The 48,993-nt window shown below is 73.9% G+C and carries 31 protein-coding genes; 20 read left to right on the plus strand and 11 right to left on the minus strand.

All coding sequences use genetic code 11. The features are described 5' to 3' along the window. From AB0M46_RS36210 to fxsT (AB0M46_RS36235), 6 genes are all read left to right on the plus strand, one after another. Positions 1-672 (plus strand): ATP-binding protein (locus tag AB0M46_RS36210; protein WP_363343678.1); only part of this gene is annotated, 672 nt, incomplete at its 5' end. Further along, positions 669-1,367 carry a response regulator transcription factor gene (locus AB0M46_RS36215; protein ID WP_363343680.1) on the plus strand — a complete coding sequence of 233 codons (699 nt, stop codon included), beginning with the start codon at positions 669-671 and terminating at the stop codon, positions 1,365-1,367. The genes AB0M46_RS36210 and AB0M46_RS36215, both read left to right, overlap by 4 nt. Positions 1,368-2,221: 854 nt before the next feature. Continuing rightward, positions 2,222-5,794: a choice-of-anchor D domain-containing protein gene (locus AB0M46_RS36220; RefSeq protein ID WP_363343682.1), complete on the plus strand. Its 3,573-nt coding sequence runs from the start codon at positions 2,222-2,224 to the stop codon at positions 5,792-5,794. A gap of 94 nt (positions 5,795-5,888) precedes the next feature. Next, a complete protein-coding gene (locus tag AB0M46_RS36225) occupies positions 5,889-7,094 on the plus strand; it encodes an ROK family protein (protein WP_363343684.1) in 1,206 nt (401 codons plus the stop codon). A 220-nt stretch (positions 7,095-7,314) separates the two neighbouring features. Continuing rightward, on the plus strand, positions 7,315-8,523 hold the full coding sequence (locus AB0M46_RS36230; RefSeq protein WP_363343687.1) for a TIR-like protein FxsC: 1,209 nt from the start codon (positions 7,315-7,317) through the stop codon (positions 8,521-8,523). Positions 8,524-8,531: 8 nt separating this feature from the next. Next, entirely contained in the window at positions 8,532-12,476 is a 3,945-nt protein-coding gene (fxsT, locus tag AB0M46_RS36235; protein ID WP_363343689.1) for an FxSxx-COOH system tetratricopeptide repeat protein, read from the plus strand. Between the two features lie 172 nt (positions 12,477-12,648). Here fxsT (AB0M46_RS36235) and AB0M46_RS36240 read toward each other — a convergent pair whose 3' ends face one another. From AB0M46_RS36240 to AB0M46_RS36250, 3 genes are all read right to left on the minus strand, one after another. After that, complete coding sequence (locus AB0M46_RS36240) at positions 12,649-12,843, minus strand: hypothetical protein (RefSeq protein WP_363343691.1); 195 nt, start codon at positions 12,841-12,843, stop codon at positions 12,649-12,651. A 207-nt stretch (positions 12,844-13,050) separates the two neighbouring features. Then, positions 13,051-14,823, minus strand: a complete 1,773-nt coding sequence (locus AB0M46_RS36245; RefSeq protein ID WP_363343693.1) for an HEXXH motif domain-containing protein — start codon at positions 14,821-14,823, stop codon at positions 13,051-13,053. After that, the gene (locus AB0M46_RS36250) at positions 14,820-15,959 is read right to left on the minus strand and encodes an FxsB family cyclophane-forming radical SAM/SPASM peptide maturase (RefSeq protein WP_363343695.1); all 1,140 of its coding nucleotides are present in this window, start codon (positions 15,957-15,959) and stop codon (positions 14,820-14,822) included. The genes AB0M46_RS36245 and AB0M46_RS36250 overlap by 4 nt, the downstream gene beginning before the upstream one ends. 193 nt (positions 15,960-16,152) lie before the next feature. Here AB0M46_RS36250 and AB0M46_RS36255 point away from each other — a divergent pair, with 193 nt between their 5' ends. Then, positions 16,153-17,034, plus strand: a complete 882-nt coding sequence (locus AB0M46_RS36255) for an alpha/beta fold hydrolase (protein ID WP_363343739.1) — start codon at positions 16,153-16,155, stop codon at positions 17,032-17,034. 86 nt (positions 17,035-17,120) lie between these two features. Here the strand turns inward: AB0M46_RS36255 and fxsT (AB0M46_RS36260) are convergent, their stop codons facing one another. Then, a complete protein-coding gene (gene fxsT, locus AB0M46_RS36260; protein WP_363343697.1) occupies positions 17,121-20,774 on the minus strand; it encodes an FxSxx-COOH system tetratricopeptide repeat protein in 3,654 nt (1,217 codons plus the stop codon). A gap of 172 nt (positions 20,775-20,946) precedes the next feature. Between fxsT (AB0M46_RS36260) and AB0M46_RS36265 the strand changes: the two genes are divergently transcribed. From AB0M46_RS36265 to AB0M46_RS36305, 9 genes are all read left to right on the plus strand, one after another. Beyond that, positions 20,947-22,641 carry a RyR domain-containing protein gene (locus AB0M46_RS36265; RefSeq protein ID WP_363343699.1) on the plus strand — a complete coding sequence of 565 codons (1,695 nt, stop codon included), beginning with the start codon at positions 20,947-20,949 and terminating at the stop codon, positions 22,639-22,641. 18 nt (positions 22,642-22,659) lie between these two features. Further along, positions 22,660-23,136: a hypothetical protein gene (locus tag AB0M46_RS36270; protein ID WP_363343701.1), complete on the plus strand. Its 477-nt coding sequence runs from the start codon at positions 22,660-22,662 to the stop codon at positions 23,134-23,136. A gap of 305 nt (positions 23,137-23,441) precedes the next feature. Continuing rightward, on the plus strand, positions 23,442-24,761 hold the full coding sequence (locus tag AB0M46_RS36275) for a mannitol dehydrogenase family protein (RefSeq protein WP_363343703.1): 1,320 nt from the start codon (positions 23,442-23,444) through the stop codon (positions 24,759-24,761). 149 nt (positions 24,762-24,910) lie between these two features. Continuing rightward, complete coding sequence (locus AB0M46_RS36280; RefSeq protein ID WP_363343705.1) at positions 24,911-27,418, plus strand: RNA repair domain-containing protein; 2,508 nt, start codon at positions 24,911-24,913, stop codon at positions 27,416-27,418. Between the two features lie 196 nt (positions 27,419-27,614). Continuing rightward, entirely contained in the window at positions 27,615-29,603 is a 1,989-nt protein-coding gene (locus tag AB0M46_RS36285; RefSeq protein WP_363343707.1) for a polysaccharide deacetylase family protein, read from the plus strand. Between the two features lie 9 nt (positions 29,604-29,612). Next, the gene (locus tag AB0M46_RS36290; protein WP_363343709.1) at positions 29,613-30,803 is read left to right on the plus strand and encodes a sensor histidine kinase; all 1,191 of its coding nucleotides are present in this window, start codon (positions 29,613-29,615) and stop codon (positions 30,801-30,803) included. Further along, the gene (locus tag AB0M46_RS36295) at positions 30,800-31,468 is read left to right on the plus strand and encodes a response regulator transcription factor (RefSeq protein ID WP_363343711.1); all 669 of its coding nucleotides are present in this window, start codon (positions 30,800-30,802) and stop codon (positions 31,466-31,468) included. Before AB0M46_RS36290 ends, AB0M46_RS36295 begins: the two co-directional genes overlap by 4 nt. 75 nt (positions 31,469-31,543) lie before the next feature. Then, positions 31,544-32,236, plus strand: coding sequence for a class I SAM-dependent methyltransferase (locus AB0M46_RS36300; RefSeq protein ID WP_363343713.1), 693 nt, complete (start codon positions 31,544-31,546; stop codon positions 32,234-32,236). 52 nt (positions 32,237-32,288) lie between these two features. Beyond that, positions 32,289-33,089, plus strand: a complete 801-nt coding sequence (locus AB0M46_RS36305) for an alpha/beta hydrolase (RefSeq protein ID WP_363343715.1) — start codon at positions 32,289-32,291, stop codon at positions 33,087-33,089. On the opposite strand, the gene AB0M46_RS36310 is transcribed toward AB0M46_RS36305, so the two are convergent. Then, a complete protein-coding gene (locus AB0M46_RS36310; RefSeq protein WP_363343717.1) occupies positions 33,077-34,384 on the minus strand; it encodes an extracellular solute-binding protein in 1,308 nt (435 codons plus the stop codon). The two genes, AB0M46_RS36305 and AB0M46_RS36310, sit on opposite strands and share 13 nt — an antisense overlap. Next, positions 34,377-36,371, minus strand: a complete 1,995-nt coding sequence (locus AB0M46_RS36315; protein ID WP_363343719.1) for a substrate-binding domain-containing protein — start codon at positions 36,369-36,371, stop codon at positions 34,377-34,379. The genes AB0M46_RS36310 and AB0M46_RS36315 overlap by 8 nt, the downstream gene beginning before the upstream one ends. Before the next feature lie 125 nt (positions 36,372-36,496). On the opposite strand from AB0M46_RS36315, the gene AB0M46_RS36320 reads away from it, so the two are divergent. After that, complete coding sequence (locus AB0M46_RS36320; RefSeq protein ID WP_363343721.1) at positions 36,497-37,402, plus strand: carbohydrate kinase family protein; 906 nt, start codon at positions 36,497-36,499, stop codon at positions 37,400-37,402. A 144-nt stretch (positions 37,403-37,546) separates the two neighbouring features. Beyond that, positions 37,547-38,581 (plus strand): nitronate monooxygenase, encoded by a 1,035-nt coding sequence (locus AB0M46_RS36325; RefSeq protein WP_363343723.1) that lies wholly within the window; start codon positions 37,547-37,549, stop codon positions 38,579-38,581. 115 nt (positions 38,582-38,696) lie between these two features. On the opposite strand, the gene AB0M46_RS36330 is transcribed toward AB0M46_RS36325, so the two are convergent. The 4 genes from AB0M46_RS36330 to AB0M46_RS36345 all read right to left on the minus strand — a co-directional run bounded on the left by AB0M46_RS36330 (position 38,697) and on the right by AB0M46_RS36345 (position 44,485). After that, entirely contained in the window at positions 38,697-39,359 is a 663-nt protein-coding gene (locus AB0M46_RS36330) for a response regulator transcription factor (protein WP_363343725.1), read from the minus strand. Beyond that, complete coding sequence (locus AB0M46_RS36335) at positions 39,356-40,459, minus strand: histidine kinase (RefSeq protein ID WP_363343727.1); 1,104 nt, start codon at positions 40,457-40,459, stop codon at positions 39,356-39,358. Before AB0M46_RS36335 ends, AB0M46_RS36330 begins: the two co-directional genes overlap by 4 nt. Positions 40,460-40,509: 50 nt before the next feature. Then, positions 40,510-41,037, minus strand: coding sequence for a hypothetical protein (locus AB0M46_RS36340; RefSeq protein WP_363343729.1), 528 nt, complete (start codon positions 41,035-41,037; stop codon positions 40,510-40,512). Between the two features lie 124 nt (positions 41,038-41,161). Next, positions 41,162-44,485 (minus strand): BTAD domain-containing putative transcriptional regulator, encoded by a 3,324-nt coding sequence (locus AB0M46_RS36345; RefSeq protein ID WP_363343731.1) that lies wholly within the window; start codon positions 44,483-44,485, stop codon positions 41,162-41,164. A gap of 76 nt (positions 44,486-44,561) precedes the next feature. Between AB0M46_RS36345 and AB0M46_RS36350 the strand changes: the two genes are divergently transcribed. Then, positions 44,562-44,942: a PPOX class F420-dependent oxidoreductase gene (locus AB0M46_RS36350; RefSeq protein ID WP_363343733.1), complete on the plus strand. Its 381-nt coding sequence runs from the start codon at positions 44,562-44,564 to the stop codon at positions 44,940-44,942. Positions 44,943-45,000: 58 nt separating this feature from the next. On the opposite strand, the gene AB0M46_RS36355 is transcribed toward AB0M46_RS36350, so the two are convergent. Beyond that, positions 45,001-47,064 carry a M4 family metallopeptidase gene (locus tag AB0M46_RS36355; RefSeq protein WP_363343735.1) on the minus strand — a complete coding sequence of 688 codons (2,064 nt, stop codon included), beginning with the start codon at positions 47,062-47,064 and terminating at the stop codon, positions 45,001-45,003. Between the two features lie 339 nt (positions 47,065-47,403). Here AB0M46_RS36355 and AB0M46_RS36360 point away from each other — a divergent pair, with 339 nt between their 5' ends. Then, entirely contained in the window at positions 47,404-48,849 is a 1,446-nt protein-coding gene (locus AB0M46_RS36360) for a bis-aminopropyl spermidine synthase family protein (RefSeq protein WP_363343737.1), read from the plus strand. The last annotated feature ends 144 nt before the right edge of the window (positions 48,850-48,993 follow it).

Raw genomic sequence — 48,993 nt, forward strand, 5'->3', positions numbered from 1 at the left:
GTCGTAGGTCATGACGATGCGTCTCGGCCGCTGGACGCGGAGCGCGACGGCGGCACGGGGCGGCGGCGGGCCGGGCTGGCCGAGCTGGACGCCGTGGTCGCCCGGGCGGAGGAGGCCGGGCTGCGGGTGGAGGTCGAGCGACGGGGCGACCTGGCCGCGCTGGGCGGCGTGGAGGACCTGGTCGCCTTTCGGATCGTGCAGGAGTCGGTCACCAACGCCCTGCGCCACGCGCTGCCTGGCGCGGCCATGATCATCCGCCTTGAGCGCTCCGGCGACCTGCTGACCATCACGGCGACGGACGACGGCGGGCGGGCCACCGATCCGGACGCGTCCTCGCCCAGTGGCCGGTCCGGTCCGGGTGGGTCCTCGCCCGGTGGCCGGTCCGGTCCGGGTGCGTCCTCGCCCAGTGGCCGGTCCGGTCCGGGTGGGTCCTCGCCCGGTGGCCGGTCCGGTCCGGGTGCGTCCTCGGCCAGCGGCCAGTCCGGTGCGGGTGCGTCCTCGATCAGCGGTCGGTCCGATCCGGGCAGCGTGGGGCACGGGCTGGTGGGTATGCGGGAGCGGGTGGCGTTGCACGGCGGGAGGTTCGAGGCCGGGCCGGTTCACGGGGGCGGCTGGCGGGTCGTGGCGACGCTGCCGCTCGAGGCGGGGTTGCCGGCGGGGGCGCGGCCGTGACCGGGCCGATCCGGGTGGTCGTCGTCGACGACCAGGAGCTGGTGCGGGCCGGGTTCCGGATGATCCTCTCGGCGCAGGCGGACATGGCGGTGGTCGGGGAGGCCGGCGACGGGGCCGAGGCGCTGCGGCTGCTGCGCTCGGTGGCGGCCGACGTCGTCGTGATGGACATCCGCATGCCCATCATGGACGGGGTGGCGGCCACGGCCGAGATCGCGGCTCGGGACCGTGGCCCGCGGGTGCTGGTGCTGACGACGTTCGACACCGACGAGGACGCGTTCGCGGCGCTGCGGGCCGGGGCCAGCGGCTTTCTGCTCAAGAATGCGCCGCCGGGGGAGCTGCTGGCGGCCATCCGCGTCGTGGCGGCGGGGGAGGCGGTCGTGGCGCCGAGGGTCACGCGGCGGTTGCTAGACCGGTTCGCCGACCGGTTTGTGCTGCCCGACCCGGCCGCGGCCCCGTCCCGCCGCCCGGGCGCGGGCGCGGCGGGCGGGCTCGGGCTGCTGACCGATCGGGAGCACCAGGTGCTGCTCACCGTGGCCGAGGGCCTCTCCAACGCCGAGATCGGCGAGCGGCTGGGAGTGGCCGAGGCGACGGTCAAGACACACGTCGGGCGGATCCTGACGAAGCTCGGGCTGCGGGACCGGGTACAGCTGGTGGTGCTGGCGTACGAATCCGGCCTCGTCCGGCCCGAACGCTGACGCGGCCACCGACCGACAAAGCCTCGGAAACGCGGCCCTTGCCGTGCGGCCCTTGCCGTGCGGCCCTTGCCGTGCGGCCCTTGCCGTGCGGCCCTCGAACGCGGACATCGGACGCAGGCGCGGATGTGGGACGGGGCGGTGGGTCCCTGTGAGATGGCGCCGCTCGGGCGGTGTCTGTTTGGCGTGGCGCCGCCTGAGCGGGGCGGGCGGGTGTGGTGTGGCTTGGCGGTGGCCGTGGACGGGGTGTCTGCCTCGGGTGCCGCCGGAGTGGTGGCGCCGAGGGGGCGGCGGCCGGGTGGTCGGGGAAGGACGTAGTGCACGGCCGGGTCGGGGCGTCCAGCCCGCCGGTGAAGGTGCGGCGGCGGGCGCAAGACCGTTGCGGTGTCGCCGGCGGTCGCGGTCCGGGTTCACTGGGCCTTGCGGAGCGGGTGGGTTCTCGTGTCCAGTGGAGGGTGCGACCGGCGTGGGCTGGGACATCGCCATTTCCGCCATCGATATCAGCCGCGCCGAAGCATCATCAACGCGGACGTGGCGGCGGGCGTATCGACGGCGTCGTCATCGTCTTGCGAAGACGAGCAAGAATCAAACAGGGATGTGTCTGGATATTGCGCGCCGGTGTCGGCGGGGCTACCGTCCCTGTTGCACCGAACTATCCGCCAGCCGGTGCACCCCAAAGCGGCCGCAAGGCCATCACCCCCTCCGGCCTGTACCGACCCTTCGGCTCGATACCACCAAGCACAGCGAGGCAGCACCGGCGTCCACCCCGAAAACCGCCGACCGTGGGGCGCCGGGCGATGGGTCGCGTCTCCGGCACGTCGAAAGTGAGCGTCTCCATGCTCCGGCACATCAAACGAATGCGACCCCGGGCGCGAACGTCCGCGCTGGTCGCCGGCGCGACGCTGGCGGCCGCCGGCGTCGCCGTCGCCGTCGCCACGCCCGCCCTCGCGGCCGCTACCGGCGGGGTTGGCGCCACCCTGCCCTACGTCCAGGTGCAGGCCGAGAACAGCCCGACGAACGGCACCGTGATCGGGCCGAGCGCGGCCTACAACACGCTGCCGTCCGAGGCGTCCTACCGCAAGGCGGTGACGCTGCAGGGCGCCGGCAAGTACGTCGAGTTCACCACCCCGGTGGCGACGAACTCGATCGTGTTCCGCTACAGCATCCCGGACACCGGCAACGGCTCGGTGTACACGGCGCCGCTGTCGCTGTACATCGACGGCACCCGCAGCACGAACTTCACCCTCACCAACGCGTACAGCTGGTACTACGGTGGCTACCCGTTCAGCAACTCCCCGGGCGGCAACCCGCACCACTTCTACGATGAGGTCAACCGGCTCTTCCCGACCACCTACCCGGCGGGGACCAAGTTCCGGCTGCAGGTCGACGCGGACTCGACCGCGTCGTCGTACACCATCGACTTCGCCGACTTCGAGAACGTCGGGCCGGCGCTGTCCCAGCCCAGCGGCTCGGTCTCGGTGACCAGCAAGGGTGCCGACCCGACCGGCGCGGCCGACTCGACGGCGGCGTTCAACTCGGCGATCGCCGCAGCGGGTCCCGGTGGCACCGTCTGGATCCCGGAGGGCTCGTTCCGGATCCCTGGCAGCAACCCTGGCTGTGGCATGTCGTGCAGTCACATCATCGTGAACAACGTGACCATCAAGGGCGCCGGCATGTGGCGCTCGAGGGTCGTCGGCAATGCGCCTGGCTTCTACGGCAACTACGCGCCCAACGGCGGCACCAACGTCCACCTCTCCGACTTCGCGATCTTCGGCAACGTCCAGGAGCGCAACGACGGCGACCAGGTCAACGGCATCGGCGGCGCGCTGAGCAACTCCACCGTGGACCGGGTGTGGATCGAGCACCTCAAGGTCGGCGCGTGGATGGACGGGCCGTTCGACAACCTGGTGTTCAACCAGATGCGGCTGCGCAACTACACCGCCGACGGCGTGAACTTCCACAACGGCGTGACCAACTCGAAGGTCACCAACTCCGACGTGCGCAACGCCGGCGACGACGGTCTGGCGATGTGGGCGGAGATCAACGCCGACGCGAACAACTCGTTCGACCACAACACGGTGCAGTACCCGATCCTGGCCAACGGCATCGCGATCTACGGCGGCCACGACAACTTCGTGACCGACAACCGGGTCATCGACTCGGGCCTCAGCCAGGGCGGCGGCATCCACGTCGCGCAGCGCTTCGCCTCCACCCAGCTGGGCCGCACCGACGTGCTGCGCAACACGATCATCCGCTCCGGCAGCCTCGACCCGAACTGGCAGTTCGGCGTCGGCGCGCTGTGGTTCGACGCCCGTGACGGCGGCATGACCGGCCTGACCAACGTCGACAACATCCTGATCCAGCAGAGCCCGTTCGAGGCCATCCAGTTCGTCTCGGGCTCGAACATCTCCAACGTGAAGATCAACAACGCGACCATCCAGAACACCGGCACCTGGGCGATCCAGGAGCAGGTCGGCGGCGCGGCGACGATCAGCAACTCCACCGCCACCGGCGTGCAGGCCCCGGCCGCGATCTACAACTGCGGCGTCGGCTTCACGCTCACCGACGGCGGCGGCAACAGCGGGCTGTCCGGCACGGGCTGCTCGAACATCCAGAACCCGACCTTCCCGCCGTACCTGCCGGACAACGGCTCGAACATCAGCGTCAGCCCGAACGCCCTGGGCTTCGGCTCGGTGGTCACCGGCTCGACCAGCGCCGCGCAGTCGGTCACGGTCACCAACAGCGGCACCGCGTCCGCCCCGGTCGGCACGATCGCCGTCACCGGCGACTTCGCGCAGACCAACACCTGCGGCAGCAGCATCGCCGCCGGCGCGTCCTGCACGGTCAGCGTCACGTTCCGCCCGACCGTGGCGGGCGCCCGCAGCGGCTCGCTGACGGTCACCGCCTCGGGCATCACCAACACCGTGCCGCTGTCCGGCACCGGCGTGGCCCCCGGCCCGATCGTGAACGCCAACCCCGGCAGCCTGAGCTTCGGCGGTACCGTCGTCGGCGCTTCGGCGGCCACCCAGGCCGTGACGCTGACGAACAGCGGGACCACCGCGGCGACCGTGTCGAGCATCGCGGCGTCGGGCGACTTCAGCCAGACCAACAACTGCGGCGGCAGCATCGCCGTGGGCGCCTCCTGCACGGTCACGGTGACGTTCACCCCGACGGCGTCGGGCTCGCGCAGCGGCTCGCTCACCGTCACCAGCAACGCCAACAACAGCCCGACCACCGTCGCCCTGTCCGGCAGCGGCATCGGCACCGACACCAACATCGCGCTGAACAAGACGACCACGGCGTCCAGCCAGGTCAACGGCACGCAGGCGGCCACCACGGCGACCGACGGCAACGCCAACACCTACTGGGAGAGCGCCAACAACGCCTTCCCGCAGTGGATTCAGGTCGACCTCGGCACGGTGACCAGCATCGGCAAGGTCACGCTGAAGCTCCCGCCGGCGACCGCGTGGAGCACCCGGACGCAGACCCTGTCGGTCCTGGGCAGCAACGACGGCAACACCTTCAGCACGCTCGCGGCGTCGGCGGGCCGCACCTTCGACCCGGCGACCGGCAACGCGGTCAGCATCACGCTGCCGACCACCAGCACCCGGTACGTGCGGGTCAACGTCACCGGCAACACCGGCTGGCCGGCGGCCCAGATCGCCGAGTTCGAGGTGTACCCGAGCGGCGGCGGCACCACCACCTCGCCGACGCTGTCGGCGAACGTGGCCTCGCTGAGCTTCGCCACCCAGGCGCTGAACACCACCAGCGCGGCGCAGGGGGTCACCTTCACCAACACCGGCACCGCGGCGGCGAGCGTCTCCGGGGTGTCCGTGACCGGTGACTTCAGCCAGACCAACAACTGCGGCTCGATCGCCGTCGGCGCGTCGTGCACCGTCAACGTGAGCTTCCGGCCCACGGCGTCGGGCACCCGCACCGGCACGCTGACCGTGACCAGCAACGCGTCGAACAGCCCGACCACGGTCGCGCTGAGCGGCACCGGCGCGGGCACCACGCCGACCAACCTGGCGGCCGGCAAGCCCACCTCGGAGTCGAGCCACAACAGCGTGTACACCTCGAGCAACGTGACCGACGGCAACCAGGGCACCTACTGGGAGAGCGCCAACAACGCCTTCCCGCAGTGGGTCCAGGTCGACCTCGGCTCGGCGCAGAGCGCGTCGCGGATCGTGCTGCAGCTGCCCGCCACCTGGGGCCAGCGCACCCAGCGCATCCAGGTCCAGGGCAGCACCGACGGCTCGTCCTTCACCGAGCTCAAGGCGGCGACCGACTACTCGTTCGCGCCCGGCTCCAACAACACCGTCACCATCACGTTCGGCGCGACCAGCCAGCGGTACTTCCGGCTGAACATCTCGTCGAACACCGGATGGCCGGCGGCCCAGATCTCCACCTTCGAGGTCTGGAACAGCTGACGTTTCGCAGGGAGCCCCGCACCGGTCACCGGTGCGGGGCTCCTTTCTGTAAGGCCTTGACGTAACCCATTTGTGGCAAGGAAGATTACGCGCCGTGGCGGCACGGCAGACGCATCCCCGCGACCTGTGGAGCCGCGATCTGGGCGGGACGGCCAGGCGGGTCGCGGAGACCTTGCGCCTGTACGGGCCCCGGACCCGAGCCGAGCTCGTCACGCTCAGCGGCCTGTCACGCCCGACGGTCTCGGCCGTGCTCACCGACCTCGGCGGGGCCGGCCTGGTGAGCGAAAAGGTCGGCGCCGCGGCCCGCCCCGTCGGTGGCCGCCCGGCCTCCGTGGTCCAGCTGACCCGGCGGGCCGGCATAGCGGTCGGCGCCGACATCGGTCGCCGGCACGTGCGGGTCGCCGTCGCGGACCTCGGCCACGCGGTCATCGCCGAGCGCGAGGCGCGCACCGACTTCGACATCGACGACCGGCCGCTGGACGCCCTGGAGCTCGCGGTCGGGCTGGTCGACGCGGCGCTGGACGACATCGTGGCCACCCGCGACGACGTCGTCGGCGTCGGGCTCGGGGTGCCCGCCCCGATCACCCGCGACTGGCGCATCGGCTCGCCGCCCATGCTGCCCGGCTGGGCCGACCTGCGCCCCGCCGACGAGCTCACCGCCCGGCTGGCGCTGCCGGTGCGGGTCGACAACGACGCCAACCTGGCCGCGCTCGGCGAGTACGTCTGGGGCGCCGGCCGCGGCTGCACCGACCTCGTCTACGTCAAGCTCGCCACCGGCATCGGCGCCGGGATCGTCCTGGACGGCCGGCTCTACCGCGGGGCGGCCGGCACGGCGGGCGAGCTCGGCCACGTCACCCTCGACGCCCGCGGGGCGGTCTGCCGGTGCGGCAACCGCGGCTGCGTCGAGCTGGCCGTCGGCGGCCGTGCGCTGCTCGCCCACGCCCGCCAGTCCCACCCGGAGCTGCACGACCTCAAGGGTCTCGTCGCCCTGGCCCACGCCGGGGATCCCGGGTGCCGGCGGCTCATCATCGACGCGGGGACGCAGCTGGGGTACGCCCTGGGCAACCTCGTCAACCTGATCAACCCGCAGCGCGTGCTGCTGGGCGACGAGCTCGGCGCCGCCACCGACCTGCTGCGCGAGCCGCTGCAGCGCGGACTGGCCGAGACGGCGCTGGCGGCGGCGGCCGAGGCGGTCGAGGTGGTGCAGAGCTCGCTGTCGCTGCGGGCGGCGTCGCTCGGCGCCGTGGCGCTGGCGCTGGGCATCGACACCGTCCCGTTCGCGGCCGCCATCCAGGTCTGACCTCGGCGCTACGACCGGGCCGCCGTCGACGCGGTCGGGGCCGGGGTCACCGTGCGGGCCGACATGCGCGACCTGGCGAAGTTCCCGGAACGCCTCGTCGGTTAGGACGATTTCTGCGAGCACCTCCGCCCGAATCGGATTCGGCGGGGGTGCTCGCACGCATGTTGATCTATATACTGATATCCTTGGGGGTCCGATCGGTTATGCCCGCGGAGGACGTGTGCTGTACTTTTTTCTCAGCTACGCCCGCGGGCCAGACGATCTGTTCGTAAGGCGCTTCTACAACGATCTTTGCAGCGAGGTCCGCGTCCACGCCGGTTTGGACCGCGACGCCGAGGTGGGATTCCTCGACAATCACAACATCGAACCGGGGCAGAACTGGCCCCAAGCGCTCATCAATGCCATCGCCGAGTGTGCGACTTTCCTGGCGCTCTATTCTCCGGCGTACTTCCTGAGCCAGCCCTGCGGCAAGGAATGGACGATGTTCGACCTGCGTTCGCGCGGCGCCCCGCACGGCGACGAGCAGGCGGTCGCGGGGCTGATCCCGGTCGTGTGGCTGCCGCCGCGGGAACTGCCCGAGGTGGCCAAGACCGTCCACTACGACCTGGACGTGGAGGAAGAGGCCTACCGGCGGCGCGGGCTGCGCCAGCTGCTGCGATTACAGCGCATGCACGACGCCTACATCGAGTTCCTCTCGACGATCGCCGAGCGGATCGTCAGCGCCGCCGCCGTGCCCCCGCCGCGCGGCTCGACGCAGCTGGACTTCGACCGGCTGGAGAGCGCCTTCCATCCCAGCGCGGCCCCCGACGCGGGCCAGGGCAGGTGGACCGGCCAGACGATCCACTTCGTGATCGCCGCGCCGTCGCGCCCCGACGCCGAGACGATCGAGCGCGACGGCGGCTTCTACGGCCGCGACCCGCTGGACTGGGCGCCGTTCTGGCCGGTGCAGGCGCGGCCGCTGCGGGAGTACGCCGAGAAGGTCGCCTCCGAGCTGGGCTTCGACTCGCGGTTCACCGGCCTGGACCGGCTCGGCGACCGGGTCAAGGTGGCCCAGCAGAACAACCACATCGTGGTGCTGCTGGTCGACCCGTGGTGCGCCGACGTGGCCCTGCACCGGGAGTTGCTGCTGGAGTACGACCATCATCGCGAGCACGTCTCGGCGATGCTCGTGGTGATGAGCGCCGGCGACGTGCAGACCCAGGAGCACAGCGCCCGCCTTGCCGGGCTCATGCACGACACGCTCGGCAACAACGAGCGCCGCCTCGACGAGGTGATGCTGCGGCGCAGCGTGCTGACCGGGCCCGCCTTCGAGGCGGATCTGGCGGTGGTACTCGCCGAGGCCCGCAACCGCCTGGTCGCCGACGGCCGCGTGTTCCGCCGCCCGCCCCCGGGCCAGTACGCTCCCCGCCCGATTCTCGAAGGACCGTAGGAGGGACGATGACCGACACAGACCACAGCGCGCGGACGTCCGGGCAGATCGTCACCTTCTACTCGTACAAGGGCGGCTCCGGCCGGACCATGACCCTGGCCAACATCGCCTGGATCCTGGCCAGCAACGGCTACCGGGTGCTCGCCGTCGACTGGGACCTCGAGTCGCCGGGCCTGCACCGGTACTTCCACCCCTTCCTGCTGGACAAGGAGCTGCGCAACTCCCCGGGCGTCATCGAGATGCTCACCCAGTTCGTCACCGCCGCCCTGCAGCCCGACCGCGACGACGACCTCGAATGGGTCGACGAGCAGGCCCAGGTGCTCGACCACGCGGTGTCGCTGGACTGGCAGTTCCCCGGCGGGGGCGGCATCGACATGCTGCCCTCGGGCCGGCAGAACCGCTCCTACGCCGCCGCGGTGAGCACCTTCGACTGGCCGAAGTTCTACGACCGGCTGCCCGGCGCCGCGTTCATCGACGCGCTGGCCCGCAACATGCGCGAGCACTACGACTATGTGCTCATCGACAGCCGCACCGGCCTGTCCGACGCGGCCGGCGTCTGCACCGTGCTGCTGCCCGACACCGTGGTCAGCTGCTTCACGCTGAGCATCCAGAGCGTCGACGGTGCCGTGGCGGTCAGCGAGTCGATCCGCCAGCAGCGGCGCGGCCGGCCGATCCGCTTCCTGCCCGTGCTCATGCGGGTCGAGGACGCCGAGCAGGTGAAGCTCGACATCGGCCGCGACCACGCCCGGCAGCGCTTCCGGCCGTTCCTGGAGCATCGCAGTCCGGACGAGGCCAACCGGTACTGGGGCGACGTCGAGGTCCCCTACAAGCCGTACTTCGCCTACGAGGAGATCCTGGCCACCTTCGCCGAGCGCCCCCGGCTGGAGACCTCGCTGCTGGCCGCGTTCGAGCGGCTGGCCGGGGTGCTCACCGACGGCGCGGTGCGGGAGATGCCGGCCATCGACGAGGCCAAGCGCCGGCACTGGCTCTTCGAGTTCGAGCGGCCCCGCCCGAGCAGCGCCTCGGACGTGCTCATCAGCTACGCCGCGGTCGACCGCATGTGGGCGGAGTGGATTCAGCAGCGGCTCATCGACGCCGGCATGCGGGTGGCGCTGCACGACATCGACTCGGTCACCGGGCAGCACTTCACCACCGAGCTGGAGCGGCGGCTGGCCACCATCGGGCGGACCCTCGTGCTGCTGTCCAAGGACTACGTCTCCTCGCCGCAGGCGGCCCAGCTGTGGCAGCTGCTGGACAGCCGGACCGCGGCCGGGGCGCCGGCCGTGATGCCGATCCGCCTGGACAGCACCCGGCTGTCCGCGCCGTTCACCGAGCGGCTCCCCACCGACCTGGCCAACCTGCCCCGGGATCGGGCGCACGAGGCCGTGCTCACCGCGGTCGGCGCCATCATGCACACGGTCGGGCGCCCCGGCGAGGCCGACGACGCCGGCGGGCCGCGGTTCCCGGGCGCGCTGCCGCCGATCTGGAACGTCCCGCAGCGCAACCCGGCCTTCACCGGCCGCCGCGACACCCTCGAGCAGCTGCGGGACCGCCTCTCGGCCAGCGTGACCGTGGTCGTGCCGCAGGCCCTCTACGGCCTCGGCGGCGTCGGCAAGACGCAGGTGGCGATCGAGTACGCGTACCGCTTCGCCGCCGACTACGACCTCGTCTGGTGGATCTCGGCCGAGCAGGTCTCCCAGGTCCGCTCGACCCTCGGCGAGCTGGCCCGGGAGCTCAAGCTGCAGGAGGCGGACACCCTCGGCGAGAGCGTGCGGATGGTCCGCGACGCGCTGCGCCAGGGCCGGCCGTTCAAGCGCTGGCTGCTCATCTTCGACAACGTGGGCGACCCGGAGAGCATCCGCGAGTTCATCCCGCAGGGCAGCGGCCACGTGCTGCTCACCTCGCGCAACCAGGAGTGGACGCAGGACGCCCACGTCGTGGAGATCACCACGTTCACCCGGGCGGAGAGCATCACCTTCCTGACCCGGCGGGTGAGCGGCCTGTCCCCGGAGCACGCCGAGGCGGTCGCCAACCGGCTCGGCGACCTGCCCCTGGCGATCGAGCAGGCGGCGGCGTGGCTGTCGGAGACCGGCATGCCGGTGAGCCGGTACCTCGAACTGCTCGACACCCAGCCGCTGCGCATCCTCGCCGAGAACGCGCCGGTGGGCTACGAGCAGACGACCGCCGCGACCTGGCAGCTGTCGCTGGAACAGCTGCGCAAGCAGTCCCCGGCCGCGGCCAAGCTGCTGGAGATCTGCGCCTTCTTCGCGCCCGAGCCCATCCCGACCCGGCTGCTGTACACCCCGCGGTTCACCCAGCCGCTGCTGGAGTACGACCCGGCCCTGCACGACCCGATCCGCCAGGGCCGGCTGATCCGCCAGATCGGCCGCTACGCCCTGGCCTCGGTCGACTCCGGCCAGACCATCATGCAGATCCACCGGCTGGTCCAGGCGGTCATCCAGGGCAGCCTCACCGACGCTGAGCGGGAGGAGAACCGGCGCCACGTCTACCAGGTGCTGGCCACCGCCGAGCGGGCCGACCCGGACGACTTCACCAGCTGGCCCGCCTACGCCCGGCTCCTGCCGCACGTGCGCGGCTCGCGGGCCAACTCCTCCTCCGACCCGTCGGTGCGGCTGTTCGTGGTGGACGTGGTGCGGTACCTCTGGTCCCGCGGCGACTTCAGCAGCAGCCAGGAGCTGGCGGAGGAGACGGTCGCGATCTGGCGGGCCGACCCGCGCATCGGCGAGGACGCGCTCACCCTGCTGCTCGACTTCCATCTCGGCAACGCGCTGCGGTCGCAGGCGTTCTTCGACCGGGCGCTGGAGATCGACCAGCGGGCGCTGGAGCGGCTCAAGGAGGTCGTCGAGGAGGAGGACGACCCGTACATCGTGATGACCGCCGGCGGCGTGGCCGCCGACCTGCGCGCGCTGGGCCGCTTCCAGGAGGCGCGGGAGCTGGCCGAGGAGACCTTCGCGCGGGCCCAGCGCACCTTCGGCGAGGAGCACTCCCGCACGCTCGCGGCGGCCAACAACGTGGCGGTGTCGCTGCGCCTGGTCGGCGACTTCCGCGGCGCCGCGTCCTACGACCAGGATGTCATGGAGCGGCTGCGCCGGGTCTCCGGCGAGCGGCACCTGACCACCCTGCTGGCGGCCAACAACTACGCGCACGACCTGCGGGCCATCGGCCGCTTCGAGGAGTCCCGGGAGCTGCTGGAGTCGACGCTGCAGACCTACCGCAACATCCTCGGCGACTCCGCGCCCGCCACGCTGCGCGCGGCCAAGAACATGGCGGTGACGCTGCGCAAGCTGGGCGACATCCGGGCCGCCCGGCAGCTCACGAACGACACCCTGCAGCGGTACCGCGACCTGCACGGCGAGGAGCACCCGGACACCCTGTCGTGCCTCATGAACGCGGCGTTCGAGGAGTCGGCGCTGGGCAACGGGGAGGCGGCCGAGCGCATCGCCCGGCAGGTGCTGGTCGGCTACGAGAGCCTCTACGACGAGAAACACCCGTTCCGCCTCGCGGCGCTGAACAACCTCGCCATCTTCGCCCGGATGGGCGGCAAGCACGAGGAGGCCCGGGCCTTCTCGATGCAGGCCTGCGAGCGGTTCGAGCAGGCGCTCGGCGCCGAGCACGTCTACACGCTGTCCAGCCGCATCAACCTGGCCAACGTCATCTTCGACGAGGGCGGCCTGCACGAGTCGCGGGAGCTCGACGAGAAGGTGTGGACGGCCCTGGATCAGGTGCTCGGCGGCGACAACCCGGACACCCTGGCCGCGGCGGCCAACCTGGTGGTGAGCCGGCGGCGGACCGGCGACTGGGAGGGCGCGGACGAGCTGTTCAAGATCACTTTACAGCGAAGCCGCTCGGCGCTGGGGGAGCATCACCCCAACACGCTGGCCCTGCGCGAGGGCCGGCGGCTCAACTGCGACATCTCGCCGCCGCCGACGTAGGCGGCGCGGCACGGCGGGCCCGGGGCGTTGCCGCTTCGGGCCCGTTCGCGTCTGCGGTGCATTGGTGTTGCCCGGCGGTACCGCCGCAAGTACATGATCGGGAAATGACCGACGCCCGGCTCCGCGCTATCGGGGTGGCGTTTGCCGGGCGGCGTTGGGTCGGAAAAGTGGCCTAGAGGGCCGACGAAAAGGCGGAGACCGTGAGCAGGTCCCGCTCCTTCGGGTTGAACAGGCGCCGCATCACGCTGTCGAGGGTCGAGGACGTGGCCGAGTCGGGCTCGGTCATTAATGCCTGCAACCGCACCGTCGCGAGTTCCAGGAGCTCGTCCTGAACCTCGTTCGCACCTGGCTTGTCCATGGCTTCCACCTAAAAGATCGTTTGGATGTTGATGTTGTTACCGACCCTCCCGAGAGATCTCGCTTCTCCCGAGGATGGCCTAGATGCAAGCACGCGGACTCACCGGCCGCGGATGAACCAGGCAGATGATACTCAGGCGCTGCCACGATCGTTGCCCGGCCCCGGCCCGACACGCAGAACTCTCGCGAGTATTACAACACAGCAAAACTCGGCCGGTCATTGGTTCGTCCGACCGGCTTTCAGCAGTTCGGTCGCCGCGTTGGGATGGCCGTTGCGCTGCAGTTCCAATACGACATCCTTGAGCAACTCGGGCCGGGTCGGCAACAGCCGATGCACCAGCCCACCGCTCGGGTCCGAACGATCCTGCGCGCCGGCCGCGAGGGCCCAGGCGACGGACATCCCGATCCAGGCCTCGTCGTCCGCGGCGTCGGCGTCCAGCCGGGCCAGGAACGCCGCCTCGGCGCCGGCCGCGTCGCCGTCGAGCAGCATCGCGCCTGGTGTCGATGGGTCAGGGCCAGACGGCCCCACTTGGCCGGTCCGGCCGTCCAGCCAGCGGTGCAGCTCGCCGAGCAGGCCGGGGGCGTCGGCCGGGGTGGCCGCCGCGCCGCCCGCGATGGACCCCCGCCCGGCCATGCTTCCGGGTGGCGTGCCGAAACGCAGGTGACTGAGCAGACCTTGCGACTCCCGGGGGTCCGCGCGCGCGTTGAGCAGTAACCAGCGGACCGTTTGCGCGGTGACGAACAAATATGCCCGCGACGCGATGTCCGGCGCGATCTCCTCGGCCTCCCAGTCGTCCAGGGTGGCCCGCAGTGTCGTCGCGAAATACATACCGGCGTCGGTCAATTCGCCGCCGCTGATCAGGTTTTCGATGGCGATCCGATTCATCGCGCGCCAGTACGCGAACTGGGCGGCGGCGCGGCGCGGGTCGCCGTCGGGGGCGTGGCGGCGGGTCCGCCAGTAGTCGGTCACCCCGGCGTGTGCGTAGATGCCCTGCAGCAGCGCGCCGGTCGGGCGCGGGTCCAGCCGCCAGGGTGCGTGCAGGCGGGCCTCCCGCCCGCCGGTGTGCAGCTCGCAGAGGTCCAGCAGCGCGCCGAGCTTTGCGTGCATGTACTCGTGGATGAGCAGCAGGGCGAGGTCGGCCGCGGTGTCGGGGACGGCGGCGCCGACCGAGCCGCAGGCGTGGCGGGAGGCGGCACTGACCAGCGCGCCGCCGTCCGGGGTGGCCAGCGGCACCAGGCAGCGCAGGCTGTGCCGCAGCGCCTCGGCGTGCCGTGGGTGCTCCTGCTCGATGAGCTGCCAGGCGTCGACGAGCAGCTTCTCCAGGTGGCCGGCCCGGGGGTCGGCGAGGGTCGGCAGGGGGCGCCAGCCGTAGCAGTCGCGGTACGGGTCCTGGTCCTCGATCGCCAGCCGCCAGCCGCCGAGGTCGACCGAGCGCAGCGCCTGCCAGCCGGGGCCGCCGCGGTCGACGACCACGCCGTTCGCGCCCGTGCAGCGAAGGCCGGACGCGGTGGCGGCGACCCGCGCCGGGCCCGGGCCGAGGCCGGTCGCGCGGCCGAGCCCGGGTATGGTCGCCGCGCCGTCCACCGTGGGGACCTCGATGTCGAAGGTCAGGCCGGCCGCCACGGCGGCGGCGACGGCGTAGGCGGCCAGGAAGCCCAGGTCGTTGCCCGGGTCCGCCAGCGTCTTGGCCCGTTCGGCGTCGGCCAGGCGGTGCAGGCACACGGTGGCCCAGGCGTCGAGGTGCGGGTGGGCGAGCACCCCGGCCACCGCGGCCTCGTCGGCGTCCTCGGCCCGCCCGATGAGCGCGACGGCGGGCTCCAGCGCGGCGCCGTGGCGGGTCGGGCGGGCGGCCCGCAGTACCATCGCGATCAATGCCTTGCGCTTGGCGAGCTGGCCGGCGGCGAGCACGGCCATCGCCCCGGCGTCGCCGTAGCCGGCGGCGATGCCGGCGAACTGCTCGGCGCTGAGCAGCAGACGTTCGTTACTCACTGAGAGACCACCGCTGGTTGTTTCAGGTCGGCGCGGACCCGCCCGCCGATGTGGTTGATGAGGGCGAGGAGGTCGGCGCAGAAGACCGACGGGTTGTCGAAGCCGGTGCCGGCCGCGTAGCGGTGCGCCCGCAGGCCGCCGCCGCACACCTTGACCACCGGGCAGGCCTGGCAGGCCGCGGACAGCCGGTAGGGCGCGGCCGTGGCGAGGTGGTCGAGCACGTCGTCGAAGCGCTGGCCGGCCACGCCCAGGCCGGTGGCCGGGCCGCCCGCCGTCGTGGTCTTCAGCGCGTCGGACTGCTCGTAGCTGCCGTCGGTCTCCACGGTGATGACCCCGGGCGACTCGCCGCCGATCGACTCGGTGGCGCTGGGCAGGCTAAAGAGGCGGGCCATGATGGACTCGAACAGCCGGATGCGCGTGTTGGTCTCGACCGGGCGGTGCTCGTACCAGCGGTCGAAGACGCGCGTGAGCCACTCGGCGTAGGGGACCGGGCGGTCCTGCCCGGCGGCCGGCTCGGCGGCCGGGATGCGCGGCGGCGGGTTGGTCCAGTTGCCGTGGGGCAACAGCAGGTCGACCTGGGGCGGGCGGAAGGCCAGCAGCCCGTCGAAGACCTCGTCCGGGTCGTTGTCGACGTCGATCGTGCACAGCAGGCCGCCGTAGACCGCGGCGTGCTCCGGGCGCATGAGCAGCGCGATGCCGGCGGCGATGCGGTCGTAGGAGCCGCGGCCGTTGGCGTAGCGGCGGTGGCGGTCGGTCGAGGCTTGGCCGCCGTCGACGCTCACCCCGACGCTGACGCCGTACTCGTGGAAGATCGCCAGGAACCGCTCGTCGATCAGGATCCCGTTGGTCTGTATGGCGAAGCGGGTCGCCGGGAACGCGTCGCGGATCGCCCGCAGGGCCGCCTCGACGCCGTCGTGCCCGGCGAGCAGGGGTTCGCCCCCGTGCAGTACCACCCGGAGATCGCGCAAATCATGATCGCGCGCATGCTCGTCAATGCGCTGTGCGATCCGCTCGAGCGTCGCCGCACTCATCGTCGTCGGCTGGGCCCGCCAGCTTTGATCGACGCTCTCATATACATAGCAATAATCGCAGCTCAGATTGCATCTACTGTGAATCTTGAGAACGATTTGGCGCATCGACGTGCCCACGGGGACCAATCTTGGGGTGTGGGTCAACGAGTGTCTAGCGGATCCCCTAAGTCTAACCCTTTGACCGGGGTGGTCCGGCCTTCTCGGCGGTTGCCACGTACTGGTCCCCGTCACTGGATGGCCCGTATTCTTACCCCCTGCGCCAGGAGATTCCACGGACCGGGAGGCAGCCTTGCTCGAGGTGCTCGACCTGCCCGGCGACCGGCGCATCGTCTACGAGGACTCGGGCAACCGCGACGGCCGCCCGGTGATCCTGCACCACGGCACCCCGGGCAGCGCCGACGGGCCGAAGCCGCGGCACTCCATCCTGTACCGGCTCGGCGTCCGCCTCGTCGCCTACTGCCGGCCCGGCTACGGCGGCTCCAGCCGGATGCGCGGCCGCACGGTCGCCCGGGCCGCCGGCGACGTGACCGCCCTGGCCGACGCGCTCGGCCTGGAGCGCTTCGGGGTGCTGGGCCGCTCGGGCGGTGGCCCGCACGCCCTCGCGACCGCCGCGCTGCTGCCCGACCGGGTGACCCGGGTGGCCGCCCTGGTGAGCCTGGCCCCGCCGGACGCGATCGGCCTGGACTGGTACGGCAACATGACCACGGACAACCAGCGCTCCTACCGCGCGGCGTCGCTCGACGAGGAGCTCATCGCCGAGCAGGTGCGGCTGCGGACCAACCGGGTGAACGACGACCCGGCCCACCTGCTGCGCCTGCTGCGCGAGGAGATGCCGCAGGCGGACAAGAACATGGTCGAGGACGAGACCATCGAGCGGCAGCTGCTGCGCACCTACGCGGTGGCGCTGGGCGACGGGCCGTACGGCTGGATCGACGACCTGCTCGCCCTGCGCGCCGAGTGGGGGTTCCGCTTCGACGACATCCGATCGCCGGTGCGGCTGTGGCACGGCGCGGACGACCGCTTCGCCCCGGTGAGCCACACCCGGTGGCTGGCCGAGCACGTGCCGGGGGCCCAGCTGGAGGTCGAGTCCGGCGCCGCCCACTTCGCCGCGCTGCGCGTGATGCCCCGGATGATCCGCTGGCTGGCCGAGGCCGACGAGCCGCCGAGCGCCGCGGCCTGAGGCCTGTCAGTCGCGGCCTGAGTCCGGTCGGTCGCGGCCTGGAGCTGGTGGGTTGCGGCCGGGGCCGGTTGGTGGCGGTGATCGAGTCAGTAGGGGTCGATCGAGCGCAGGGCCTCGGGTGTCGGAAACACGACATCCGGCGGCGCGGCGGCGGCCCGGCGGGTCTCCGGATGGTCGTCGCCCAGCGCGCGCCGCAGCCGGTCAGTCAGGTCCGCCAGGCGCCGGGCCGTGGCGGCCCGGTCGGCCCGGCCGGCGTCGAGGAGGGCCAGGTTGACCGCGGCGGTCAGGGCCAGCGGGTGGTACGGCGGCAGGACGGCCGCCAGCTCGGCCACCGACCCGGCGGCCAGGCGGTGGGCCTGCTCCCGCTCGCCGGCCGCCCAGCCGACCAGGGCGAGATTGGCCCGCGTGATGACGGTGCGCGGGTGGGCCGGCCCGAGCAGGGTGCCGTAGCGCTGCTCCACGCCGGTCAGCTCGGCCCGGGCCCGCTCGACGTGGCCGGTGGCCAGCAGGGTGAGCCCCCAGCTGTGGCGGCAGGCCAGGGTGTCGGGGCCGGCCGGGCCGCACAGCCCGGCGAACTGCTCGTAGGCCTGCTCCAGCAGCGGGGCGGCCTCCAGGGGGTGTCCGTCCAGGCGCAGGGAGACGGCCAGGCTGCTGCGCACCGTCAGGGCGGCCCGCGAGCCGGCGCCGAAGACGTCCGCCACGGCCGGCGCCAGCGCGCGCAGCAGCTCCGCCGACTCGCCGTAGCGGCCGGCGTCGCGCAGGTCGCGGCCCACGTTGGCGGCGGCGCGCAGCACGGCCGGGTGCTGGTCCGGGCCGGGGAACGGGCGGAAGCCGCGGACCCGCTCGTCGCAGCGCATGGCCGCGCGGTACTGCCCGGCCGCCCGGTAGGCGGTGGCCAGGCCGTTGAGGGCGTTGAGGGTCTGGGTGTGCTCGGCGCCGACCACCCGGGCCCAGGCGCGGTACGTCGCCCGGGCCTCGTCCAGCGCCTCGGCGTAGCGGCCCAGGGCCCGCAGGTCGGCAGCCCGGCGGTCGCGGGTGGCCAGCGTCGCCGGGTGGTGGCGGCCGAGCAGCGCCTCCTGGGCGGCCCGGATCTCCTCGTCGAGGGCGAGGGCCTCGGCGTGGCGGCCCTGGTCGCGCAGGATCGCGGCGCGCACCCCGCGCAGCCGCAGCAGCTGGGCGGGCCGGCCCGGCGCCCCGCCGGCCGTCCACTCCTGCTCGACCCGGCGGGCCAGCCGCTCGGCCTCGGCGCGGGCGCCCGCGTGGCGCAGGTGGCGGATCCGGTCCACGACCAGGCCGCGGACCGCCTCGTCCGGGCAGGCGGCGGCGCCCGACACGGCCAGGTGCGGCCAGATCAGCGCGAACTGCGGCCAGGAGCGCGGATCGTCCACGTCGTGCCCCTTGGCCAGGCCGGCCAGCGCCAGGTGGACCTGGTGGCGGGCCTCGTCCAGGTCCTCCGGGCTCATTCGCTCCCGGACCACCCGCTGCAGCAGGGGGTGCATGTGCACCCGGCCGGCCGGCAGGTCGGGGCGCAGCAGGCCGAGCCGACTGATCTGCTGAACCAGCGTGGCCGGCATCAGGCGGTCGGCCACCGCGGCCTGGTAGGGCTTGAGCACCTCGGCCATCACGTCGCTGTACACCACGTCGGTGGCGGTGTCGGGGGCCAGCACCGAGAACAGCTGGAGCAGCCGGTGGGCCCCGGGGGACTGGGCGCGCAGCCGGGCCAGGGAGCGGTCCCAGACGCGCTCGGCGGTGGGCAGCTCGCGCCGGTCGCCGGCCAGCGCGGCGAGGAAGGCGGGGACGGCGGCGCCCGTGCGCACCAGGGTCTGGGCCGCCTCGGCGACGGCCACCGGCAGGTCGCCGACCGCCTCCGCGACCGCGTCGGCGTCCGCGGTGCGCAGCGCGGGCACGCGCCGGCGCAGGTACACGATGCTCTCCTCGCGGGCGAAGACGCCGACCGGCGCGGAGTGGAAGCCGCCGCCCCAGGAGAGATTGCGCGACGTGATGAGGACCTGGCCGCTGCCCTGGGGCAGGAAGTGGCGGACCTGCTCGTAGTCGTCGGCGTCGTCGAGCACGATCAGCCAGCGCCGGTAGGGCTCGCCGCGGCGCAGCGCCCGCAGTACCGCCGAAGGAGCCTCGTCCACGCCGAGGGCCCTGGCCACGGCGGCCAGCCCGCTCGGAAGATCGCCGCAGTCGAGCCACCACACCACGTCGTAGGCGGCGCGGAAGCGGTGGGCGTACTCCGCGGCCAGCGCCGACTTGCCCACCCCGCCGAGGCCGTGCAGCACCACCGGCGGGGTGGCCTGGCGCGGGTCGGCGTGCTCGTCGGGGCGCAGCCGGGCGCGCAGCCGGGCCAGGCCGGCGTCCCGCCCGATGAAGCCGGCCGGGCGGGGCGGGACGTGGAAGCGGGCCGGCTCCAGACCCGGGTACCGCAGGTTGCCCGGCGGATGCGGCGGCTCGCCGTGGCCGAGCAGCCGCAGCAGCTCCCGGGCCGCGGCCGCCTCCGGCAGCGCGTGCAGGCGGGCCGACGAGCGCTCCGGGTAGGCCGGCACCGCCTTGACGTCATCGATGTACACGGCCAGCGGCGGGCGCCCCGGCTCCTGGCCGGCCGGGCGGCGCTGCGCCTCGATGGCGGCCCGGCCGGCGGAGATGACGGTCAGCTCGCGAGCCCCCGAGGCGGCCGCGCGGTCGGACAGCACGGTCACGCCGGCCGCGGTCAGCGTCGCCGTGATCCACTCGGCCCACACCTGGTCCTCGGCGGCGTTGCGCAGCAGCACCGCGTCCTCGCGGGCGGCGACCAGGCGCAGGTACCGCCCGCCGGCCCGGTAGCGCAGCCCCTCCTCCAGCGGGGCCAGGGTCTTCACGTCGCCGTCGGTGAGATACCAGGCCAGCCGCTCGTACGCGGCCAGCAGCGAGTCCGGCTGCCCCGGCAGGTCGGTGAGGGTGGCGAGGACCTCCTCGTAGGCGTAGGCGGACTGGTAGGGCACCTGCACGTCGCGCCAGTACACCGCCAGCTCGTCCTCGCGCAGCCCCGCGGGCAGGCCGGCCAGGCGCTCGCGGGCCAGCCGGCGGCCGGCGTCGGCCCGGGCGCGGTGGGCCGGGTCGACGCGCATTGGCACCGGCAGCACCCGCGGCGGGTGCGCGGCGGCCGCCGCCACCCGGGCCGCCCGCTCGGCGCCCTCGATGCTCTTGTCGCTCAGCGTGAAGCAGGCCAGCACCACGTCGGGCAGGTGGGCCAGGCAGATCTGGGCCAGGTCGCCCAGGCCCGGCGGGCTGTCCACCAGCGTGTAGTCGTAGCGGGCGGCCATGGCCCGGCGCAGGGCGTCGAGGAGGCCGCCGCCGCCCTCCTCGTAGAACTGGTCCCAGTCGAGCCCGCCGAGGCCGCCGAGGGAGCCGGCGTAGGCCGCCTCCTGCCGCCCGGCCGGCAGGTAGTCGATGGTCCCGCCGCCGAAGTGGTTCCAGAGCACCGGCACCGGCGGGGTCTCGGCGAAGGGGTCGGCGGTGGCCCGCTCGAAGCGGCGCAGCAGGTCGGTGACCCCGCCGGACCCGGCGACCTGGGCGGCATCGAGGAACGGGTGGAGGTACCGGTGCAGGCCCGGCGACTCCAGGTCCGAGTCGACCACGAGCACCCGGCGGCCGGCCGCGGCGAGGACCCAGGCGAGGTTGGCCGTCGCCATGGTGCGCCCGGTCCCGCCAGTGAAGGAGTGGACCGTGACGATGCGACCCTGACCCTGCTGCGACACCCATCGATAATCCCCGAATATTGGCGGCCACCAAAGTCGTCCGCGTCAAATTTCTGGACATCGGCACCTGTCAGTGACGCCTCGGCTACCGCACACTGGAAATCCATCTGTTTCACCGTGGGGGCGGGGGTGCGGCGTGGCGGGGCCGGAGCCGATCGGCGGTAGGTCGGGCGTGACGATCCTGCGCTCGGCGTTCGGGATTCTCGGCCTTGCGGCGCTGGTGCTCGGCCTGGTCGGCATGCGCCGGCTGCACGTGTCGAACACGTGGTTCGACACCTGGTACTACACCCTCCAGCTGTACGTCCTGGGCTCCGACCCGCTGCAGACCGCCCCCGACTGGGTGCCGTGGCCGCTGCAGGCGGCGAGGTTCATGGCGCCGCTGTTCACCCTCGCCACCGTCGTGGAGACCGGCCGCGTGCTGCTGGCCGGGGAGGTTCGCCGGCTGCGCTCGCGCACCGCCCGCCGGCACGTCGTCGTCTGCGGCGACACCCCGTTCGCGCAGGCGCTGGCCGAGCAGCTCTTCGCCACGGGCCAGCGGGTGGTGGTCGTGCGGGCCGCGCCGTTCGGCACCTTCGAGCTGCGCCACCGCCGGATGCTCGGCGTGGCCGGTGACGCCCGCTCGCCCGAGGTGCTGCGGGCGGCCGGCCTGCGCCGGGCCCGGTGCCTGTACATCTGCGGCGACGACGACCAGTTCAACCACGCCGTCTCGGTCACCGCCGGCACCGAGCTGCAGCTGCGCCGCTCCTCGCCGTCGATCTACGTGCAGCTCAACCGGCAGCAGACGTGCCACTCGCTGCAGGCCCGCCGGCTCGGCGCGGCCAGCACCAACCTCTTCCGCCTCGACTACTTCCACGTCGACGACGTCGCCGCGCGCATGCTCTACCGCCGCCATCCCCTGCACCCGCCGGCCGCCGGCGACCCGCCGACACGGGTGCTGATCAGCGGCGACGACTCGTTCCCGCGGGTGCTGCTGGTGGAGACGGCGCGGTACTGGCGCTCGGTCGGCGGCTCCCCGGACCAGCTGCACATCGACCTCATCGGCCCCGACGCCGGCCGCACGCTGGCCACCCTCCAGGCCCGGTTCCCGTTCCTGGACCGGGTGTGCCGGGTGCACCCGCACGACGAGCGCCTCGACACCTGGCTGCCCCGGGTCACCCGCTCCCGCTACGATCGCATCTACCTCTGCCACCGCGACGAGCAGGGCATGCTGGACCTGGCCCTGGAGAGCCCGCAGCTGTGGCACGCGGCGAGCGAGCGCGTCTTCGTCGCCACCTACCAGGCCACGGCGCTGGCCGAGGCGTTCCACGGCGGTGAGCACAACGACCTGCTCGACGAGGTGGGCGGCAAGCTCGTCGTCTACCCCATCATCACCCGGGCCTGCGACGCGCCCCTCATCTCCGACGCCCTCACCGAGCGCCTGGCCAGGAGGTTCCATCAGCGGTACCTCGAGATGGCCCGCGGCGGCCCCAGCCCGATCAGCGCCGTGGCCTGGTCGCAGCTGTCGGAGTCGATGCGCAACGCCAACCGCGCCCAGGTCCAGGGCATCGCCGCCAAGATGCAGGCCCTCGGCTGCGTCATCGCGGTCCGCAACGGCGAGGACGGGCTGATCACGGAGGGAGAGCTGGAGCAGCTCGCCGAGCTGGAGCACAGCCGCTGGTGCGCCGAGCGGGAGAGCCAGGGCTGGCGGCACGGCACGCCGCGCGACGACCGCCGCCGCCTCCACCCGGACCTCGTCGACTGGCCCGGCCTGGCCGAGCCGGGCCGCGAGAAGGCGCGCGACGCGGTGCGGTACATGTCCGAGATGCTGGCCGACGAGGGCTTTACGATCGTCCGGCTGAACGAACCGATCGGCGCCCGCGCCGTCTAGTCACCTGCGGGGGACCTCATGCGCATCGGCATCACGGGCCACACCAACCTCACCGACAGCACCGCCGAGGTCATCCACCGGGCGTTGGTGCAGTACCTGCGGGCGCTGGACGGCGAGGACATCGTCGGGGTCACCTGCCTGGCCGACGGCGCCGACCAGCTCTTCGCCCGCGCGGTGCGCGAGGTCGGCGGGGTCTACGAGGTCGTGCTGCCCGCCCCGGACTACCGCGAGGTGCTGGCCCTCGACCGCCGCGAAACCTTCGACGCCCTCCTGGCGGGGGCCCACGCCGTCCTTCCGACGGGGGAACCGCGCGCGGGCGTGCGCGCGTACGTGGCCGCCAATCACCTTATGCTGGACCGCATCGACCGCCTCGTCGCGGTGTGGGACGGCGAGGAGCGCGACCACCCGGGCGGCACCGCCGACGTGGTACAGGACGCCCGCCGCCGCGGCGTCGACACGACGGTCATCTGGCCGGCCGGCGCCCGCCGCAAGTAGCGGTGGCCCCGGCTTCGTCCATCGCCCTGCGCAGCGGTTGCCGAGACGACCGCGCACCCGGTTTCGGCGCTCCCGGCCGAGGCTCCTCGGCCTGCGTCGAGGATGCGCGCTTGCGCTCGCGGTCGGCGGCAGGAGCGTGCGCCATGTGTCATGATGCGCTGCTGTTCGGGGCGGTGATTTCGGCCGGGCGCTGGGATAGTGGGATACATGGGCCAGCACTTCACCGACCCGGTCCGCGTGACCGGCCGCAGCGTTGAGCTGTGTCCGGAGTCCGTGGCGCGCTACGCCTTTCCGGCGGGGCCCGTATGGAGCGACTGAGCCTTCGTGCCCTCGACGGCCTCGAGCATCGGCCGGCGATCCGGCGCGGGGACGCGGGCGTCGGCATCCTGCACCTCGGGCTCGGCGCGTTCCACCGGGCCCACCAGGCCGTGTTTACCGAGGACGCGATCGCCAAGGGCGGCGGGGACTGGGCCATCGCCGCCGTCGCGCCCCGCTCCCGCGCGGTGCTCGACCCGCTGCTGGAGCAGGACCTGCTGTACAGCGTGCTCGCCATCGACGCCGAAGGTGTGCGCCCGCGGGTGCTCGGCGTGCACGCGGCCGCCCTGCACGCCGCGAGCGAACCGGCCGCCGTCGAGGCGCGCCTGGCCGATCCCGCCGTCCGGATCGTGACGCTCACCGTCACCGAGAAGGCCTACCGCCCCGGCTCGGAGGTGCTCCGGCTGCTGCTGCGCGGGCTGCGGGCCCGGGGCGGGGCGCCGCTGGCCCTGGTCAGCTGCGACAACCTGCCCGGCAACGGCCACCGGCTGCGCGAGCTGGTCGCCGCCGAGCTGGGCGGCTGCGAAGGGTTGCGCTTCCCCTGCACGATGGTCGACCGGATCGTGCCCGCCAGCACGGAGGACACCTACGCCGCCGCGCAGGCCGCGCTCGGGGTCGTCGACCGGGCCGCGGTGGCCGCCGAGCCGTTCAGCCAGTGGGTCGTCGAGGACGACTTCCCCGCCGGGCGGCCAGCGTGGGACCTCGCCGGGGCGGTGCTCACCGCCGACGTCGCCCCGTGGGAACGGCTCAAGCTGCGGGTGCTCAACGGGGTGCACTCGGCGCTGGCGTACCTCGGCGCCCTGGCCGGCGCGTCCACCATCGACCGGGCGCTCGCCCTGCCCGGGATGCGCGCGGCGATGGAGGGGCTCATCCGCACCGACATCGCGCCGACGCTGTCCCCGCAGGAGGGGATTTCCATCGAGGTGTACGGCGGGCGCGTCCTCGAGCGCTTCGCCAACCCGGCCCTTCGCCACCGTACCCTGCAGGTGGCCATGGACGGCACGCAGAAGCTCCCGCAACGGCTGCTCGCCACCATCGCGGACCGGCGGGCGGCGGGGGTCGTCCCGCGGTACGCCACCCTCGTCCTCGCCGCCTGGATCCGCTTCGTGCGCGGCGTGGCCGACGACGGCACCCCGCTGCCGCTGGACGACCCGCTCGCCGACCGGCTGCGGGCCGCCCGCTCGCCGCTGGAACTCGACGCCGTCTTCCCGCCCGGCTTCGCCGACGACGCCGAGCTGCGCGCCGCCCTGGACGAGTGGGGCCGCGCACTCGACCGCCACGGCGTCGCCGGCACCCTGAAAGCACTGTGACGAGTGGGGCGCGCACTCGACCGCCACGGCGTCGCCGGCGCCCTGGAGGCGCTGTGACGAGCACGATGGCGAGCACCATCACCTGGACGCACCGGCCGGGCCGCTGAAATGGTTCGCTGACGGGCGGGCGGTCGCCATACGCTCGTGGCATGCGACCGGTGCAGGACGTCGTCTCCCGGATCCGATACGACGCCAGGCTCGACGCCGCCCGGTTCGTCATCGGCTACGAGGACCGCGGGGCCGGGCTGCGCGAGACGCCGCTGCTCGCCTTCGTCGGGGGCGGGGACGTGCCGTGGCACCGGGTCCAGTACGTCAAGGCCGGCCAGGTCATCGTCTGGGACCGCCGGACCCGGGTCGACCTCGTCTTCGACGCCGCCGTCGACCTCGCCGCCCTGGGCGAGCCCGAGGCCCGCTCCCCGCGCCGGCCGTCCAGGCGGGCCGTCTCGGCCTTCGGGGCGGCGGACTGCCTGCGCTTCGACCCGGTGGCGGGGCAGTGGCGGCCGGCCGGGCCGCCCGCGCCGGTGCGCGCCGACGTGGTGCAGGTGGCCACGTTCAACGTCCTGTCCGACGCCTACGACCGCGAGCTGACCTATCCCGAGCTGCGGTGGCCCGCCTGCGTCGAGCTGCTCGGCGGCCTCGGCGCCGACGTGGTCGCGCTGCACGAGGTCACCCACGAGCTGTGGGCGGCGCTGCTGGACGCGCCGTGGCTGCGCGCCGGCTACTGCGTCTCGGCCGGCCCGGACGCCGAGGTCGGCTACGGCACCACGCTGATCTCGCGCTGGCCGCTCGCCCTGGAGGTGCACCGGCTGTCGGCGTACAAGCGGCTCGTCCTCGGGCACACCGTGCTCAACGGGCGGCGCACCGGCTTCGTGGCCGCGCACCTGACCAGCGACCACACCGAGGGGGCGGAGCAGCGGCGGGAGCACCAGCTGCGGGTCGTCGAGGAGCGGCTCGCGCGCGGGGACCTGGAGGCCGCGGTGCTGCTCACCGACCTCAACGCCGGGGACGAGGCGGCGCCGTCGGTGCCCGGCTACGTGGACGCGTGGCGGGCCCTGCGCCCGCACGACGCCGGCTTCACCTTCGACCCTGCCGTGAACCCGCTCGCCGCCGTCGCCTCGCGGACCGGCCGGGCCGGCCGGCTGGACCGCGTCCTGGTCCGCGGGCCGCTGACCCCGGTGGTGGCCGAGCGCTTCGCCGACCGGCCCTTCGACGGCTCCTCGAAGTACGTCTCGGACCATTTCGGCGTCACCGCGCTGCTGCAGCCGGCGGTCCCGACCGTCGACGCGCCGCCGGTGCACACCTCGGCCCTGGTGATCCGGCCGCCGCAGCGGGTGTGGCCGGCCATCCAGGCGGTGCGGCGGGCCCACGACCCGTCGTACCGGCGCTGGATGCCGCACATCAACCTCGTCTACGGTTTCGTGCCGGAGGCTGACTTCGAGGATGCCGCGCGGGTGGCCGCGGCGGCGGTCGAGGGCTTCGGGCCGATCCGGGTCCGGCTCGCCCGGGCGCGCACCTTCCGGCACCGGGCCAGCACGACCGTCTGGCTGGAGCCGGAGGTCACGCCGCCGGGCGCGCTGCACCGGCTGCAGGCGGCGCTGGCCGAGCGCTTCCCCGCCTGCCGGGAGCGGGAGGGATTCACCCCGCACCTCAGCGTGGCCAAGCTGACCGGCGCCGCGACGCTGCGCCTCGACGACTGGGAGCCCGTGGAGTTCACGGTCACGGCGGTGGACCTCATCAGCCGCCGGGGCGACGAGCCCTTCGCCGTGCGCCGCACGGTGCCGTTCGCCACCGGCCACGACGCGGCCCGCGCGCTGGTCGAGGACGCCTGCGCCGCGCTCGCGCCGGGCTCCCGCGTCCACGTGGTCGGCTCCGTCCGGCTGGGCGTCGCCACCGAGTCCACGGACCTGGACCTGGTGTGGGCGGCGCCCACGTCGGGGCTGTCCGAGCTGGCCGGGCTGCTGCCCGGGGCGCGGCTGGCCGGCACCGTGGTGCCCGTGTTGCGGGCGAGCGTGGCCGGGGTCAGCGTCGACGTGCAGCACGTGGCCGTCGACCGGCTCGACCCGGCCGATCCCCGGCTGGACGACGCCGGGCGGCGGGCCGTGCTCGCCGTCGTGGACGCCGACGCGCTGCTGGAGGGCCTGGACCCGGCCGCGTTGCGGGCGCTGCTGGGCGAGGTCCGCGCCTGGGCCCGCGAGCGGGAGCTGGACGGCGCCGCCTGGGGCCTGGTCGGCGGCTTCAGCTGGGCCGTGCTCACCGCCGAGGCCATGCGCCACAGCGTGCGCGACCTCGACGGCTTCCTGCGCCACTGCGCCGGGCACCCGCGCCGGCCGCGCTCGGGCGACCGGCACGCCTACTGGCCGGTGTACTCGCCGACGCCGCCGGGGGTGAACACAACCCGCACGATGACCCGCTCGACGGCGGCGCTCGTCGACGGCGCGCTGCGCGGCCGCCCTCGGCCCGGCGCGCACGAGCGGTTCGTCGAGCTGGGCGGCGACGACCTCGACGGCCGGGTGCTCGGGCTGATCCTCGCGCTCGAGGACGCCGGCGCCACGGTCCGGCCCTACCCGCGCCGCCGCGCCCTCGGCATCGACGGCGGCGACCCGGCCGCGATCAGCGCGGCCCTGGCCGCCGCGGGTGGGGCTTCTCCGAACGGGTGACCTCCCTCATCTCGGGGGAGTTAGTCCGAACGTGCACGAATGCCCCCGCCGGAGCTGAATCATCCCAGCTCGGGCGCGCGCGCCGGGGAAGTGTCGTGACGATGTCCTTACGTTGCGTTGACGCGATTTGTGGGGAATTGGTGAGATACCCCGTCGCATGCAAAGGGATCGCATTCAAGGTTAGGGGTGCCGGCACTTGCGCCTGTACAGATTGCTCATCGGCGGGATCCTCGCGGCCGTCGTCTCCGCGCTGTTGCCCAGCGTGACGGCGTACGCGATCGGCGCCAACCTCATCGGCAACCCCTCGGCCGAGACGGCCCAGGGGACCGGGCCGGCCAGCTGGACCTTCGACAAATGGGGCACCAACCAGGCCACGCCGAGCTGGAAGTCCGGCGGCAAGGACGGCCAGAAGAGCCTGGCCATCACCATGACCTCGCGCACCTCCGGCGACGCCAAGTGGATGTCCGCGCCCGTCACGGTGAAGCCGAACACGAAGTACGTGGTCTCGGACTGGTACATCAGCGACGTGACCACGACCCTGGAGGTCGTCTACACCACCGCCGCGGGCAAGCAGACCTTCACCTGGCTGGCCGACGCGCCGGTCTCCAGCGGCTGGAAGCAGCGGTCGGTCGAGTTCACCACGCCGGCCAACGCGGTCAAGGCGTCCATCTACCACGTGCTGGCCAGCAAGGGCAGCCTGCAGACCGACCTGTACCTCCTGGCCGAGTCCGGCGCGTCCGACCCGACGCCGGCGCCGGCCTCGGTGACGCTGACCGCCCCGGCCGCCGGCGCCACGGTCAGCGGCACCCAGCAGATCGCGGCCACCGCCAGCGCCGGCGTGATCGGCGTGAAGTTCGCCGTCGACGGCGTCGACCTCGGCGCCGAGGTCACCACCGCGCCGTTCACGGCCAGCTGGGACACGAAGAAGGCGACCAACGCCGTGCACACCGTGACGGCCACCGCCCGCACCGCGGCCAGCGCCACCGCGGCCACCACCAAGGTCACCGTGACCGTGAACAACTCGACGGGCACCACGCCGCCGCCGGCCACGCCCGGAAACCTGATCGCCAACCCCTCGGTCGAGACCGCGAACGGGACGGCGCCGTCGGGGTGGACGAGCTCGGCCTGGGGCGCCAACACCACGACGTTCAGCTACCTGGGCACCGGGCACACCGGCAGCCGCAGCGTGAAGACGCAGATCACGAAGTACACCAGCGGGGACGCCAAGTGGAGCCCCGCCGCGGTCGCCGTCACGCCGGGCAGGACGTACCAGTACAGCAACTACTACCAGTCCAACGTGGACAGCGAGATCGACGTCGAGGTCACCATGGCCGACGGCTCGGCGCGGTACGCCTACCTGGCCACCGCCCCGGCGTCGGCGAGCTGGGCGAAGGTGAGCGCGCAGTACACCGTCCCGGCCGGCGCCACGAAGATCACCGTCTTCCAGGTCCTGGCCAAGGTCGGCTGGGTCACCGCCGACGACTTCTCCCTCGCCGAGTACACCCCGGCGCAGCTCAGCCGCGCGCTGGTCAGCCTCACGTTCGATGACGGGTGGCGCTCGCAGTACACCGCCGCCCTGCCGCTGCTGGACAAGTACCGCATGAACGCCACGTACTACCTGCTCACCAGCACCGCCGGCTACCCGGACTACATGACCAAGGCGCAGATGGGCGACCTGGCCTCCCACGGCATCGAGATCGCTTCGCACACCGTCGACCACCCGCACCTGCCCACGCTGACCGCGGCGAAGATCGACAGCGAGCTCAAGGACAGCCAGGCCACGCTGCGGCAGTGGTACGGGCCGACCGTGGCCAGGAACTTCGCCACGCCCTACGGCGAGTACAACGCCACCGTGCTGAGCACCAGCAAGAAGTACTACCGCTCGCACCGCTCCACGGACGAGGGCTACAACACCAAGGACAGCACCGACGTCAACAACATCAAGGTGCAGAACATCCTGGACACCACGACGCCGGCCCAGGTCGGCCAGTGGATCGACCAGGCCGTGCGGGACAAGAGCTGGCTGGTGCTGGTGTACCACGAGGTCTCCGCCACCGCCCAGGACCCGGCCTACGCCGTCACCCCGGCCAACCTCGAGGCCGAGCTGAAGCTGATCCAGCAGAAAGGCATCGCGGTGCGCACGGTTGACCAGGCACTCGACGAGGTGGTACGGCAGCTGGCTTAGGCTGGGACCGTGGGGTGGATCAGCAAGGACCTGGGGCAGTTCCTGCTCGGCCGGGATCCGGCGGTCCACCCCAGGACGCGCCTGGGCCGCGCGCTGCCCACCATCGGCGTCATCGCCGGCTTCCTGCTGGGGATCGCGGCCTTCCAGTACTACCTCGGCAACGCCACCCGCGGCGGCCAGGTCTGGTACGTCTTCTGCTCCGTCCTCATCGGCCTGTCGATCGCGTTGATCCCCTCCCGGCCGTTGCTGGCCTGGCGGCTGGCGTTCGTCACGGCGATCCTCACCGGCCTGCGCATCCACCTGCACCAGGGCACACCCTGGGAGTTCCAGCCGGTGCAGATGCTGAGCTACCCGGTGATCCTGTTCGTGGTGGCGGTCCGGCACCGCCGCGGCGTGGTGATCTGGAGCGGCGCGTCGGCGCTGCTGCTCATCCTGACCTACGTCGAGCCGAAGAACATCGGGGGCCTGCTGCTGGCCCTGCTGGCGGTGCTGGCCGTCGGCGATCAGATCCGGCGCCGCCGCGAGGTCCAGCGCGCGCTGGCCGAGGAGGAGGAGCGCACCGAGCTCGCCCAGGCCCGCCAGGCGGTGGTCGAGCAGCGCAACCGCATCGCCCGCGAGATGCACGACGTGGTGGCCCACCACATGTCGCTGATCGCCGTGCGGGCCGAGACCGCGGTCTACCGCATCGAGGGCGTGCCGCCGGCCGTCGCCGAGGAGCTTCAGGCCATCGCCGGTACGTCACGGGAGGCCCTCACCGAGATGCGGCGCCTGCTCGGCGTGCTGCGCGACGACTCCGTCGCGCTGACCGAGCCCCAGCCCACCCTCGACGAGCTGGCCGGGCTGGTCCGCGAGGCCCGGGAGGCCGGTGTGCCGGTCGAGTTCGCGCCGCTGCCCGGCGTCGAGGTGCCCCCCGGGGTCGGCCTGGCCGCCTTCCGCATCGTGCAGGAGGCCCTGAGCAACGCCCGCCGCCACGCCGCGGGCTCTCCCGTCACGATCCGGCTGTCACGCGACGACTCGGACCTGACCGTCTTCGTGCGCAACGGGCTGCCGGGCGCCGGGCCGCCCCCGGACGGGAAGGGTCACGGCCTGCTCGGCATGCGCGAGCGGGCCGCCGCCGTCGGCGGTACCCTCACCGCCGGGCCGGTCGGGGACGGCGGATACGAGGTCGTCGCCACGCTGCCGCTGAACGGAGACGCATGATCAAGATCCTGATCGTGGACGACCAGGCGATGGTCCGGCAGGGCTTCGCCGCGCTGCTGGCCGCCCAGCCCGACTTCACCGTGGTCGGCGACGCCGACAACGGCGAGCAGGGCGTGGCGCTGGCCCGCGAGCGCGCCCCCGACGTGGTGCTCATGGACATCCGCATGCCGGTCCTGGACGGCCTGGAGGCCACCCGCCGCCTGCTCGGCGTGGCCCCCGGCCTGCACCGGCCCCGCGTGCTCATGCTCACCACCTTCGACCTCGACGACTACGTGTTCGAGGCGCTGCGGGCCGGGGCCTCGGGCTTCCTGCTCAAGGACGCGCCCGCGGCCGAACTGGTCAACGCGGTGCGGGTGGTCGCGGCCGGTGAGGGGCTGCTGGCGCCGTCGGTCACCCGCAAGCTCATCGAGCAGTTCGCCGCCCGCCCGCGCCAGGTGACCCACCGCCCGGCCAAGCTGCGCGACCTCACCCCGCGGGAGGTCGAGGTGCTGCGGCTGATCGCCCGCGGCCAGTCCAACGCGGAGATCGCCGAGTCGCTGGTCGTCGCCGAACAGACGGTGAAGACCCACGTGAGCCGGGTGCTGCAGAAGCTCGACCTGCGCGACCGGGCCCAGGCCGTCGTGTTCGCCTACGAGACAGGCGTGGTCAACGCCGGCGAGTCGTAGTAGCTCCCCGGTACTACACCGGCGTGGCTCCCCGGAGTGACGTCCCCGGGCCGGGTGCGCTCCTACGGTTCGCGCATGTACACGGTTGAGACGCTCATCGACTGGTACCGCGGGCATGCCGCCGACCTGAGGGCCGCCCGCGAGGAGCAGCGGGAGTTGCTGGCCCAGCGCCCGATGCGCCCCAAGCTCGACGACATCGAGGCCGAGATCGCCTACCTGACCGTGCGGGCGCTGCGCCCGCGGGTGGTGGTCGAGATCGGGACGTACCACGGCTGGTCCACGTCCTGGCTGCTGCGGGCCCTGCGCGACAACGGCGACGGGGTGCTGCACAGCTACGACCGTATCGGCGCGGCCGCCGGGAACCTGCCCGACGAGCTGACCCGGACCCGCTGGCGGTTCACCCGCGGCGACGTGCGCGCCGCCGACCTGCCCGCCGATCCAGGGTTCGTGCTGCTCGACGCCCGGCACACCGCCGGCTTCGCCCGCTGGTACACCGCCGGCCTGCTGGAGCGGCTGCGGCCCGGGGTCGCGGTCGCCGTGCACGACGTCTTCCACGGCAGGCGCCCGTGGCCGGGCAGCGAGGGCGCGGTGCTGCTGCGCTGGCTGCGCGGCAAGGGCCTCGCGTACCTGACCGCGTCCCGGCGCGGCGACCCCGACCTGCACGACCACCTGCTGAGCGTGAAGCGGCGCCTGCGCATGTCGGCCCCCGTGCACCGCCACTCGTGCGACCCGATGCTCTTCTTCGGTACCGCAGGACTACGCGCATGACGGCTCCGCGGTATGACGAGTGGCACCCGGCCCCGTTCCTACCTTGCCCGGCATGCGAACGCTCCTGCTGCTTCCCGTCGTCGCCGCCGTCCTGACCGTCTTCGGCCCCACCCACCCGGCGCACGCCGAGCCGCCGCTGCCGATCCAGAGCGCGCGGTACGCCGACGGCCTGGCCCTGGAGGTCGTGGGCGACCCGCAGCGGGCCGAGACGGTGGTCGTGCTTGTGCCCGGCGTGAACACCACCGCGGCCAACTTCGACCACGGCCTCGGCGGCGTCGAGCGCCGGGCCCCCGTGTACCAGGCGCGCTCGCTGGCCGCCGAGATCGCCGCGCTCGGCGGCACCGGCGCGGCCGGCCGGGTCGCGGTCGTGGCCTGGCTCGGTTACCACCCGCCGTCCGGCGTCGGCCTCGGCGCGGCCCGCGAGGACCTGGCCGCGGCCGGCGCGGCGGCGCTGCGCGAGTTCGTCGGGCGGCTGCCCGGCCGGCGCATCGTCGTCGTCGGGCACAGCTACGGCTCCACCGTTGTCGGCCTGGCCGCGCCCGGGCTTGACGGGCGGGTCACCGACATCGTGGCCCTCGGCAGCCCCGGCATGGGCGTGGACTCGGCCCGGGACCTGCACACCGCCGCGCACGTGTGGGCCGGCACCGCGCCCGGCGACTGGACCCGACGCATCCCGGGCGTGCGGCTGGCCGGCGCCGGCCACGGCGCGCACGCCTACGACCCCGCGTTCGGCGCCGAGGCCCTGCCGGTCGGCGGGGTCGACGGCCACGACGGGTACTTCGTGCCCGGCACCGACAGCCTGCGCGCCCTGGCCGGGATCGCCATCGGGGCGCCCGGCGATCAGCGCTTGTAACCCTGCAGGGCCGCCTCCAGCCGGGGCTTGGCGTCGGGCGGCAGGTGGCCGCCGTCGGCGAGGGCCTGGCGGACCAGGGCCCGGAAGGTCTCCGAGAACTGCGCGTAGTGCGGGGTCACCGGGCGGGTCCGCGCATCGCGGATCGCCTCCAGCAGGGTGGGGGCGTAGCGGTACCGCTGGATCACCTCGGCGTCGCGGTAGACGATCTCCCGGGTGGCCGCGAACCCGCCCCGCTCGAACAGGATCTGCTGGCTGCGTTCCCCGGTGAGGAACTCGATGAGCGCCCGGGCGGCCCGCGGGCGGCGGCTGTGTGCGGCGATGGCGAGGTTCTGCCCGCCCAGCGCGCTCGGGCCGGGCAGCCGCGTCACGGCGAAGTCCAGGGCCTTGGCGCTGTCGCCGGCGCTCGGCGGGTCCAGCGCCCGGTGCGCGACCGGCCAGTTGCGCATGAAGAGCACCCGGCCCGCGGCGAAGGCCTGGGTCGTGCCCAGCTCGTCGAAGCCCAGCGAGTCGGGCAGGATCACCTGCGGCGTCCCCGCCGTGAGGCCGGTGGCGAGCCGGGTCAGGCCGGCCCGGGCCTCCGGGGAGTCGATCACCACGTTGCCGTGCGGGTCGACCACGTCGCCGCCGGCCGCCCAGATCGCCTCCAGCGCGTTCACCGTCAGGCCCTCGTAGTCGGCGAGCTGGCCCGCATAGCCGGCGGCCGGGGCACCGGGCCGGCCGAGCGCCTGCTGCACCGAGGCGACCAGCTGCGTCCACCCCTTGGGCGCCTGCGGCGCGAGCTTGTCGCGGTAGTACAGCAGGCCGGCGTCGGTGTTGAACGGCAGCGCCCACAGGTGCCCGTCGTAGCGGCACGTCTGCAGCGGGGCCGGCAGGTAGCCGGTGGTGTCGGCGCCGTCGAGGTCGCGGATGTACCCCCGCGAGGCGAACTCCGCCGTCCAGGTCACGTCGAGGTTGTAGACGTCCGCGTCGCCCTTGCCGCCGCCCTGCGCCCGGGCGACCATCTCGCTGCGCTGGGCGTCGGCGCCCGCGGCGATCTCCTCGATGCGGGCGGGGTTGCGCGGGTGCAGCGCGTTCCACTGGTCGACGAGGGCCTGGCGCTGGTTGCCCTGCCCTTCGTCGCGCCCGCTGAGGATGACCAGCTCCCCGTCCTCGATCCCGTCGTCGCCGGCGAACAGCGGCACCACGACGAGGCCGGCGAGCAGCGTGAGCCCGACCCCGGCGACGAGCCCCAGCAGGAGCATCTCCAGCCGCGGGCGCCGCGGCCACCGGATCCTTCGTGTCGCCGTCTCAGGCATGCGCCGCCTCGCCTCCCCAGAGCAGTGCGAACAGGTCCTGCAGGACGTCGCCGATGGCGCCCGGTGCGGCGTCGTAGCAGGCGCCGCCGGTGTGGGTGGTGACGTCGCGCAGCGCGAAGGCGCCGCAGCTGGCCTCGCCGATGGCGATGACGAAGACCCGCACACCGCGGCCGCGCACGGCGCCGTCCACCTCGGCCGGGGCCAGGCCGCTGGTGTCGTTGCCGTCGGTGAGCACCACCAGGCTGGCGATGCGCTCCTGCGGGCCGCCGGTGCCCGCGTCGCGCACGCCGTCGAGGATCGCGGGCAGCAGCGGAGTGTTGCCGGCCGGGCGTACCCCGGCCAGCCCGCCGGTGGCGGCCCGGGCCCGCGGCACGCCGCCGATCGGCTCGTCGGCCCGGCCCAGCGGCACGATCTCGCGGCTGCCGGCACCGCGTCCGTCGGCCGGGAACACCCGCAGCCCGAACTCGTCGCGCCCGCTCATCAGCTCCAGCGCCCGGCTCACCCCGGCCGCGGCCACCTGCAGCCGGGTCGTGCCGGCCCGGTCCACGGCGGTCCGCATCGAGCCGGAGACGTCCAGGGCGAGCAGGATCCGGCCCGGGCGGCGGGCCTGGGCGTAGTGCTGCAGCGCCCGGCCCAGCGCGTCCGGCGCCGGGGGCCGGCGGTCGAACGCCACCCCGGCGTGCGCGCCGAAGCGCTCGGTCAGCGGCTCGGCCACGTCGAACAGCGGCGGCGGGCGCAGCGCGGCCCGCACCAGCGCCCGCTTGCCGTCCTCGCCGCGCAGCCACTCGCCGAAGGCCTTGGCCGCGGCGGCGCTCGCCGCGCCGGTGCCGTCCCAGCCCAGGCGCACGAACGGGTGGTCGGCCGCGACCGTGTCGGTCGGGTAGAAGGCGACCAGCGTCTGCTCGGAGTCCGGCGGGCCCTTGTCCAGCCCGCAGCCGAGCCCCTGGTTGAACCGCACCAGCGCCTGCTCGGTGACGATGGCCGCGGCGCGGTGCGGGTCGCCCGCATGCTTGCGGCACAGCAGCTCGGTGGCCTCGCCCAGCGGGAAGCCGCCGGCGTCGAGGGAGCGCTCGATGCGCTGCTCCACCGCCCGGGCCGCGGTGGCGTCGGCCCGCAGCCCGCCGTAGAGCGACGCCGTGGCCAGCGCGCCCGCGTCCGACACCGCCGGGTCGGGCCGCAGCACGTCCCAGCCGCGCCGGGTCACCTCGGCCCACAGCTGTGCCCACGTCATGTCCTGCCGCCGGTCGGCGAGGTCCTCCGGCACCGCGATCGCCGGCACGCCCAGCACCACCGGGGAGGCGGCGACCGTGCGCTGCTCGGCGATCGGCACCGGCACCGCGAAGCGGGTGGCCGCGTCCCGGGCCGCGTCGACGTCGGCGGTGGCGTCGGGCAGCCACACGTCGGGGCGCGGGCCGATGCGGCGCAGGGCGTCGTTGGCCCAGCCGCTGCCCACGGCCTCGCGGGCGTCGGTGGGGCGGGACGGGTACACGTACAACTCGGCGGTGGGGCAGCCGTGCTGCGCCTGCGCCGTCGACGCCTCGAACTCGCCGGCCAGCTGCCGGGCCGCGCCGAGCTGCTCGGCCGAGGTCAGCACCCGCACCGCCGCCGGCCGCGGACAGCCGCGCCACCAGCGCTGGGCCGCGTCGAGTGCCTTGGGCACGGTGTAGCCCAGCGCGAGCGCGACCACGCAGAACCCGCCGACCAGGGACAGCACGCGCGGCTGCAGCAGCCGGCGCAGCTTGGTGAGCGCCCCGCCCGACCAGCGCAGCAGCGGCTCGAACAGCCCGGCCGCGAGCAGCCCGCCGAGCCCACCGATGGCCGAGCCGACCACGAGCATCGCCCAGCGCCCCAGGGACGCCGGCTGCCCGGTCGACAGCTGCTGCAGCGCGATGCCCGCCCCGGTGAACAGCGCGACGAGCACCGATACGAGTGGCCGGGCCGATTCGCGGCCGTTGCCGTTGGTTGTCCGGTCGCCCGTTTCGCCCATGCCGGCGGCGCACCTCCTGGCGGGTTGGAAGTACCTTCTGGCGGTTTTGGAGCTACCTTCTGGCGGTTTGGAGCTACGTCTATCATGCCCCTCGATGTCCAGCCGCGCCGTCTATGCTGCCGCGCATGGCAGACTTCGATGTGTTGGTCTTGGGCGGCGTCGGCGTGGACACCATCGTCCGCGTGCCCGAGCTGAGCATTCCGTCCGGCGACTACCTCCCCGTCAGCGGCGTCGGCGACTACGTCGGCCACTCGGGCAACGGCGTGGCGCTGGGCTTCAGCGCCCTGGGTCTGCGCACCAAGTTCGCCGCGCTCGTCGGCGACGACCCGCAGGGCGAGCTGATCCGGGCCCGGTACGCCGCCGCCGGCCTGAACTTCGTGGCCTGCCCCGCCCCGAACGGCACCCCGCGCAGCATCAACCTGGTCGACGCGGCCGGCCGCCGCTTCTCCTTCTTCGACGGCCGCCACCCGGCGGGCACGCTCATGCCGGAGGACTCCTACCTGCCGCTGCTGGAGCGGGCCGCGCACGTGCACGTCGCCACCACCCAGACCCCGGCCGTCTGGGCGGCCGCCCGCGAGCTGGGCATCTCCACCTCGACCGACATCCACGCCTGGGACGGCGCCGACGAGTGGGGCTGGTCCCTGGCCGGCGAGGCCGACGTGGTCTTCCTGTCCTCGGCGGCGGCCCCGGACCGCATCGAGGACATCATGCGCCGCATCGTCACCGAGGGCCGGGCGTCGATCGTGGTGGCCACCGAGGGGGAGGCCGGCAGCCGCGTGCTGGCCCGCCGGGGCGAGGACGTGCTGCGCTTCCCGATCGCCCGCCCGGAGCGGCCGGTCGTGGACAGCAACGGCGCCGGCGACGCGTACAGCACCGCGTTCATGAGCCGCTGGCTGCGCGGCCGCCCGCTGCCGGAGTGCGCCCTGGCCGGCGCGGTCTCCGGCGCCTTCGCCTGCGGCGCCGCCGGCACTCACGAGGAGCTCATCACGGAGCCCCAGCTGGCCGCCGCCGTCGCCCGCGCGACGCGTTAGGGGAGCCGGGACCACGGGCGTCGAGCAGGTCGCGCGCACCGTCGCCGCCCAAATCCGAAATGTCGGGGCACGCCCGGTATTTCGGTCCGGACCGGGTGAGCCGCACAGGCCCGGACGCGCGCGGCCTGAGGCAGGATCGACGGTATGAGTGGACTGTTCGCGGAGCTCGGGATCGAAGGGCCGGTCGTGGCGGCGCCGATGGCCGGTGGGGCGAGCACGCCCGCGCTCGTCGGGGCGGCCGCCCGCGCCGGGGCGCTCGGGTTCCTCGCCGGCGGTTACCGCACCGCCGAGGACCTCGGGGCGCAGATCAGGGCCGTGCGCGAGGGCGGGGCGGCGGCGTTCGGGGTCAACGTGTTCGCGCCGAACTCGGTGCCGGTCGAGGCGGGGGAGTTCCGGCGGTACGCCGAGCGGCTGCGCGCCGAATGTGAGCCCTACGGGCTGGATCTCGGCCTGGCCGAGCCCGTCGAGGACGACGACCGCTGGGGCGACAAGCTCGAGCTGCTGCTGGGGGACCCGGTGCCGGTGGTGTCGTTCACGTTCGGGCTGCCGCCGGGGGACGCGGTCGCGCGGCTGCGCCGGCAAGGGGTGCTCGTGCTGCAGACGGTGACCACGCCGGCGGAGGCGCGGGCGGCGGCCGCGGCCGGGGTGGACGGGCTCGTCGTGCAGGCGGCGGCGGCCGGGGGGCACTCGGCGACCTTCACGCCGGACGTGTGGCCCCGGGAGGTACCGCTGCCGCAGCTCCTGAGGGAAGTGGCGGGCGCGGTGCGGCTGCCGCTGGTCGGGGCCGGGGGAGTGGGGACCGCGGACGACGTGGCGGCGGCGCTCGGGGCCGGGGCGGAGGCGGTCATGGTGGGCACGGCGCTGCTGCGGGCGGACGAGAGCGGGGCGTCGGCCGTGCACAAGGCGGCGCTGGCCGAGCGGCCCGCCGCGGGCACGATCCTGACCCGGGCGTTCAGCGGGCGTCCGGCGCGGGCCATTCGCAACGGGTTCGTCGAGCGGCACCATGCGCATGCGCCCGTCGGGTACCCGGCGTTGCATCACCTCACGACGCCGCTGCGCCGGGCGGCGGCCGCGGCGGGGGACGCCGATCGGGTCCATCTGTGGGCCGGCACCGGGTTCCCGCACGGGCAGGCCCGGCCCGCGGGCGAGGTGCTGCACGGGCTGGCGGGGAAGGCCTGATCAGGACGCGAGGCCGTGCTGGGGCCCGGCCCGCGGGCGAGGTGCCGCACTGAGCTGGCGGGAAGGCCTCGAGGCCGTGCTCGGGCCCGGCCCGTGCGGCGAAGGGAAGGGCCGATCAGGACGCGAGGCCGTGCTCGTAGGCGTAGCGCACGGCCTGGGCGCGGTCGCGGACGCCGGTCTTGGCGAAGAGGCGGTTCACGTGCGACTTGACCGTGACCTCGGTGACGAACAGGCGCTCGGCGATCTCGCGGTTGGACAGGCCCTCGGCGATCAGGCCGAGCACCTCCGCCTCCCGCGCGGTCAGGCCGTCGGGCAGGGGACCCGCCCCGGCGACCGGAGTGGGGGCCGGCGGCTGGGCCTGCACGGCGGCGGCCAGGAGGCGCTGCTGCACCTGGGCGTCCAGCACCGACTGCCCGGCCGCGGCGGCGCGCACGGCCTGGGCGATCTGGACGCGGCCGGCGTCCTTGGTGAGGTACCCCAGCGCCCCCGCCCGCAGCGCGGCCAGGATGTGTTCGTCGTCGGCGTACGTGGTCAGCACGACGACGCGGGTCTGCGGGTGCCGGGCGCGGATGAGGCCCGTCGCCTCGACCCCGTCGCGCCGGGGCATGCGCAGGTCCATCAGGACGACGTCCGGGTGCTCGCGGGCCACGAGATCCAGCGCCTGCTCGCCGTCGGCCGCCTCGCCGACCACCTCCACGTCGTCGAGCAGGCCCAGCATCACGGCGAGGCCCTCGCGGACGGCGGTCTGGTCGTCGGCCACGACTACCCGGATCGTCATGCGGGCATCTTCACATCCACCAGCCACCCGTCGGCGTACGGCCCGGCCTCGACCGTGCCGCCGGCGAGCTCCGCCCGCTCGCGCAGGCCGGTCAGGCCGTAGCCGGAGGACAGCCCGGTGGTGGGCGGGCCGGCCGGGCCGTGGTTGCGCACGGTCAGGCGGACCGCCTCGGGCAGGTACTCCAGCCGCAGCTGCACGGCGCTGCCCGGTGCGTGCTTGCGCACGTTGGTCAGGGCCTCCTGCGCGCCGCGGAAGAGGGCCAGGCCGGCCTCCGGGGTCAGCTCGCGCGGGTCGCCGTCGACGGCGAACGTCGCCGGGGCGTCCAGGTCGGTGCGGTAGCCGGCGGCGAGCTCGCCGACCAGCTCGGGCAGCGGGACCGGGTCGCCGCGCAGCGCGCTGACCGCCCGGCGCGTCTCGGTGAGGCCGTCGCGGGCCAGGCGCCCGGCCTTGTCCACGATGACGGCGGCGTCGGCCGCGCGGTCGCGCTCCAGCAGCGCGGCGGCGGTCTCCAGCTGCACCGACAGGGCCGACAGCGAGTGGGCCAGCACGTCGTGGATCTCGCGGGCCAGGCGGGCCCGCTCGGCCAGGGCGGCAGTGCGCGCCTGCTCGCCGGCCAGGGCCTTGTCCTGCTCGGCCCGCGCCTCGCGCTCGCGCCGGATGGTGCCGAGCAGCAGGATCACCAGCAGGGCGCCGGCCCAGATGACGATGGCCTCCAGCGGGGTGCCGACCAGCGCGTGGGTGACGGCGAGCGCGGCGGTGGCCACGCCGGTCTGGATCGCCGCCTGGACGAGCGGCAGCGAGGCGGTGGCGGTGACCACGGCGGCGAGGGCGTAGCAGGCGCCGTAGCCGCCCGGGCGGGCCGCGGTCATGAAGACGCCGGTCGCCATGCAGATGCCGGTGGCCCACGGCTGCAGCCGCGGGCCGAGGCGGACGGTCATCGCGAGCCAGGCCGCCGCGCCGACGGCCACGCCCGCGAGCAGGGCCAGGCCCCGGCCGGAGAGGCCCGGCCGGGGCTCGTCCTGGAAGATCGCGACCGTCAGGATCACCAGGAAGATGACGCTGCGCAGCTGGCGCCAGCGCGCGATCTGACGGTCGGTCACGTGGTACATCCCCTCAGTCTGGGGCATCGCCGCAGCGGCCGCCCCGGCGGTCACTGGCCGAGGCCGGCGCCCGACCGGGCCGCCTTGCGCGCGCCGCGCGGGGCGAAGGGGGCGCCGGTGGCGATCGCCCGGCGGCCGACGATCGCGGCCTCGCCGAGGAAGCTCAGGCCCGCGACCAAGGCCACACCGGCGGACAGCACGTCGGAGTCGGCGCCGAGCGCGTGGCCGGCCAGCGACTGGCCGATGCGCAGCACGATCAGGCCGGCCCAGATCGCGATGGTGAGGAGCGTGTAGCGGTACCACACGTGGCCGTGCTGCACGAAGACCTTCACGGTCAGGCCGCGCACGATGCCGCCGAGGACGGCGACGAGCGCGCTGGCGCCGAGCACCACGCCGTCGATCACCGCGTGGTGGCCGGCGGCCGTGAAGTCGATCTTCGACAGGGCGAGGCCGCCGAGCGCGATCAGGATCAGCGGCGGCACGACCAGGCGCCGGGCCTCGAGCGGCTCGCCGGCGTACCGGCGGATCATGAGCAGGACGATGACGGCGAGGACGATCAGCGCGGTGGTGAGGTTCATGCCGAAGACGCTAGGGATCGGGCCCTTCCGGCACCGCCACCCACGGGTGGAAACCGGTGCGTCAGCGGGTGGAGATCTCGGCGCGTACGCCGGCTCGCCCTGTCGGTCTACGAGCGGGTGCTGGCTACTCCAGCGCGCTGACGGCGGCCTCGGCCCGCGCGGTGGCGTAGGCGTGCCCCAGCGCCCGGGCGCGCTCCAGTGCCGCGCGGGCGCCGCCGGTGTCGCCCAGCGCGAGGGCGCGGATGCGGCGCAGGTCGGGCTCGGAGAACCCGCTCTGCCCGGGCAGCCCCAGCTCCAGCGCCGCGCCCGCCACCTCGGCCGCCTCCGCGCGCCGGTCCAGGGTGAGCAGCGCGTCGGCGTAGAGCGCCTCGAGCCGGCCGAAGCGCCGCATCGCCGGGCCCAGGTGCTCGCGGGCGGCGGCCATCCGGGCGAGACCGTCCGGCCCGCCAGTGCGCACCTCCGCCCAGCCCAGGACCAGACTTGCCAGGCTGCGGTACTCCGCGTGCCCACCCCGCTCCGCCAGCGCCAGGGTGGCGCGGGCGGCCTCGGCCGCCGCACCGGGATCGTCGCGGTCCGCGGCCACGACCGCCACGAAGTGCGCGACGTACATGTCCAGGAACAGCTCGCCGACCCGGGCCGCCCGCTCCCGGGCCGCGCGCAGGTGCGCCTGGGCCGCGGCGTCGTCGCCGAGCAGCCCGGAGGCGATGGCGGCCGGCGCGTGCGCGCCGATGATCGGGTCCCAGTTGACGATGGGGAAGATCGGCTGCTCGCCGCCGGGCAGCGCGGCGAGGGCCGTGGTGAAGCACTGGTGCGCGCGGGGCAGGTCGAGCACGGTCAGCGCGGCGTGGCCCTCGTGCACCTCGGCCACCAGCGCCGCCCACGGGTCGTCGGCCCCTTGCGCGGCGGGCGAGCGGGCGATCGCGACGGCGCGCTGCACGTCACCCGCGGCGGTGTGGAAGCTGGCGTACCCCCACAGCGCCGGCAGCACGTCCAGCACCGGCCGGCCGCGCAGCCGCAGCAGCAGCGGCTCCATCGCGGCGTACTCCTCGGCGACGCCGGAGGCGAGGTAGCCGTCCGTGGCCTGGCGCATGTAGGCGAGCCGGATGCGCAGGTCGAGCTCGGCGACGTCGCGCCGCTCCCCGGCCGGCGCGCGGTGCAGCAGGCCGAGGGCCTCCTGCAGCAGCGCCGCGGCCTGCTCGTGCGCGGTGCGCTCGTAGGCCTCGCGGGCGGCCAGGGCCAGCGCGGGGGCCACGTCGTAGGGCGTCAGCACCGGCAGCGCCTCGCGCAGGTGCCCGGCCAGCGTGGCGGCCGTGCCCAGGCCGGTGTCGCGCAGCGCCTGGGCGGCCCGGGCGTGCAGCCGGGCCCGGCGCAGCGGCCCCTGGTCCAGATAGGCGGTCTGGCGCACCAGGTCGTGCGAGAACCGCAGCAGGCCGGGGTCGTCGGTGGCGGTCAGCAGCCCGGCGACCACGGCCGTGTCGAGCGTGTCGAACAGGTCCAGCTCGTCGATCTGCACGACTTCCCGCAGCACCGGTACGGCGACATCGCGCCCCAGCACCGACGCGACCGCGAGCACCGCGTTGACCTGACCGGGGAGCTTGGCCAGGCGGCGGCGGACCACCTCCTGGACGCGCACCGGCACGTGCTCGGGCGACAGGGTGCGCTCGGCCACGAGCACCCGCAGCAGCTCGACCACGAAGAACGGGTTGCCGCCGGTGCGGTCGGCGAGCATCTCGACCGTCTCCGCCGGCACGTCCCCGCCGGTGACCGAGCGGGCGAGCGCCGCGATGGCCTCGACGCCGAGGCCGGCCAGCGGCAGGCGTTGCGCGGCGGGGTCGGCGACCAGCTCGGCCAGGACGCCGGCCAGGGGCGCCTCGGGGGCGAGTTCGGCCTCGCGGTACCCGACGGCCAGCAGCACCCGGCTGCGCCGCAGCGCCTTGGCGAACATCGTCAGCAGCACCGTGGAGGGGGCGTCGAGCCAGTGCGCGTCGTCGAGGACGAGGACCAGCGGCGCGTGGGCGGCGAGCCGGCCCAGGCCGTCGACGATGCCCTGGAAGAGCCGGGACCGGGCCATCTCCGGATCGCTGAGGCGCTCGGCGGCCGGCAGCGGCAGCGTGTCGCCCAGCGTGGGGTCGAGCACGGCGGGCAGGTTGCCGTACGGGGCGAACGCCGCGGCCAGCGCCTCGGCGGCGCCCTCGGCCGCGGCGATTTCGCGCAGGATCTGGGCCCACGGCAGGAAGACCGGCGGCGCCTCCCCGTCCACGCCGGTGCCGGTGCCGACCAGGGCCCGGCCGTGCGCGCGGGTGGCGACCTCGCGCAGGAGGGCGGACTTGCCGATGCCGGGGCTGCCGGAGACGAGCAGCAGGCGGCCCCGCCCGGCGGCCACCTCGGCGAGCAGCCGGTCCACGGTCCGCAGCTCCTCGTCGCGCCCCACGAGCCCTTCGGGCACCTCGGCAATGTCCGGGACGGGGGACTGCGCGCCGGACATTTCCGGAATGTCGGCGGCGGCCGAAGGGGTGGTTGTCGAAGGAGTGGTGGTTGAAGGAATGGTGACCGACGGGGCGGCGGCCGAAGAGGCGGTGGCAGGCTGGGAGGGGGCGGGGGCGGACAGGTGCGAGGCCTGGCGCAGGATGTCGCCCGCCAGCTGCTGCAGCTCCGGGCCGGGCTCGATGCCCAGCTCGTCGATCAGCCCGGTGCGGGCGCGCGCGTAGGCGGCCATCGCGTCGGCCTGCCGGCCGCTGCGGTACAGGGCCAGCATGAGCAGGGCCCAGAGCCGTTCGCGGTAGGGCGCCTCGGCGAGGGCGGTCTCCGTGCGGTACACCACCTCGGAAGCGCGGCCGAGGGACAGCAGCGCCTCGGCGTGCCGCTCGACCGCGCTCAGGCGCAGCTCCACCAGGCGGCCCCGCTCGGCCCGGGCCAGGGGCGAGTCGCCGAGCTCCGGCAGCGGATCGCCCCGCCACAGCTCCAGGGCCGCGGCCAGGATGTGCAGCGCGGCGGACGGGTCGGCGGCCAGGTCCGCCGAGGCGCGCTCGACCGCCGCGGCGAACCGGGCCGCGTCCACCGACTCGGCCGGCACCTGCAGCAGGTAGCCCGGGGCGCGGCTGACCAGCACGGCGGAGCGGTCGCGCGAGGTGCGGTCCGGCTCCAGGGCCCGGCGCAGCCGCGAGACGTAGGCCTGCAACGAGGAGATGGCGCGCTCGGGCGGCTCCTCGGCCCACAGCTCGTCGATGAGCCGCTGCACGGAGACGATGCGGCCGGGCTGGACGGCCAGCATGGCGAGCACGGCCCGCTGCTTCGGGGTGCCGGTGTCGACCGGGCCGGCGGGCCCGTCGACCTCGAGCGGGCCGAGGATGCGGAACTCCAGGATGCGGGACCCTCCCCTGATCGTGCGCGCCGCGGAATGGGCGCCGGGCTGAGCGTACGGGCAGGCGCCGGTTTCGAGGGAGGCCACGCCGTTGAGGCCGATCCGTTCGGCCGGGGGCGACCAGCCGAACGGGCGATGATCTTCCGCGACGTACGCTGAGTATATGAGCGTCCTCGAGGACTTTGGGCGGGCGAGCTACGTCAGCCTGACCACCTATCGCAAGAACGGCACCACCGTCGCCACCCCCGTGTGGCACGCGGTGCACGACGGGGAGCTGTTCATCGTGTCCGGCGCCGATGCCTGGAAGGTCCGGCGCATCCGCAACGACAGCCGGGTCGGCGTGACCGTGTGCAACGTCCGCGGGAAGATCGCGCCGGGCGCCCCCACCGCCACCGGCACCGCCCGGCTGCTCGACGAGGCCGGCACCGCCCGGGCGCGGGAGTACATCGCCCGCAAGTACTTCATGTCCCGGGCCGGGAACTTCTTCACCCGCGTGCTGCGCCTGCGCCGGCCGCCGGTGATCGGGATCGCGGTCGCCGTCTGACGCGCACGGAAAGGGCCCGGGCGACGCGCGACCCGGGCCCCTCCGACGTGCGGTGGTGCTAGCTCAGCGTGACGGCCGTGTCGTCGATGACGAACGAGGTCTGCAGCGAGGAGTCCTCGGTGCCGCTGAACTTGATGTTCACCGTCTGGCCCGCGAAGGCGTTCAGGCTGAAGCTCTTGAGCTGGTAGCCGGAGCCCTTGTTGAGGTTGGACAGCGTGCCCAGTGTGGTCGTGCCGGCCGTGATGGTCAGCTTGTCGTACTGGACCGTGGTGGTCGTCTCGGCCGAGTCGACGTGCACGTAGAACGTGAGCGTCGCGTTACATCCGGCCGGGATGGTCACCGATTGGTTGATCGCCTCGGTGTGGGTGCTGCCGTAGCCGTCGAGCCAGGCGCTGTACGTGCCGCCGTGCGCGGCCTGGCCCGAGGCGGCCCACTGCCCGATGGTGCCGGTGTTGCCGGCCCACGAGGAGGTACCGGACTCGAAGCCGGGGTTGGCCAGCTTCTGGCCCGAGCAGCCGCCGGTCGGCGGCGAGGACGGCGGGCTCGACGAGGTGGGCGGCGGCGTGGTGCCACCGGTGCAGGTCGGGTCGGCCGACTGGGCCGGCACCGACACCGCGTCCCACGCGGCCTTGACCGTGTTGAACTCGGTGCAGCTGCCCGGGAACAGGTTCTTCGCCGCGGTCAGCGTCCAGGTGCGGTACTTCAGGTACGACGACGACGACGTCTTCATGAGCATCGCGTTGTACATGATCTTGATCGCGGTCTGGATGCCGAGGCCCGTCACCGTGCTGTTGTTGCAGGTGGAGCTGGCCGGCTGGCCGTTGCCGCTGGTGCCCTGCGACAGCAGGTAGAACCAGTGGTTGCCGGGGCCGGCGGCCGCGTGCACCTCCTCCGACGGGATGCTGCTGGAGTAGCAGTTGTCGTCGCCGAGGGCCGACGGGTTGTACATGTTGCGGATCGGGCCGCTGCCGACGAGGTTGATCTGCTCGCCGACCAGGAAGTCCGGCGGGTCGTTCGGGTTGTTCGCGAACCACTCGGTGGCCGCGCCGAACGTGTCCGCGACGAACTCCTGGGTGTTGCCACCAGAGATACCGCCCGGCGTGTGATCGTCGATACCGTGGCCGTTCTCGTGGCCGACCACGTCGGCCGAGGCGATCCACTGGTTGGCGGAGTTGTGCCCGATCTGGACCTGGGTGCCGTCGTAGTACGCGTTTTCGTCGGCGAGGCCCACGCGCAGCGGCCAGGCGCCACCGCTGCCGTCGAACGAGTTGCGGCCGAGCCACGAGGACAGCATCGAGATCTCGGTCTGCGCCACGTAGAGCGCGTCGACGCAGCCGGTCTCCCGGTCGGTGCCGGAGCCGTTGCCCCACACGTCGTCGGGGCCGGAGAACGTGGTGTTGTTCGCCGCGTTCTGGCAGGAAAGACTCGTGATGGTCGGGTCCTTCATGCTGTACGTCGTGCCCGAGTGGGTCGTGTTCAGCGTGACCGAGCCGTTGCTCCAGCCCGTGCCGGTGCCGTCCACGACGTGCTCGGTGGTGCCGAGCAGCGCGCCGGTCTTGGCGTCGACGTCCACGCTGAGACGGCTGATGCCTTCCTTGCCGAAACCGTTGAGCGTGGTCTCGTACGCCAGCTTGGCCGCCCCGTCGAGGGTGTACACGACCAGCTGCGTGCCCTCGACGTTCTTGACGGTGGTCAACTGCTGGCGAGCGATCGCCTCGGCCGCCGACGCGCTGATCGAGGGCGTGGTCGAGAGGCTGCCGATCGCCTTGGTCTGCGCCACCGACGTGTACCTGGTCGCGCCGGCCTTGTCGGTGACGACGACGAAGTCGCCGCCGCGGACCTGCAGGCCCTTGTAGGTGCGCTCGTACGCGATGTACTTCGCGCTGCCCGACGCCGTGACCGACTTCTGCACGTAGGCCTCGTCGGAGCTGGGCTGCAGCACGCTCGGCTTGCTCTTGACGAACGAGTCGACCGATCGTGCGGCGGTGGCGTTGGAGACCTCGAGGCCCGGGGCCGGTGATGGGGGTGACGCTGACGCTTGCACTGCCGCGGCGGTGCCGGCTGTTACCAGCCCGACCGCGAACACGCCGGCCGCTGTAGCGAACCGTGGAGAGAGCTTCAAGGGTGCCTTCTTTCAGCAACGACGCGCCCCACCGGGGAATGTGTGACGGGGTGCGCCGGAACCAGTGGAGACACGCGCTCGTCGAAGCGTCTGGATGGCCGGCGCGCGCGCCGTGGTGCCGGCCTGCCGTCTTCATCGACTCGCAGCGATGCGAGGACGATCACACATCGAGGAAGACTTGGACAAGGGTCGATGCCCTCAGGGAGACCCTCGCCCCCACCCTGTACTTGAGGGGCTGAAACATGCCAGAAATCTCGCGCTCCGTAGATCAACGGGCCCAAATGTCGCTACTCCTTGTCTACTTTTCACTGGCATTCGCGTCAATGTTAGGGTGCGCACGTGGAAGCCGAGTCGCTCGGGGCGGTCGCCGCCGTCGTCTCGGCATCAGGTATTGCGGGCCGCCGGTTGCGTGAGGTCGTCGCCCGGCTGGTCGAGGGCCCCGCCACCCTGGAGGACCTCGTCCGCGACTTCGCCGTCCCGCGCCGCACCGCCGAGGCGCTCCTGCGCGCGGCCGGCACCGACCTCGACCGCGACGCCGGGCGGTTCTCGCTGCGGGAGCCGGTGCGCCAGGCGTACCGCGAATGCTTCTCCCTGTCGGCGCTGGAGCACCGCCCGCGGGTCACCGGCATGGCCGAGCTGATCGCCGGCGCCCCCGCCGCGGACCGCGAGCTCGACCACGTCTCGGCGACCGCCGACACCGCCCAGCGCCGGGCCGAGTGGCTCGCCACCACCTACGACCTGGCCGGCGCCCGCCTGGTCTGCATCGGCGACCACGACCTGACCTCCCTCGCCGTGCGCCGCGCCTGCCCGGACGTGGCCATCACCGTGGTCGACGTCGACGAGCGCCTCCTGGCCTACATCGACGCCCAGCGGGCCGGCATCGCATGCCTGCACGCCGACCTGCGCTTCGGCCTGCCGCCGGCGGTGGCCGGGAGCGCCGACCTGATCTTCACCGATCCGCCGTACACCCCGGAGGGTGTGCAGCTCTTCCTCGGCCGCGGCGCGCAGGCGCTGCGCGACCGGGACAACGGGCGGCTGGTCATGGCCTACGGCTTCAGCCCGCTCACCCCGGCGCTGGGCCTCAAGGTCCAGCGCGCGGTGCTCGACCTGGACCTCGTCATCGAGGCGATGCTGCCGGCCTTCAACCGCTACCACGGCGCCCAGGCCGTGGGCAGCGCCAGCGACCTGTACGTCTGCCGCCCCACCCCGCACGCCTGGCAGATCCTGGACCGGCGCCTGGACCGGCTGGCCGGCGCGGCCAACATCTACACCCACGGCAGCCAGTCGCTGGAGGGCGCGGCGCGGACCGGGCCGGCCCGGATCCTGGGCGGGGGGCCGCTCCACGCCGAGGAGGTCACGGTCGATCTCTCCGCCGACCCCGGCCCCTGGCTCGCCCGGGTACTCCTCGCCCTCAACGCGCCGTCCGTGCGCCTCCTGGTGCCGAACAACCATCCGGACCTGCGCGACGAGCCCGCCCAGGTCGCCCTGCGTTCGCTGGTCGCGGCGAAGTACGACCTGCGGCTGCGGCGCAGCCACCCGGGCCCGCGCGAGGCGACCGTTGAGGCGGTGCGCCGCTCGGGGGGTCCGGCCGCGGCCGAGTGGCTGCTGACCCACGCCCACGGCAAGCTCGGCAACGTGCTGCGGGAGGCCCTCCTGCGGGCCGATCCTTCCCTGTCGCGGGTGGAGGCGCAGGCCCGCGCGGATGCGGCGATCGGCCCGGACCACCTCGACGCCCGCCTGCTCGACCTGCCCCGCCACGCGATCGCCCGCCTGCTGGCGCTCTGACCCGCGTCCGCGCCGCGGGCCTGCGGTTTTTGTCCGCGTCTCGTGCCCGCGCCCGCGTCTCGTGCCTTGCGCCCGCGTCTCGTGCCCGCGCCCGCGTCTCGCGCCTTGCGCCCGCGCCAGCGCCTCGCGCCTTGCGCCCGCGCC

This window comes from Dactylosporangium sp. NPDC051485 (genome assembly GCF_040682015.1).
Lineage (GTDB): Bacteria > Actinomycetota > Actinomycetes > Mycobacteriales > Micromonosporaceae > Dactylosporangium.

Coding starts and splice junctions, on each gene's coding strand:
- AB0M46_RS36220 (WP_363343682.1), top strand. CDS start 2,222: ATGCGACCCCGGGCGCGAACGTCCGCGCTGGTCGCCGGCGCGACGCTG.
- fxsT (WP_363343689.1), top strand. CDS start 8,532: ATGACCGACACAGACCACAGCGCGCGGACGTCCGGGCAGATCGTCACC.
- AB0M46_RS36250 (WP_363343695.1), bottom strand. CDS start 15,959: ATGCGCCAAATCGTTCTCAAGATTCACAGTAGATGCAATCTGAGCTGC.
- AB0M46_RS36270 (WP_363343701.1), top strand. CDS start 22,660: ATGCGCATCGGCATCACGGGCCACACCAACCTCACCGACAGCACCGCC.
- AB0M46_RS36275 (WP_363343703.1), top strand. CDS start 23,442: ATGGAGCGACTGAGCCTTCGTGCCCTCGACGGCCTCGAGCATCGGCCG.
- AB0M46_RS36280 (WP_363343705.1), top strand. CDS start 24,911: ATGCGACCGGTGCAGGACGTCGTCTCCCGGATCCGATACGACGCCAGG.
- AB0M46_RS36295 (WP_363343711.1), top strand. CDS start 30,800: ATGATCAAGATCCTGATCGTGGACGACCAGGCGATGGTCCGGCAGGGC.
- AB0M46_RS36300 (WP_363343713.1), top strand. CDS start 31,544: ATGTACACGGTTGAGACGCTCATCGACTGGTACCGCGGGCATGCCGCC.
- AB0M46_RS36305 (WP_363343715.1), top strand. CDS start 32,289: ATGCGAACGCTCCTGCTGCTTCCCGTCGTCGCCGCCGTCCTGACCGTC.
- AB0M46_RS36310 (WP_363343717.1), bottom strand. CDS start 34,384: ATGCCTGAGACGGCGACACGAAGGATCCGGTGGCCGCGGCGCCCGCGG.
- AB0M46_RS36315 (WP_363343719.1), bottom strand. CDS start 36,371: ATGGGCGAAACGGGCGACCGGACAACCAACGGCAACGGCCGCGAATCG.
- AB0M46_RS36320 (WP_363343721.1), top strand. CDS start 36,497: ATGGCAGACTTCGATGTGTTGGTCTTGGGCGGCGTCGGCGTGGACACC.
- AB0M46_RS36325 (WP_363343723.1), top strand. CDS start 37,547: ATGAGTGGACTGTTCGCGGAGCTCGGGATCGAAGGGCCGGTCGTGGCG.
- AB0M46_RS36330 (WP_363343725.1), bottom strand. CDS start 39,359: ATGACGATCCGGGTAGTCGTGGCCGACGACCAGACCGCCGTCCGCGAG.
- AB0M46_RS36340 (WP_363343729.1), bottom strand. CDS start 41,037: ATGAACCTCACCACCGCGCTGATCGTCCTCGCCGTCATCGTCCTGCTC.
- AB0M46_RS36350 (WP_363343733.1), top strand. CDS start 44,562: ATGAGCGTCCTCGAGGACTTTGGGCGGGCGAGCTACGTCAGCCTGACC.